General features: G+C 72.8%; 52 protein-coding genes (2 of these 52 cut by a window edge). 30 read left to right on the forward strand and 22 right to left on the reverse strand.

Annotated features, from left to right (window positions below; all coding sequences use genetic code 11):
* Positions 1-35, forward strand: partial view of a MerR family transcriptional regulator gene (locus ACFVUY_RS15870; RefSeq protein WP_387730316.1) — the final stretch only. It extends 751 nt beyond the left edge of the window; only the last 35 of its 786 coding nucleotides appear in the window; its start codon lies off the left edge, out of view; the stop codon is at positions 33-35.
* A gap of 105 nt (positions 36-140) precedes the next feature.
* On the opposite strand, the gene ACFVUY_RS15875 is transcribed toward ACFVUY_RS15870, so the two are convergent.
* The 4 genes from ACFVUY_RS15875 to ACFVUY_RS15890 form a co-directional block, all read right to left on the reverse strand.
* Complete coding sequence (locus tag ACFVUY_RS15875) at positions 141-2,318, reverse strand: 3-hydroxyacyl-CoA dehydrogenase NAD-binding domain-containing protein (RefSeq protein ID WP_387730319.1); 2,178 nt, start codon at positions 2,316-2,318, stop codon at positions 141-143.
* 89 nt (positions 2,319-2,407) lie between these two features.
* Complete coding sequence (locus ACFVUY_RS15880) at positions 2,408-3,622, reverse strand: acetyl-CoA C-acetyltransferase (RefSeq protein WP_387730322.1); 1,215 nt, start codon at positions 3,620-3,622, stop codon at positions 2,408-2,410.
* A gap of 71 nt (positions 3,623-3,693) precedes the next feature.
* Positions 3,694-4,836, reverse strand: coding sequence for an acyl-CoA dehydrogenase family protein (locus ACFVUY_RS15885; RefSeq protein ID WP_387730325.1), 1,143 nt, complete (start codon positions 4,834-4,836; stop codon positions 3,694-3,696).
* Between the two features lie 2 nt (positions 4,837-4,838).
* A complete protein-coding gene (locus tag ACFVUY_RS15890) occupies positions 4,839-6,098 on the reverse strand; it encodes a CaiB/BaiF CoA transferase family protein (protein ID WP_387730685.1) in 1,260 nt (419 codons plus the stop codon).
* A gap of 306 nt (positions 6,099-6,404) precedes the next feature.
* Between ACFVUY_RS15890 and ACFVUY_RS15895 the strand changes: the two genes are divergently transcribed.
* The 11 genes from ACFVUY_RS15895 to ACFVUY_RS15945 all read left to right on the forward strand — a co-directional run bounded on the left by ACFVUY_RS15895 (position 6,405) and on the right by ACFVUY_RS15945 (position 18,609).
* Positions 6,405-6,884: a hypothetical protein gene (locus ACFVUY_RS15895; RefSeq protein ID WP_387692885.1), complete on the forward strand. Its 480-nt coding sequence runs from the start codon at positions 6,405-6,407 to the stop codon at positions 6,882-6,884.
* Between the two features lie 21 nt (positions 6,885-6,905).
* Entirely contained in the window at positions 6,906-9,017 is a 2,112-nt protein-coding gene (locus ACFVUY_RS15900; protein WP_387730327.1) for a hypothetical protein, read from the forward strand.
* 124 nt (positions 9,018-9,141) lie between these two features.
* Positions 9,142-10,083, forward strand: coding sequence for a hypothetical protein (locus ACFVUY_RS15905; RefSeq protein ID WP_387730330.1), 942 nt, complete (start codon positions 9,142-9,144; stop codon positions 10,081-10,083).
* A gap of 85 nt (positions 10,084-10,168) precedes the next feature.
* The gene (locus tag ACFVUY_RS15910) at positions 10,169-11,227 is read left to right on the forward strand and encodes a hypothetical protein (RefSeq protein ID WP_387730333.1); all 1,059 of its coding nucleotides are present in this window, start codon (positions 10,169-10,171) and stop codon (positions 11,225-11,227) included.
* A gap of 43 nt (positions 11,228-11,270) precedes the next feature.
* Complete coding sequence (locus ACFVUY_RS15915) at positions 11,271-12,335, forward strand: hypothetical protein (RefSeq protein WP_387730336.1); 1,065 nt, start codon at positions 11,271-11,273, stop codon at positions 12,333-12,335.
* Positions 12,336-12,429: 94 nt separating this feature from the next.
* Positions 12,430-12,984, forward strand: a complete 555-nt coding sequence (locus ACFVUY_RS15920) for a GNAT family N-acetyltransferase (RefSeq protein ID WP_387730338.1) — start codon at positions 12,430-12,432, stop codon at positions 12,982-12,984.
* 81 nt (positions 12,985-13,065) lie between these two features.
* A complete protein-coding gene (locus tag ACFVUY_RS15925) occupies positions 13,066-14,043 on the forward strand; it encodes a hypothetical protein (protein ID WP_387730340.1) in 978 nt (325 codons plus the stop codon).
* Positions 14,040-15,308, forward strand: a complete 1,269-nt coding sequence (locus tag ACFVUY_RS15930; protein WP_387730343.1) for a sensor histidine kinase — start codon at positions 14,040-14,042, stop codon at positions 15,306-15,308. Before ACFVUY_RS15925 ends, ACFVUY_RS15930 begins: the two co-directional genes overlap by 4 nt.
* A 56-nt stretch (positions 15,309-15,364) precedes the next feature.
* The gene (locus tag ACFVUY_RS15935; protein ID WP_387692970.1) at positions 15,365-16,084 is read left to right on the forward strand and encodes a response regulator; all 720 of its coding nucleotides are present in this window, start codon (positions 15,365-15,367) and stop codon (positions 16,082-16,084) included.
* Positions 16,085-16,221: 137 nt separating this feature from the next.
* A complete protein-coding gene (locus ACFVUY_RS15940; protein WP_387692895.1) occupies positions 16,222-16,872 on the forward strand; it encodes a Pr6Pr family membrane protein in 651 nt (216 codons plus the stop codon).
* A gap of 300 nt (positions 16,873-17,172) precedes the next feature.
* The gene (locus tag ACFVUY_RS15945) at positions 17,173-18,609 is read left to right on the forward strand and encodes a S41 family peptidase (protein WP_387730346.1); all 1,437 of its coding nucleotides are present in this window, start codon (positions 17,173-17,175) and stop codon (positions 18,607-18,609) included.
* Positions 18,610-18,639: 30 nt separating this feature from the next.
* Here ACFVUY_RS15945 and ACFVUY_RS15950 read toward each other — a convergent pair whose 3' ends face one another.
* Positions 18,640-20,253, reverse strand: a complete 1,614-nt coding sequence (locus ACFVUY_RS15950; RefSeq protein ID WP_387692901.1) for an ABC-F family ATP-binding cassette domain-containing protein — start codon at positions 20,251-20,253, stop codon at positions 18,640-18,642.
* 557 nt (positions 20,254-20,810) lie between these two features.
* Here ACFVUY_RS15950 and ACFVUY_RS15955 point away from each other — a divergent pair.
* The 4 genes from ACFVUY_RS15955 to ACFVUY_RS15970 all read left to right on the forward strand — a co-directional run bounded on the left by ACFVUY_RS15955 (position 20,811) and on the right by ACFVUY_RS15970 (position 25,262).
* On the forward strand, positions 20,811-22,010 hold the full coding sequence (locus tag ACFVUY_RS15955) for a trypsin-like serine peptidase (protein WP_387730349.1): 1,200 nt from the start codon (positions 20,811-20,813) through the stop codon (positions 22,008-22,010).
* 120 nt (positions 22,011-22,130) lie between these two features.
* Complete coding sequence (locus ACFVUY_RS15960) at positions 22,131-23,768, forward strand: ABC-F family ATP-binding cassette domain-containing protein (protein WP_387692905.1); 1,638 nt, start codon at positions 22,131-22,133, stop codon at positions 23,766-23,768.
* Between the two features lie 124 nt (positions 23,769-23,892).
* Positions 23,893-24,576: a nitroreductase family protein gene (locus tag ACFVUY_RS15965; RefSeq protein WP_359900059.1), complete on the forward strand. Its 684-nt coding sequence runs from the start codon at positions 23,893-23,895 to the stop codon at positions 24,574-24,576.
* 83 nt (positions 24,577-24,659) lie between these two features.
* Complete coding sequence (locus ACFVUY_RS15970; RefSeq protein WP_359900057.1) at positions 24,660-25,262, forward strand: GNAT family protein; 603 nt, start codon at positions 24,660-24,662, stop codon at positions 25,260-25,262.
* A 91-nt stretch (positions 25,263-25,353) separates the two neighbouring features.
* Here ACFVUY_RS15970 and ACFVUY_RS15975 read toward each other — a convergent pair whose 3' ends face one another.
* Positions 25,354-26,307: an aldo/keto reductase gene (locus ACFVUY_RS15975; protein ID WP_387730353.1), complete on the reverse strand. Its 954-nt coding sequence runs from the start codon at positions 26,305-26,307 to the stop codon at positions 25,354-25,356.
* A 353-nt stretch (positions 26,308-26,660) separates the two neighbouring features.
* Between ACFVUY_RS15975 and ACFVUY_RS15980 the strand changes: the two genes are divergently transcribed.
* Entirely contained in the window at positions 26,661-28,193 is a 1,533-nt protein-coding gene (locus tag ACFVUY_RS15980) for a carbohydrate binding domain-containing protein (RefSeq protein WP_387730356.1), read from the forward strand.
* Positions 28,194-28,359: 166 nt separating this feature from the next.
* Entirely contained in the window at positions 28,360-29,763 is a 1,404-nt protein-coding gene (locus ACFVUY_RS15985) for an SDR family oxidoreductase (protein ID WP_387730358.1), read from the forward strand.
* 91 nt (positions 29,764-29,854) lie between these two features.
* Here the strand turns inward: ACFVUY_RS15985 and ACFVUY_RS15990 are convergent, their stop codons facing one another.
* Entirely contained in the window at positions 29,855-30,382 is a 528-nt protein-coding gene (locus tag ACFVUY_RS15990; protein WP_387730361.1) for a hypothetical protein, read from the reverse strand.
* Positions 30,383-30,488: 106 nt separating this feature from the next.
* Positions 30,489-31,703: a serine hydrolase domain-containing protein gene (locus ACFVUY_RS15995; protein ID WP_387730364.1), complete on the reverse strand. Its 1,215-nt coding sequence runs from the start codon at positions 31,701-31,703 to the stop codon at positions 30,489-30,491.
* A gap of 316 nt (positions 31,704-32,019) precedes the next feature.
* Between ACFVUY_RS15995 and ACFVUY_RS16000 the strand changes: the two genes are divergently transcribed.
* From ACFVUY_RS16000 to ACFVUY_RS16010, 3 genes are all read left to right on the forward strand, one after another.
* Positions 32,020-32,793 (forward strand): NDP-sugar synthase, encoded by a 774-nt coding sequence (locus ACFVUY_RS16000; protein ID WP_387730366.1) that lies wholly within the window; start codon positions 32,020-32,022, stop codon positions 32,791-32,793.
* A gap of 226 nt (positions 32,794-33,019) precedes the next feature.
* Complete coding sequence (locus ACFVUY_RS16005) at positions 33,020-33,577, forward strand: hypothetical protein (RefSeq protein WP_387730369.1); 558 nt, start codon at positions 33,020-33,022, stop codon at positions 33,575-33,577.
* On the forward strand, positions 33,578-36,529 hold the full coding sequence (locus ACFVUY_RS16010) for a M48 family metallopeptidase (RefSeq protein ID WP_387730372.1): 2,952 nt from the start codon (positions 33,578-33,580) through the stop codon (positions 36,527-36,529).
* Between the two features lie 57 nt (positions 36,530-36,586).
* Here ACFVUY_RS16010 and ACFVUY_RS16015 read toward each other — a convergent pair whose 3' ends face one another.
* The 3 genes from ACFVUY_RS16015 to ACFVUY_RS16025 form a co-directional block, all read right to left on the reverse strand.
* Complete coding sequence (locus ACFVUY_RS16015) at positions 36,587-37,222, reverse strand: CAP family protein (RefSeq protein ID WP_387730375.1); 636 nt, start codon at positions 37,220-37,222, stop codon at positions 36,587-36,589.
* Positions 37,223-37,406: 184 nt separating this feature from the next.
* Positions 37,407-37,610 carry a hypothetical protein gene (locus ACFVUY_RS16020; RefSeq protein ID WP_387730377.1) on the reverse strand — a complete coding sequence of 68 codons (204 nt, stop codon included), beginning with the start codon at positions 37,608-37,610 and terminating at the stop codon, positions 37,407-37,409.
* A 262-nt stretch (positions 37,611-37,872) separates the two neighbouring features.
* Positions 37,873-38,352 (reverse strand): ATP-binding protein, encoded by a 480-nt coding sequence (locus ACFVUY_RS16025; RefSeq protein WP_387730380.1) that lies wholly within the window; start codon positions 38,350-38,352, stop codon positions 37,873-37,875.
* Between the two features lie 118 nt (positions 38,353-38,470).
* On the opposite strand from ACFVUY_RS16025, the gene ACFVUY_RS16030 reads away from it, so the two are divergent.
* Together ACFVUY_RS16030 and ACFVUY_RS16035 are read left to right on the forward strand one after the other, a co-directional pair.
* Positions 38,471-39,352, forward strand: a complete 882-nt coding sequence (locus tag ACFVUY_RS16030) for a Scr1 family TA system antitoxin-like transcriptional regulator (RefSeq protein WP_387730383.1) — start codon at positions 38,471-38,473, stop codon at positions 39,350-39,352.
* Positions 39,349-39,537 (forward strand): DUF397 domain-containing protein, encoded by a 189-nt coding sequence (locus ACFVUY_RS16035; protein WP_387730386.1) that lies wholly within the window; start codon positions 39,349-39,351, stop codon positions 39,535-39,537. Before ACFVUY_RS16030 ends, ACFVUY_RS16035 begins: the two co-directional genes overlap by 4 nt.
* 118 nt (positions 39,538-39,655) lie before the next feature.
* On the opposite strand, the gene ACFVUY_RS16040 is transcribed toward ACFVUY_RS16035, so the two are convergent.
* The 6 genes from ACFVUY_RS16040 to def all read right to left on the reverse strand — a co-directional run bounded on the left by ACFVUY_RS16040 (position 39,656) and on the right by def (position 45,459).
* Complete coding sequence (locus tag ACFVUY_RS16040; RefSeq protein WP_387730389.1) at positions 39,656-41,698, reverse strand: alkaline phosphatase family protein; 2,043 nt, start codon at positions 41,696-41,698, stop codon at positions 39,656-39,658.
* Positions 41,699-41,780: 82 nt separating this feature from the next.
* Positions 41,781-42,128, reverse strand: coding sequence for a hypothetical protein (locus ACFVUY_RS16045; RefSeq protein WP_387730391.1), 348 nt, complete (start codon positions 42,126-42,128; stop codon positions 41,781-41,783).
* Positions 42,129-42,299: 171 nt separating this feature from the next.
* Positions 42,300-43,541, reverse strand: a complete 1,242-nt coding sequence (locus tag ACFVUY_RS16050) for a haloacid dehalogenase-like hydrolase (protein WP_387730393.1) — start codon at positions 43,539-43,541, stop codon at positions 42,300-42,302.
* Positions 43,538-43,999, reverse strand: coding sequence for a hypothetical protein (locus ACFVUY_RS16055; protein WP_387730395.1), 462 nt, complete (start codon positions 43,997-43,999; stop codon positions 43,538-43,540). Before ACFVUY_RS16055 ends, ACFVUY_RS16050 begins: the two co-directional genes overlap by 4 nt.
* A gap of 171 nt (positions 44,000-44,170) precedes the next feature.
* Complete coding sequence (locus ACFVUY_RS16060) at positions 44,171-44,872, reverse strand: class I SAM-dependent methyltransferase (RefSeq protein WP_387730397.1); 702 nt, start codon at positions 44,870-44,872, stop codon at positions 44,171-44,173.
* The gene (def, locus tag ACFVUY_RS16065; protein ID WP_387730400.1) at positions 44,869-45,459 is read right to left on the reverse strand and encodes a peptide deformylase; all 591 of its coding nucleotides are present in this window, start codon (positions 45,457-45,459) and stop codon (positions 44,869-44,871) included. Before def ends, ACFVUY_RS16060 begins: the two co-directional genes overlap by 4 nt.
* 49 nt (positions 45,460-45,508) lie before the next feature.
* Between def and ACFVUY_RS16070 the strand changes: the two genes are divergently transcribed.
* On the forward strand, positions 45,509-46,027 hold the full coding sequence (locus ACFVUY_RS16070; RefSeq protein ID WP_387730403.1) for a helix-turn-helix domain-containing protein: 519 nt from the start codon (positions 45,509-45,511) through the stop codon (positions 46,025-46,027).
* Between the two features lies 1 nt (position 46,028).
* Here ACFVUY_RS16070 and ACFVUY_RS16075 read toward each other — a convergent pair whose 3' ends face one another.
* The 4 genes from ACFVUY_RS16075 to ACFVUY_RS16090 all read right to left on the reverse strand — a co-directional run bounded on the left by ACFVUY_RS16075 (position 46,029) and on the right by ACFVUY_RS16090 (position 50,761).
* Complete coding sequence (locus ACFVUY_RS16075) at positions 46,029-46,562, reverse strand: hypothetical protein (RefSeq protein ID WP_387730405.1); 534 nt, start codon at positions 46,560-46,562, stop codon at positions 46,029-46,031.
* Positions 46,563-46,649: 87 nt separating this feature from the next.
* Positions 46,650-47,585 (reverse strand): hydroxymethylbilane synthase, encoded by a 936-nt coding sequence (gene hemC, locus ACFVUY_RS16080; protein ID WP_387692948.1) that lies wholly within the window; start codon positions 47,583-47,585, stop codon positions 46,650-46,652.
* 141 nt (positions 47,586-47,726) lie between these two features.
* Positions 47,727-50,039 carry an FtsX-like permease family protein gene (locus ACFVUY_RS16085; protein WP_387730407.1) on the reverse strand — a complete coding sequence of 771 codons (2,313 nt, stop codon included), beginning with the start codon at positions 50,037-50,039 and terminating at the stop codon, positions 47,727-47,729.
* Complete coding sequence (locus ACFVUY_RS16090) at positions 50,036-50,761, reverse strand: ABC transporter ATP-binding protein (protein ID WP_359915332.1); 726 nt, start codon at positions 50,759-50,761, stop codon at positions 50,036-50,038. Before ACFVUY_RS16090 ends, ACFVUY_RS16085 begins: the two co-directional genes overlap by 4 nt.
* 118 nt (positions 50,762-50,879) lie before the next feature.
* Here ACFVUY_RS16090 and ACFVUY_RS16095 point away from each other — a divergent pair, with 118 nt between their 5' ends.
* From ACFVUY_RS16095 to ACFVUY_RS16120, 6 genes are all read left to right on the forward strand, one after another.
* Positions 50,880-51,734 (forward strand): sensor histidine kinase, encoded by an 855-nt coding sequence (locus ACFVUY_RS16095; RefSeq protein ID WP_387730410.1) that lies wholly within the window; start codon positions 50,880-50,882, stop codon positions 51,732-51,734.
* The gene (locus tag ACFVUY_RS16100; protein ID WP_387692953.1) at positions 51,731-52,447 is read left to right on the forward strand and encodes a response regulator; all 717 of its coding nucleotides are present in this window, start codon (positions 51,731-51,733) and stop codon (positions 52,445-52,447) included. Before ACFVUY_RS16095 ends, ACFVUY_RS16100 begins: the two co-directional genes overlap by 4 nt.
* A 189-nt stretch (positions 52,448-52,636) precedes the next feature.
* A complete protein-coding gene (locus tag ACFVUY_RS16105) occupies positions 52,637-53,845 on the forward strand; it encodes a cytochrome P450 (RefSeq protein ID WP_387730412.1) in 1,209 nt (402 codons plus the stop codon).
* A gap of 114 nt (positions 53,846-53,959) precedes the next feature.
* On the forward strand, positions 53,960-55,120 hold the full coding sequence (locus tag ACFVUY_RS16110; protein ID WP_387730415.1) for a type III polyketide synthase: 1,161 nt from the start codon (positions 53,960-53,962) through the stop codon (positions 55,118-55,120).
* Positions 55,117-55,701 carry an NUDIX hydrolase gene (locus ACFVUY_RS16115; protein WP_387730418.1) on the forward strand — a complete coding sequence of 195 codons (585 nt, stop codon included), beginning with the start codon at positions 55,117-55,119 and terminating at the stop codon, positions 55,699-55,701. The genes ACFVUY_RS16110 and ACFVUY_RS16115 overlap by 4 nt, the downstream gene beginning before the upstream one ends.
* A 99-nt stretch (positions 55,702-55,800) precedes the next feature.
* The gene (locus tag ACFVUY_RS16120; RefSeq protein ID WP_387692961.1) at positions 55,801-56,226 is read left to right on the forward strand and encodes an SHOCT domain-containing protein; all 426 of its coding nucleotides are present in this window, start codon (positions 55,801-55,803) and stop codon (positions 56,224-56,226) included.
* A 47-nt stretch (positions 56,227-56,273) separates the two neighbouring features.
* Here the strand turns inward: ACFVUY_RS16120 and ACFVUY_RS16125 are convergent, their stop codons facing one another.
* Positions 56,274-56,789, reverse strand: partial view of a Tex family protein gene (locus ACFVUY_RS16125; RefSeq protein WP_387730421.1) — the 3' end only. Its footprint extends 1,995 nt past the window's final position; 516 of the gene's 2,511 nt are visible here — the last part of the coding sequence; its start codon lies beyond the right edge, outside the window; its stop codon occupies positions 56,274-56,276.

Raw genomic sequence — 56,789 nt, forward strand, 5'->3', positions numbered from 1 at the left:
TACAGGCCCGGGAACAGGAGCAGGTACAGGCGTAGGGGCGGAGGCCCGGTGGGGCCGTGCGGCGCACGGCCCCACCGGGATCCGAGCAGGTCGTCGGGTCGGTTCGTGAAGGTCAGTCCGTGACGGTCGGTCCGTGACGGTCAGTCCGTGAAGGTCCGTCCCTCGGCCGCCACCCGCTCCAGCAGCGCCGGGGGCGCGAACCGCTCGCCGTACGCGGCGGCGAGCTCGCGGGCGCGGGCCGCGAAGCCGGCCGGGCCGCCCTGGTAGCCGTTGATGTACTGGAACACGCCGCCCGTCCAGGCCGGGAAGCCGATGCCGAGGATCGAGCCGACGTTGGCGTCGGCGACCGAGGTCAGCACGCCCTCCTCCAGGCAGCGCACCGAGTCCAGCGCCTCGCTGAACAGCATCCGCTCCTTGAGGTCCTCGAAGGGGACGTCCGCCGCCCCTGCGGGGAAGTGCTCCAGCAGCCCCGGCCAGAGCCGCCCGCGCCTGCCGTCCTCGCCGTACTCGTAGAAGCCCGCGCCGCCACTGCGTCCGGGACGGCCGAACTCGTCGACCATCCGGTCGACCACCGCGTCCGCCGGGTGCGGCGTCCAGGTGCCGCCGACGGCCTCGACCGAGCGCCGGTACTCGTCCCGGATCTTGCGCGGCAGGGTGAGGGTGAGCTCGTCCATCAGGGAGAGCACCTTGGCGGGGTAGCCGGCCTGGGCGGCGGCCTGCTCGATGCTGGACGGGTGGACGCCCTCGCCGACCATGGCGACGCCCTCGTTGAGGAACTGGCCGATCACCCGCGAGGTGAAGAAGCCGCGCGAGTCGTTGACCACGATCGGGGTCCGGTCGATCTGCCGGACCAGGTCGAAGGCGCGGGCCAGCGCCTCGTCCCCGGTCCGCGGGCCGCGGATGATCTCGACCAGCCTCATCTTGTCGACCGGCGAGAAGAAGTGCAGCCCGATGAAGTCGCCCTGGCGCTCGACGCCTTCGGCGAGCACGCCGATCGGCAGGGTGGAGGTGTTGGAGCAGAGCAGCGCGCCGGCGTCGACCACGCCCTCGATCTCCCGGAACACCTTGTGCTTGAGCTCGGTGTTCTCGAAGACGGCCTCGATCACCGCGTCGCAGCCGGCCAGGTCGGCGGCCTCGGCGGTGGGGGTGATCCGGGCCAGCAGCTCGTCGCGCCCGGCCTCGGTGGAGCGCCCGCGCGCGACGGCCTTGTTCAGCAGCCCCTCCGAGTAGGCCTTTCCGCGTTCGGCGGCCTCGACGCTGACGTCCTTGAGCACGACGTCGATGCCGGCCTTGGCGCAGGCGTAGGCGATGCCCGCGCCCATCATCCCGGCGCCGAGCACCGCGACCTTGCGGACCGGCCGCTTCTCGACGTCCTTCGGGCGTCCGGCACCGGAGTTGACCGCCTGCATGTCGAAGAACAGCGCCTGGATCATGTTCTTGCTGGTCTGTCCGCAGACCAGCTCGGTGAAGTAGCGGGCCTCGACGGCCATCGCGGTGTCGACGTCCACCTGGGCGCTCTCCACGGCGGCGGCCAGGACGTTGCGCGGGGCCGGGTAGGGCGCGCCGTTCAGCTGCTTGCGCAGGTTGGCCGGGAAGGCGGGGAGGTTGGCGGCGAAGGCCGGGGTGGCCGGGGTGCCGCCGGGGATCCGGTAGCCCTTGACGTCCCAGGGCTGGACGGCGCTCGGGTTGGCCTCGATCCAGGCGCGCGCCCGGGCGGCCAGCTCCTCGGGGGTGTCGACCAGTTCGTGCACCAGTCCGTGTTCCAGCGCCTGCGCCGGACGGTACTGGCGGCCCTGGAGCAGGAACTTCAGCAGGGCGTCGGTGATGCCGAACAGCCGGACCGTACGGACCACGCCGCCGCCGCCCGGCAGCAGGCCGAGGGTCACCTCGGGCAGGCCGATCCGGCCGGCGGGGGTGTTCAGGGCGATCCGGTGGTGGCAGGCGAGGGCGATCTCCAGGCCGCCGCCGAGCGCGCTGCCGTTGAGGGCGGCGACGACCGGCTTGCCGAGGGTCTCCAGCGTGCGCAGCGAGCGCTTGATCCGCATCGACTTCTCGAAGACGGCCTCGGCGTCCTCGGGGCGGGCGGCGGAGAGCATCCGCAGGTCTCCCCCGGCGAAGAAGGTCTTCTTGCCGGAGGTGATCACCACGCCGCGCAGCGCGTCCGAGGACGCCAGGGCAGCCAGCCGCGCGACGGCGGTCTCGAAGTCGGCGGCGAAGGCCTCGTTCATGGTGTTGACGGACTGGGCGGGGTCGTCGAGGACGAGGGTGACCACGCCGTCCTGGTCCTGCTCCCAGCGGATGGTGGTGGTGTCGCTCATGGGTTCACGGTCTCCAGGTCTACCGGTCTGCGGAGGAGGTGCCACGCCCGGCGTGTCCCAGGAAGGGTGGCGGCGGGCGACGGGCGGGCTCAGATGCGCTCGACGATGGTGGCGATGCCCATGCCGCCGCCCACGCAGAGGGTGATCAGGCCGTAGCGCAGGTCGCGCCGCTCCAGTTCGTCGATCACGGTGCCGAGCAGCATCGCGCCGGTGGCGCCGAGCGGGTGGCCGAGCGCGATCGCGCCGCCGTTGACGTTCACCTGGTCGTGGCGGAAGCCGAGTTCGCGGACGAAGCGGAGCGCGACCGCGGCGAAGGCCTCGTTGATCTCGACCAGGTCGATGTCGGCGGCGGTGAGCCCGGCCTTGGCGAGCGCCTTGTGGGTGGCCGGGGCGGGGCCGGTGAGCATGATGGTCGGCTCGGAGCCGGAGACGGCCGCGGAGACGATCCGGGCGCGCGGGCGCAGCCCGTACCGTTCGCCGACCTCGCGGTTGCCGATGGCCACCAGCGCCGCGCCGTCCACGATGCCGGAGGAGTTGCCCGCGTGGTGGACGTGGTCGATGGCCTCGACCCAGTGGTACTTCTGGAGGGCGACGGCGTCGAAGCCGCCGGCCTCGCCGATGGCGGCGAAGGAGGGCTTGAGGCCGGCCAGGGTTTCGACGGTGGTGCCGGGGCGGATGAACTCGTCGCGTTCCAGCACGACCAGGCCGTTGCGGTCGCGCACCGGGACGACCGAGCGGTCGAACAGGCCGTCCGCCTGGGCCTTGGCGGCGCGGGCCTGGGACTCGGCGGCGAAGGCGTCCACGTCGGTGCGGGAGAGGCCCTCGATGGTGGCGATGAGGTCGGCGCCGATGCCCTGGGGGGCGAAGTTGGTCTCGTAGGCGGTCATCGGGTCGGCGAACCAGGCGCCGCCGTCGGAGGCCATCTTCACCCGGGACATCGACTCCACGCCGCCGGCCAGGACGAGGTCCTCCCAGCCGGAACGGACCTTGGCGGCGGCCAGGTTGACGGCTTCCAGGCCGGAGGCGCAGAAGCGGTTCTCCTGGACGCCGGCGACGGTGTCGGGCAGGCCGGCCGCGATGGCGGCGATCCGGGCGATGTCGGAGCCCTGGTCGCCGACCGGGCTGACCACGCCGAGCACGATGTCGTCGATCGCGGCCGGGTCCAGCCCGGGGTAGCGGTTGCGCAGTTCGTGGATCAGTCCGACGACCAGGTCGATCGGCTTGGTGCCGTGCAGCGAGCCGGAGGCCTTGCCCCGGCCGCGCGGGGTGCGGATCGCGTCGTAGACGTACGCTTCGGTGGTCACGGTGGAACGCCTTTCAGCGGGTTTCGGGGCAGGGGGTGAGCGGGGTCGCCCAAGAGCTCGGGGCGGAACGGTCAGCCGAGGAGGGAACGGCCGACGATCTCCTTCATGATCTCGGTGGTGCCGCCGTAGATGGTCTGGATGCGGCCGTCGGTGAACGCCCGGGCGACCGGGAACTCGCTCATGTAGCCGTAGCCGCCGTGCAGTTGGAGGCAGCGGTCGGCGGTGCGCTTCTGCAGCTCGGTGGCCCACCACTTGGCCATCGAGGCGTCCGCCGGGGTGAGCGCCCAGCGGTTGTGCTCGGTGATGCAGCGGTCCACGAAGGCCCGGGTGACGGCGCACTCGGTGGCCAGTTCGGCGATCTCGAAGCGGACGTGCTGGAGCTTGGCGAGCGGACGGCCGAAGGCCTCGCGCTGCTTGACGTAGTCGGTGGTGATCTCGACCAGGTACTCGGCGCCGGCGATCGCCGCGGCGGCGATGGTGAGCCGCTCCTGGGCGAGGTTCTGCATCAGGTGGACGAAGCCGCCGTTGAGTTCGCCGATCAGGTTCTCCTTCGGCACCCGGGCGTCCTCGAAGAACAACTCGGCGGTGTCCTGGGCCTTCTGGCCGATCTTGTCGAGGTTGCGGCCGCGCTCGAAGCCGGGCGTTCCGCGCTCGACGGCCAGCAGGCTCAGCCCGTGCGCGCCGCCCTCGGGGGTGGTGCGGGCGACCACGATCACCAGATCGGCGAGGATGCCGTTGGAGATGAAGGTCTTGGCGCCGTTGAGCAGGTAGTGGTCCCCCTCGTCGACAGCCTGGGTGCGGATGCCCTGGAGGTCGGAGCCGGTGCCGGGCTCGGTCATCGCGATCGCGGTGATCAGCTCGCCCGAGCAGAAGCCGGGCAGCCAGCGGCGCTTCTGCTCCTCGGTGGCGAGCGAGGTGAGGTACGGGCCGATGATGTCGTTGTGCAGGCCGATCGCCAGGCCGGAGGCGCCGGCCCGGGCGAACTCCTCGGCCAGCACCGCGGCGTAGCGGAAGTCCGGGGTTCCGCCGCCGCCGTACTCCTCGGGGACGGCGAGGCCGAGCAGGCCCTGGCGGCCGGCCGCGAGCCAGGCGGAGCGGTCGACGATGCCGGCCTTCTCCCAGCGGTCGTAGTGCGGCTGCACCTCCTTGGCCAGGAAGGCCCGCACGGTGGCCCGGAAGTCGTCGTGCTGCTCGGTGAAGATCTCGCGCTGCAACGCTACTCTCCTTGCTCTGCCGAAGGGTTGGGGAACGGGATGCCGGGGTCGAGGGGCAGGGCGCCGGGGTCGAGGGGCAGGGCGCCGGGGTCGAGGGGCAGGGCGCCGGGGTCGAGGGGCGGGGCGCCGGGTTCCGGGGGCGGGATGCCGGGTTCCGGGGAGGGGGCGCCGGGATCGAGGGAGGGCACGCCCCAGTCGCGGGCCACCTCGCCGGTGTCCGCGCCCGGCCGGGCCGGCGGGCGGCGCAGGGCGCCGGGGGTCGCGGAGAAGCGCGGGGCCGGGGCGGGCTGGGTGACACCGTCCGCCTCGACGTACGTCCCGCGCGCCGACAGGTGGCCGTCCACAGCTGCCTGACGCATCGTCAGCACCGGCTCCACGCAGGCGTCCGAGCCCGCGAAGACGGCCTCCCACTCGGCCCTGGTCCGGGTGGCGAAGCGGGCGGCGATCAGGGCCCGCAGCTCGGGCCAGCGGGCCGGGTCGTACTGGCCGGGCGCGTCCGGGCCCAGCTCCAGCAGCCGGGCGAACTCGGCGTAGAAGCGCGGCTCCAGCGCGCCGACGGCCAGGTGCCCACCGTCGGCCGCCCGGTAGAGCGCGTAGAACGGCGCGCCGCCGTCGAGCAGGTTGACGCCCCGGCGGTCCTGCCAGTGACCGGCCGCCAGCAGGCCCCACAGCATGCTGCCGAGGTGCGCCGCGCCGTCCACGATCGCGGCGTCCACCACCTGGCCCGCGCCGGTGGCCCGGGCGTGGTGCAGACCCGCGAGCAGGCCGACGACCAGGTAGAGCGAGCCGCCCGCGTAGTCGCCCAGCAGGTTGGCCGGGATGCCGGGGGCCTCCTCGGCCCCGCCCGGCGCGGCCACCATCCCGAGCACCCCGGCGACCGCCGCGTACCCGAGGTCGTGCCCGGCCGTCGCCGCCCGGGGACCGTGCTGCCCCCAGCCGGTCATCCGCCCGTACACCAGCGCCGGATTGCGCGCCAGGCACGCCTCCGGCCCGACGCCGAGGCGCTCCGCGACACCGGGCCGGTAGCCCTCGATCAGCAGGTCCGCCCGCTCGACCAGGTCCAGCACCCGCCCGGGGCCCTCGGGGGACTTCAGGTCGATCAGCACCGAGCGCTTGTTGCGGTTGCTGAGGTCGTACGCCGGATCGGTGCCGAGCGGCGAGGGCTCCGGCCGGTCCACCCGCACCACGTCCGCCCCGAGGTCCCCCAGCAGCATCGCCGCGAAGGGCCCCGGCCCGATCCCGGCGAGCTCCACCACCCGCACACCCGCCAGCGGCCCCCCGGCCTCCGGCGCACCGCTCGCGTCACCCACTGGCAGCTGAACCCTTCCCGACGGGTTTGACAGTAAAGCTGTAACACTCGGGATGATAGGCAAGCGACTCGCCAGTAACAAGACCTCCGCCCTCGCGCCGAACCGCCAATTCCCCCTCGGCCGGGCCCCGGTGAACCCCACCACTCCCCGCACATCCGGAATGACGGAGGGTGGGTCAGTGCACTGACAGTGCCCCCCTGTACGGTCGTCATGCCGCAGGGGAGCGGCCGCATCGCCGAATGGGGAGGATTTCCGCACATGGGTAGCCCGAACTTCGTCACGGGACCGGTCGCACCGGCCAAGGACCCGATGCCGGGCCCGGCGTCCACGTACGCCGCGAAATCGCCGTACGCCAATCCGGCGGCGCAGCCGAGCGACACCACCGTGCCGCCGCTCCCCCTCATGCCGCCCGGCAAGGCCACCACCCGGCTGGACACCCCGTACGAGCTCACCGCCTCGGCCGCGATAGCCCGCCAGATCGCCACCGACCTCGACAACGCCAACGGCAAGGCGGGCGCGGGCGCGCACAGCCTCACCGAGTACGCGAGCACCGCGTCGACCAGGATCCGCGGCTTCTCCTTCGGCGGCGCCCTCACCGGCAGCACCGAACGCTGGCTGCAGCAGTGCAAGACCCTGCACGGCAAGCTCGGCAGCGCCGCCAACAACCTCGACCGGACACAGCAGTACTACCAGTCCAACGAAGCCGCCGTCGCCGCCGGCTTCCGTCCGGGTCGGTAGAAGGCAAGGGGGAACGAAGAGATGGTGTCCTTCAAGGAACTGCACGAGGCCGACTTCTCCGGGGTGAACGAGGCCGCCGAGGCCTGGGCCGGCGTGGCCAAGGCCCTCACCTCCATGGACGGCCGGGTCGCCAAGGACCTCACCAGCACCGCCCAGCGGGCCGGCTGGACGGGCGACGCCGCCGACGAGGCGACCAAGGCGATGCAGGGCATCGACGGCGACTTCAAGCAGGCCTCGGCCGTCGCCACCGCCCTCGCCGCGATCATGAAGACCGCCGCCGAGGACTTCGCCGCCGCCCGCCGCGACCTCGACACGGCACTCCACGACGCCCAGGCCGACACCACCCTGAGCGTCACCGCGGACGGTGCGGTCAACTGGACCGTACCGAAGGAGTCCAGGAACGACCCCGAGGCCGAACGCACCATCCGGGCCAACGCCCAGGCGATCGCCGACCGGCTCGGCAAGGCCGTGGAGAAGGCCTCTGCCGCCGACCAGCGGGCCACCGCAGCCCTCCAGGGGGACATCGGCACCAGCACCACCGCCTTCAACGCCGCCCCGTACGGCGCCGGCCCGGTCGCCGACGCCAAGCGGGCCACGGACCTGATGTCCAAGGCCGGCAGCCTCTCCGACGACCAGCTCAAGCAGCTGCAGGCCCTGATGGCCGCCAACGCGGAGAACAAGGACTTCTCCACCACCCTGCTCAACGGCCTCAACGCCGGCGGCAAGACCGGCCCCGAGGCCCTGCTGGAGTACAGCAAGGTCTACGACGGCCTCGCCCACGGCAACCACAACGCCGCGGGCTACCAGGACGTCTACAAGAACCTGTCCGTCGCCCTGGCCAGCGCCACCCGCGACGGCGGGATGGGCAAGGAGTGGGAGGACAGGCTGCTGGCCGCGGCCCGCCGCCCCGGCGGCTCGGCGGCCGGGTGGAACGACAACTACCCGGCGCTGACCTCGCTCATGGAGGCGAAGGGGGACTTCGACAAGGCCTTCGTGCGCCGGGTCGGCACCGACCTGCTCGACTTCGAGGCCTCCAGCAAGGTCAAGGGCGAGGAGCTGTGGGGTCCGAACTGGGTCAACGACCCCCAGAAGGGCGACCCGCTGGCCCCGCTGTTGAGGATGATGAAGGGCGACGTGGCCACGACCCAGGAATTCCTCGACCCGAGCAAGAACCAGAACCTCGTCTACCTGCTCAAAGACCGTAGCTGGCTCGACGAGGACCAGGAGAGCAAGCTTCCCCAGAGCGTCCTGCGCGACACCTCCCACCGGATGTTCGCGGAGATGCTGGAGTCCGCCGCGACCGGCCATGGCCCCGGCCAGCCACCGGTGCGCCCGCACGACGCGATGATGACGCGGATCACGGATACCGCACTCTCCACTCTGGGCGGGGACAAGGCGGGCAACGAGAACGCCATGTACTCCGCGCTTCGCCGTCCGATGGCCAACATGATCAGCGAGTACATCACCGACACCCACGACATCCTCAGCAAGGACCTCCCCGGCCCCTCCGAGCCCGGCGGACTGAACACCACCCGCGAACAGCTGCTCCGGGTGATCCGGGGCACCGCAGAGGACCCGGAGTCGTACTCCCTGATCCACCTGGCCGAGACGCAGGAGGTGGCCCGACGGATGGCCGAGTACGGACCGGAGGCCTTCAAGGACGTCAACGGCCGCCCGGATCCGAAATTCGAAGACTTCGTCAACCAGGCAGGCAAGGCGTTCGGCGCGCTCGACGCCGTCCAGGCGGACACCATCACCGACCACAAGTCCGACTTGCAGTTCAAGGCCAACTGGAAGGCCAAGATGGACTACCACTACGTCGGCACGTTGGCGAACATGTTGCCGGGCGCCAACTGGCTGCCGGTGGGGGACATAGCCCAGCGGTACGTCGACGTTGCCACGTCCGAGTGGGCGGCCAAGGTCAGCTCGGAGATCGACACCAAGGCACAGGGCGACCTGAGCAAGCTCTACACCTTGGGCCGGTCGCAGGTGCAGGCCATGCTCCTCGACAAGGCTCATCAGTTCGGCATACCGGACCGCGACCTCCTCCTCGGCCAACTGGCCGACTCGGCCAACGTCCACTACCAGACGTCGATCACCCAGGCCCACACTGCGGCCTTCGGGAAGGGGTGATCCCGTGTCGGGACAACAGCACGAGACCTCCAACGGGCCGGTCGACAAGGTCGATGCCGCACTCGACCGACGGGGCTTCACCACGTGGCCGCTGCGGGTGCGGGCGGCGGTCGCCGTGGCGGGGGTGACGCTGGTCGCGGCAGGAGTGGGGGCATTCCTCACGGACAACCTGAGCAATGCGTTCGGGCCGGACAGCGTGTGCGACGGTGCGATGAGTGCGGCTGCCCTGAACGACGCGCTCGGGTCCGGACCGGTCGACAGCGAGACGAACGGCGCCTGGCAATCACCCAGTGGCGGGGCGTTCTGCACGGCAACAGTGAGCCACGGGGTGTTCGGTGACAGCCGGTCCGTCTTCGTGCAGGTCCTTCAGGCCGACGACCTCGGCCCTTACCTGGCCTACTCGGGAGACCGGTTGTTCGCCGCCTCGGCGAACGGTGGCGCAACCGGGGCGGCCCGCGACGATCGGGCCTGGGCGCTCCTCCCCGAGGGGTGCGGCAACGGGTTGCGGGTCGAGGTCAAGTCGGGCGACAACGGCCGACCCGGCGCCGGGAAACTCGCCCGACTCGCCGTGGCTGCGGCGAACGGCGTGGCAGCGGACAAGGGCTGCGGGAAGTCGCCGCTTCCCGCACCCCACGAACTGTCGGCGGCCGGACAGGAACACGAGCTGAACTCCGCCTCGGTCTGCGGCCTGCCCGGGTTCACCGCCTCCGGTACTGCCGGGGGCAAGGGGTTCAAGGAGAGCGTGAACACCGCGTTCGATCCGCTGTGGGTCTGCCGGATCGGCACGGACCAGGCCCGTTCCGCGATCTCCTTCTCCATCGGAACCGAGCCCCGGGTCCGCGGCCCGCTGTCCGAGAAGGACGCCTCCCCCGCATTCGGCCGATCGCGTTGGGCCGGCTCCCCCATGACGAACAGGGAAGTGGTGGCGACCTGCCAGGGCAGGCCGACCTACTTCCGGATGGACTCCGACATCACCGTCCAGGGGCCGCTCCCCGGCACCAGTGAGACCTGGGAGCAGTTCCTCACCGCCGGGGGCAAGGCGATCGGCTGCGAGCCGATCCTGTAGCCGCCCCCTCCTGCGGGCGGCCGGTTCCCTACCAGCCGCACGCAACAATCCAACCGACTGAGCAGCAAACGGGGAACAGCACATCGTGGAAGACACGCACGAGGTCAAACCCGACGAATCCGCCACAAGCCTCACCGGACGCGTCGACGCCGCGCTCGACCGGAAGGGGTTCACCACCTGGGGGCTTCGGGTGCGGGCGGCGGTCACCGTGGTGGCGGTGACCGTGGTCGCGGCAGGGGCGGGGACGTTCCTCGTGGACAACCTGACCAATGCGTTCGGGCCGGACAGCGTGTGCGAGGGCGCCGTGAGCGCGGATCTGCTGAACGACGCACTCGGGCCCGGCAAGGTCAGTGATCAGGCGTTCGGCGACGGGCACTTGCGCAACGGATCCGGCTTCTGCATGGCCAAGGTGAGTTCCGGGGTCTTCGGCGACGAGCGGTCCGTCACCGTGGAGCTTCGTAAGAACCCCGACCTCTCCGTCGTCGCGCAGGACTCGGAGGCCAGGCTGTTCGGCGCTTCGGCCAACGGCGGAGCATCCGGCGCGGCATTCGACTACCGGGCCTGGGCGCTGCTTCCCCAGGGGTGCGACAGCGGGCAACGCGTCACCGTCAGGGCGGACCGCGGCGAACGGCCCGGCGCCGGGAAACTCGCCGCACTCGCCGTGTCGACGGCCGACCGCATCGCGGCACAACAGGGGTGCGGCACGTCACCGATGCCCGCGCCGCATCAGCTGTCCCCGGTCGGCCAGGACCACGATCTCGACCGAAACGCCGTCTGCGGCCTTCCGGGGGTCACCGTCCCCGAAACCCCCGGAGGCCCCGTTTTCAGGGAAACCGTGACCACCGCGACCGACCCGATGTGGACCTGCCTCATCCGCTCCGACGCGAACCCGCGGTCCTCGATCGCGTTCACCATCGGCACCGAGCCCCGGCTCCTGCTCTCGGCTCCCCCGAAGGACGAGCCAGGCGTCGGCCGGGCCCGTTGGATCAAGCCCGGCGAGATGGTGGCGACCTGCCAGGGCCGGCCCACCCACTTCCGGATGGACCTCACCGGCTTCTGGGACCTCGTCCCGGACAGCAAAACCACCTGGACACAGTTCCTCACCGCCGGGGGCAAGGCGATCGGCTGCGAGCCGATCGTCTGACCGGTCCGACCGACAAGCACACAGACCAGGGAGCGAGCACACGATGGGGAGCGAAGACGTGGAAAAGGCCTCCGCAGGCCTTTCCGGGCACGTCGGCGCGGCGCTCGACCGGCGGGGGTTCACCACGCGGGGCCTGCGGTTGCGGGCGGCCGCCGTGGTGGTGGCGCTCTCGCTCGTCCCGGTGGGGGCGGCGGGGTTCGCGGTGTACCGGCTGACCAACGTCGGCGGGCCGGACAGCGTGTGCGAAGGGGCCGCCACGGCGGACCAGTTGCACGACCTCCTGGGCTCCGGGCGGATCGGCGAGCACCGGAGAGGTTTCTCGGCCACGGAGGAATCCACCGGTAACAGCTGCACCGCGACGGTCCGTTCCGGCTTGTTCGAGACCTCCGAGAAGACCGTGCGGTTCACCCCCGTCCGCAATGCCAAGGACGGGCCGGGCGCGCTGGCCGCCTCGGACGCCCGGCTGTTCTCCGGCGGCTCGGTCGGCTCGGTGACGCCCGACGGCGCGTGGGTGGTGCTCCCCGAGGGGTGCGACAAGGGCGTGCGCGCCGAGGTGCGCGCCGACGTGCAGGGCCACGACGAGGCCAGGGCCCGGCTGGCCGCGGCCTTCGCCAATGGCCTCGCCAAGGCGCGCGGGTGCGGCAACGGGGCACTCCCGGCACCGACGACCCTGTCGGAGAAGGGTGCCGAGACGGACCCGGACTGGGCCAACCTCTGCGGCCTGCCCGGGTTCGCACCCGCCAGGAACCCCGAGGCCCAGTGGCGCATGCCGCAACAGGTCACCACCGCCACCGCCCCGATCTGGTCGTGCCGGATCGGCGGGGACCCGCGGTACGACAGCCGGGTGCAGGAATTCGCGATCACGACCGAGCCGCGGACCACCGCCCTGGCCTGGAAAGAGAGCACGACTCCCGGTGTGGGTCGGGCCCAGTGGGTGGCAGACGGAACGCTCGTCACCACGTGCCAGGGCAAGGACGTCTTCTTCACCGTCACCGGCGGGATCGCCTCGGGCCTCGAAAAGCCGTTCCTCTTCCCCGACCAGAAGGACCTGGTGCGGCAGTTCCTCACCGCCGGTGGCAAGGCGATCGGCTGCGAGCCGATCCTGTAGCGGCCACCTCCTGCGGGCGGAAAATGGGCGGACGGGCGCCCGGGTAATGGCTTAGCTTCCGATGTACCTATTACGCGAGACACGGGGAAGCGCCATGACCACCACCACCGACCCGACCACCCGCACGATCGTCGCCGTCTCCGAGCGGCTGGTGCTGACGCGGCCCCAGGAGGGGGACGTGGAGGCGATGTTCGCGATCCACGGGGATCCGGAGACCAACCGGTACAACCCGAACGGACCGCAGCGGGACATCGCCGAGGCGCGGGAGATGCTGGACGGGTTCGTCGCCGACTGGGTGCGGGACGGGGTGGGGTACTGCGCCGTCGCCACCCGGGAGGACCCGGGGGTGGTGATCGGGTTCGCCGGGCTCTACCTGCACACCCTGGACGGGGAGCGGGTGTTCAACCTCTACTACCGGTTCCGGCCGTCCGCCTGGGGCAAGGGGTACGCGGCGGAGGCGGCCCGGGCGGCGATGGCCGAGGGGCTGCCGCGCCACCCCGGTATCCCGGTGATCGCCCTGATCCACGCGGACAACCTGCCCTCGCGCCGGCTCGCCGAGCGGCTCGGGCTGGTCGCCGACCCGGACGGGCGCACCGACGAGGAGGACCGGGTGATCCACCGGATGGCCCCGGCCCTCGCACCGGCCTGAGCCCGGGATCCCCCGCCGGGGGGAGCGGGATCGCACCGTGGGCGGAGGCCCCGGGGCGGGGCCCGGCGGGACGGTGGGGGCATGAGGATCAACGAGCACGTGGTGCGGACCGGGGCGGCGTGGACGGCGGTGGCGGCGACCGGGCCGTACCTGACGCTGAAGCTGCTGTGGCTGACCGGGCACCCGGTGGGGTCGGACTCCCCCGGTGAGATGGACCGGCTGTGGCTGGTGAACCTGCTGACCTTCGGCATGGACGCGATCGCCGTGGCGCTGGCGCTGGCGTTCGCCCGGCCGTGGGGGCGGCGGGCGCCGGCCGGACTGGTGGCGTTCCCGATGTGGGTGGCGACCGGGCTGCTGGGCACGATCCTGATCGCGCTGCCGCTGTACCTGCTGAGCGTCCTGGTGCTCGGGCCGGAGCGCGGCGACCCGGACGACAAGGGCATCGACGACTGGGTCTTCCTCGTCGTGTACGGCGGCTTCGCCGTCCAGGGCCTCGCCCTGCTCACCGCCTTCGCCCTGTACGCCCGGCAGCGCTGGGCCGGGCTGCTGCGGGAGCGGATCGGCGACCTGCCCGACTCCCCCACCCTGACCGTGCAGCGCGTCCTCGCCTGCGTCGCCGCGCTGCTCGCCGCGGGCGTCGCGGCGGTCCGCTCCTACTGGGCGCTCGGCGGCACCGCCGGACTTCCGCGGGACATGGCCGAGGCCCGGAGCCGGGGCGTGGCGGTGATGGACGGGGTGGCCGCGGTGATGGCGGTGGCCGCGGCGGCGGCGCTGCTGGTCCTGGTCTTCCGGATCCGGCCGGGGCGCCGGGTGCTCGGGCCGCTGCTGGTGGTGTGGACGGCGGCCGGCTCGCTGTTCGGCTGGGGCGGCTGGCAGTTGGTGGCCTTCGGGGTGACGACGACCCGGGTGACCGAGCTGCGGACGGCCGTGCCAGGGCTGACACCTCTGGTGCAGAGCGCCCAGGTGGTGGCCTCGGTGCTGGTCCTGGCGGTCGGGGCGACGGCGTTGACCGAATGGGGCGCCCGCCGGCGCGCCGCTGCCGTAGAGTCGCGCGGGTGATCACGGGGGTGGGCCGCCGGTTGCGGCGTGCGGCGGGGGCCGCGCTGGGGCGTCGGGCCCGCCTGCGCTGGGTGCACCTGGTGCTGGGCGGCGCGCTGCTGATGCCGTACTGGATGCTGTCGGTGGTGCTGTACGGGGCGCTCGAACCGAGCCAGTCGCCCACCCGCCAACTGCTGCTGTACGTCCTGTCGTTGCTCACCTCGCTGCCGATGGCCGCGGTCACCGCGCTGGTGCCGACGGTGCGGGGCCTGGAGGGCGCGGCCGCGCGGGCGCTGTGCGCGGTGGCCCGGCCGGAGAACCTCGCCACCGGACCGGCCCGCTCCTGGACCGCCCGCCGGCGCACCGCGCTCTGGTACGTGCTGCACGTCCTGTTCGGCGGGGTGGTCTCCGGGATGACGCTGGCCGGCACCCCGTTCGCGGTGGTCCTGGTGCTCGGCTTCGCGGGGACCGAGGAGTTCGTCCGGATGTGTGAGCAGCACTTCCCCGGCTGGCTGGCCACCGGCCCGGCCCTCGGCCTCGGCGTGCTGCTGCTGATCGTCGGCACCAACGCCGTCTGCGGCGCGCTGCTCGCCCGCTGGGCGCCCGCCCTGCTCGGCCCGACCCCCGAGGAGCGGGTGGCCGCGGCCGAGCGCCGGGCCACCGTGCTCGCCCAGCGCAACCGGCTGGCCCGCGAGCTGCACGACTCGGTCGGGCACGCGCTCAGCGCCGTCGGCATCCAGGCCTCGGCCGCCGCCCGGGTGCTGCGCAGCAACCCGGACTTCGCCGCCGAGGCGCTCGCGGCGATCGAGGAGACCGCCCGGGGCGCCGTCGCCGAACTCGACGCCGTCCTGGGGCTGTTGCGCGAGGAGGACCCGGAGGCCGCCGAGCCGTCCGGGCCCACCCTCGCCGGGCTCGACGACCTGCTGCGCCAGCTCGGCCGGGCCGGGGTCGCGGTGGACGCCGAGCTGGCGCCCGGGCTGGGCGGCCTGCCCGGGGCGGTCTCCCGCGAGGCGTACCGGATCGTGCAGGAGGGCCTGACCAATGTGCTGCGGCACGCCGGGCCCGCGCCGGCCGGGCTCCGGGTCGGGCTGGCCGGCGACCGGCTGGAGATCGAGCTGACCAACCCGCTCGGCGCCGCCCGGCCGAGCCGCCCCGGTGGCGGACGCGGACTGCGCGGGATCGCGGAACGGGCGGCGGCCCTGCACGGCGGCAGCACGGCGGGGCCCGGTGAGGACGGAACGACGTGGCGGCTGGCCGTCTGGCTGCCGGTGGGAGGGGCGACGTGAACGAGCACGAAGGCGCGGACGCAGGCATGAACGAGCACGAAGGCACGGACGCAGGCATGAACGAACACGAAGGCGCGGACGCAGGCGTGGGCCGGGCCGCGGACAGCATCCGGGTGGTGATCGCGGACGACGAACGGCTGGTCCGCCTGGGCCTGCGGGTGGTGATCGACAGCGAACCGGGCCTCACCGTGGTCGGCGAGGCCGCCGACGGCGCCGAGGTCGTCCCGCTGGTGCGCGAACTGCGCCCCGACGTGGTGCTGATGGACGTCCGGATGCCCGGCATCGACGGCATCCGGGCCACCGAACAGCTCGTCAACGGGATGGCCGCGCCGCCGCGCATCCTGGTCGTCACCACCTTCGAGCACGACGACCACGTGTACGACGCGCTGCGCGCGGGCGCCACCGGGTTCCTCCTGAAGCGGGCCCGGGCGGAGGAGATGGTGCAGGCGGTGCGGCTGGTCGCGCGCGGCGACTCGCTGCTGTTCCCGGCGGCCGTCCGCGAACTCGCGCTGCGCCACGGTGCGGACCGGCGCCGGGAGGCCGAGCGGGCGGACCGGGCGGGCCGGGGGCCGATCCGGCGGCTGACCGAGCGGGAGAGCCAGGTGCTGCGACTGATGGCCACCGGGCTCAGCAACGGCGAGATCGCGCGGCAACTGGTGGTGAGCCCGGAGACGGTGAAGACGCACGTCGGCAGCGTGCTGGCCAAACTGGGCGCCCGGGACCGCACCCAGGCGGTCATCGCCGCGTACGAGTCGGGCTTCGTGCTGCCGGGCTGACACCCGCTCAAACGGCTTTCTCGGCGCCGCGCGAATCGAACGTGGATTCCACCCGATCGTCACCAGCGAGTAGAGTGCGGTTTTCCCCCGAAAACCTCCGATACCTCCCGTATCGCCTGGAACGAACTGGTGGCCGCATGACTGTCCGGACCCGGCCCGCGCTGTGGTGGCGCATGGGCATCGTGCTCTCGGCGGGCCTCGGCCTGATCCTCGGAACCGCGCCACTGGTCTACTTCACCGTGCAGAGCAACGTGATCGTGTTCGGCTACTTCATCGGCGCGGTGTACTGGATGCTCAAGCGCGGCACGGTGGACGCGCCCGCGCCCCGGCTGCGCGGCGCCGCCACGCTGTACATCCTGATCACCGGGCTGGTCTCGCACATCCTGCTCGAACACGGCGCCAACCCGCTGCCCGGGCTGGTGAGCGGGCCGGACAGGCTGGCGCACTGGTCGTCGTTCTTCCTGCACTACGTGACGCCGGTCCTGGTGATCGCCGACTGGCTGGTGCTCAAGCCCCGCAACGCCGCGGCCTGGAAGGACATACCGCTCTGGCTGGGCTTCCCGCTCGGCTACGCGGCGATCGTGCTCGCCCGCAACGCGCTGTTCGACGACTACCCGATGCCCTACCCCTACTTCTTCTTCGACCCGACCACCAAGGGCTACGGCTACGTCTGGGGCCAGATCGCCCTGCTGACCGTCGAGTTCGTGGTGCTCGCCGCCCTCGTCGTCGGACTGGACCGGCTCGGGACCCGGATCGCGGGCCGGCTGCGGCCCGCGCCGCAGGCCTGACGCCCGCCTGCCGCAGAAACCTTCAACCACGCAGACCTTCAGCCGCACAGACGTTCAGCCGCGCAGACGTTCAGCCGCGGCGAACTCCTGCCCGACGGCGCACCGGTCCGCTGTCGAGACCACCGGGGACCATTCCTCCCGGCCCCGGATGAGCCCTGAGGAGGAAGCGGATGGGCCCGCAGGAGGAAGCGGGTGCGGCTCGCCGGATGACGCCCGGGCGGTGGGGCCCGCCGTAGCGTCGGCCGGGAGCGGTGGCGGAGGGGTTCCGCGGGGGAGACCGGGGTTCGGCGGAGGCCGGAGATGACACGCAGGAGCACGGGCAGGGCGGCGGCCGCGGCGGTGGCGCTCGCGGCGGCGGTGGGGTTGGCGGCGCCGGGGGCGGCCGCGGCCCAGGAAGGGCGGGCGAACCCGCTGGACGGGGTCTGGCGGACGGAGGGCTACGGCCTGCTGGTCGCGGTCTCCGGGGACCGGCTCACCACCTACGACGTGACGGCGCACAGCTGCGTGCCGGGGTGGATCACCGGGACGCGGACCGCGGCACCCGGACCGGACGGCACCACCCGCTACGGCATGGGCGACAACGCCATGACGCTCACCCCCCGGGGCCGGAACCGGGCGGTGGAGCGCGAGGAGGGCGGGGTCGGCAGCAAGACGCTCAACCGTCTGGACGCCCTGCCGCCGCTGTGCGCCACGCCGGCTCCGAACGACCCGCTCGCGGTCTTCGACCGGTTCTGGGAGAACTTCGAGGAGAACTACCCCTTCTTCGCCGCCAAGGGCATCGACTGGCACGCCGTCCGGGACGAGAAGCGGCGCACGATCACCCCGACGACGACCGTCGACCAGTTGCAGGCCGTCTTCGTGGACATGCTCCGCCCGCTCGGCGACGCCCACACCGCACTGGCCCGGGTGGTCGACGGGCACCCCGAGATGGTCTTCGGCGGGCAGCGGCCCGGGTCGACCGAGGAGACCGAGGAGCTGACCGCCCGCGCCCGGCAGGCCTCGGCCGCCCGGCTCACCGGTCCGGAGCAGCTCTTCGCCAACGGTCGGCTCGGCGTGGGCCGGCTCCCCGACGGCATCGGCTACTTCCGGGTGAGCAGCTTCGGTAGGTACGCCGCGGGCGGCCACCAGAGCCAGCTCGACGAGCTCGATCGTGCGCTGGACGCCCTGCTGGCCGGCCCGGACCGCTTGGCCGGACTGGTCGTCGACGTGCGGCTGAACGGCGGCGGCTCGGACGCGCTCGGGCTGCACATCGCCGCCCGGCTCACCGACCGCCCCTACGTCGCCTACCGGAAGGTGGCGCGCAACGACCCGGCCGACCCGGCGAGGTTCACCCGGCCCGAGCCGGTCACCGTGCGCCCCTCGGCGGGCGCCCGCTTCAACGGCCCGGTGGCGGTACTCACCTCCTCGATCTCCACCAGTGCGGCGGAGACCTTCACCCAGGCCATGATGGGCCGCTCCCCCAAGGTGCTGCGGGTCGGCGAGAACACCCAGGGTGTCTTCTCCGACGTGATGATCAAGAAGCTCTCGCCGGACCTGATGGTCGGCCTGCCGAACGAGAAGTACCTCACCCGGAACGGCGGCACCTTCGACGGACCGGGCATCCCGCCGAACGTCCGCACCCCGGTGTTCACCCCGGACGAGCTGGCCGCGCTCAGGGACTCGGCCCTGGACACGGCCCGCCGAATGCTCGTCGAGGACGCCCAGGCCGACCAGGGCGACCAGGGCGACCAGGAGTAACAACGGCAGGCACGGCAGCGACGCCAGGCGCTACATCGGCTTCACCGCCCGCAGTTCGCCGTCCAGCTCCAGCCACCGGGTGAGCCCCAGGCCGCGCAGGAACGGCAGGTCGTGGCTGGCCACGATCAGCGCCCCCCGGTAGGCGGCCAGCGCCTGGGTGAGCTGGCGGACGCTGGCGAGGTCCAGGTTGTTGGTCGGCTCGTCGAGCAGGAGCAGCTGCGGCGGCGGGTCGGCCAGCAGCAGGGCGGCCAGTGTCGCGCGGAAACGCTCGCCGCCCGAGAGGGTGGCGGCGGGCTGGTCGGCCCGGGCCCCGCGGAACAGGAAGCGGGCGAGCCGGGCGCGGACCGCGTTGTCCCCGGCGCCGGGGGCGAACAGCTTGACGTTCTCCACGACCGAGCGCTCGTCGTCCAGCAGGTCGAGCCGCTGCGGGAGGTACCGCAGCGGCACCGGGGTGATGACCTCCCCCGCCAGCGGGGCGAGTTCGCCCGCGATGGTGCGCAGCAGGGTGGATTTGCCGGCGCCGTTGCGGCCGACCAGGGCGATCCGCTCGGGCCCGCGCAGGTCGAGGTCGGCGGTGGTGCCGTAGGGCAGCCGGACCTTGTCCAGGGTGAGCACGGTACGGCCGGCCGGGACGGCGGTGCGCGGCAGGTCGATCCGGATCTCGGCGTCGTCCCGCACCGCCTCCTCGGCCACGCCGAGCCGCGCCCTGGCCTCCTCCAGTCGCTCGGCGTGCATGCCCTGGAGGCGGCCGGCCGTCTCCTGGCCCTTGCGCTTGAGCATCCCGGCGAAGATGTGCGGGTCGTTGCGGGTGACCGAGCGCTTCTTGCCGTACGCGGCGCTGCGGTCCAGCCGGACGCGGGCCTCGGCCAAGTCCCGCTTCTGGCGCTGGACGTCGGCCTCGGCGTTGCGCAGCAGCCGCTCGGCCGTCTCCTGCTGGGCCGCGAGGGTGCGTTCGTAGTCGTCGAAGTCGCCGCCGTACCAGGTGACTTCGCCGTCCCGCAGGTCGGCGATCCGATCGACGTGCCGGAGCAGTTCGCGGTCGTGGCTGACGATCAGCATCACGCCGTTCCAGCCGGCCACCGTCTCGTAGAGCCGCTCGCGGGCGGCCCGGTCGAGGTTGTTGGTGGGCTCGTCGAGCAGCAGGACGTCGGGGCGGGCCATCAGCAGGGCGGCCAGCCGCAGCAGCACCACCTCGCCGCCGGAGAGTTCGCCGGTGGTGCGGTCGAGGCCGAGGCGGTGGAGGCCGAGCCGGTCGAGGGTGGCGCGGGCGCGCTCCTCGACGTCCCAGTCGTCGCCGATCGCGTCGAAGTGGCGCTGGTCGGTGTCGCCGGACTCGATGGCGTGCAGGGCCTCGCGGGCGCCGCGGATGCCGAGCGCCTCGTCCACCCGCAGCGTCGTGTCGAGCGTCAACCCCTGTGGCAGGTAGCCGAGTTCGCCGTCGACCCGGACGGTGCCGCCGGTGGGGGTGAGCTCGCCGGCGATCAGCCGCATCAGGGTGGACTTGCCGGCGCCGTTGAGACCGATCAGGCCGGTGCGGCCGGGGCCGACGGCGAGCTGGAAGCCGTCCAGGACGGGCTTGCCGTCGGGCCACTCGAACGAGAGCTCGGTGCAGAGGACGGCGGTGGTGGTGGGTTGGTGTGCCATAAAGGCCTCCCGGGGTGGTTGCCGAAGGGGTGATGAGCAACACGGGGAGACACCGCGGGTGCGGAACCGGGGACGGCCGGAGGAGAACGAAGGGGTGGCGTCACGCAGAAGGGCGCCACGGGCCGTGACTGAGGTCGCACACTCGCGCACCGCGCAACGGCAGCAGGGCCTGCGCGGCGGGGGCGGTGTCCCGGGACCTCAGTAGAGCAACGGCCTTCTCCTTGTCTGGCTGATGACCCGGACCACGTTAGGCAGCCCGTACGCCACCCGCAACCGATTTACCGGCCCCGAGGTCGCGGCGCGACGCACCCCCGACGAAGGTCGCGGCGGGGACGCACTCACCCCCGACGCACCCCCGACGGAGGCCCGACGGGGAGCCGGCGGGGGCCCGGTGCCGATCCCGTGCCGATCCGGTGACGGCCCCGCCCCGGTCAGGGGCGGGTGTCAGGAGTCCCCCGGCCGCATGGCAGACTCCTCACCTGCCATGCCGGCGGCCGAAGCGGGCCGCACCCGGGGAACGGGTCGCATGGCGGTAGTCAACAGGGGGATTTGAACTCATGTCACCGATATCCCGGCCGGGCCGTGCCGTCCTGGGCGCCTCCGTCGCCGCGCTGACCATGGTGGTCGCCACCGCGTGCGGCCCCGACAACGCCGATCCGGCCGTGACCGCGGCTCCCAGTGTCGCGGCCAGCGCCGCCGGCACCCCGGGCGCGGCTCCGATCAAGCTTCCGACGCTCGAAGAGCTGAAGACCTGGAAGCTGGAGGACTGGGACAAGTGGGCCCAGGCGAACGTGATCACCCCGGCGGTCAAGGGTTACTGGACCCTGCAGAAGCTGCTGGAGGCCAAGCCGAAGCCGCTGCCCCAGCCCGCCCCGGAGGCGACCCAGCCGCCCGCGCAGCCCACCGGCGCCGCGTCGGCCACCAGCGCGCCCACCGCGGCCCAGCCGGGCGGCAGCGCGGACCAGCTGCCCGCCGTGGTCCCGGCCAAGCCCGTGGCGCACCCGTTCCCGAAGAACATGCACGTCAACGGCAAGATCTTCTTCAAGGACGGCAACGAGGACTACGTGTGCTCCGGCACCGTCGTCTCCGACCCGGCCAACCCGGGCAAGAGCAACCTCGTGTGGACCGCCAGCCACTGCCTGCACGGCGGCAAGGGCAACAAGTACTACACCGACATCACCTTCGCCCCGGCCTTCAACAGCAACGGCGTGCTGAGCAACGGCAACAAGCAGGCCAAGCTGGAGGACGCCGAGCCGTACGGCGAGTGGACCGCCACCTCCGGCATGGTCTCGCCGCAGTGGGCCGGCGAGGCCGACCCGGAGAAGGGCGGCCCGTGGAGCCAGTACGACTTCGGCATCATCAAGGTCGCCAACCCCAACCCGGGCGGCAAGTCGCTGGAGGAGACCGTCGGCGGTTCCGTCCCGCTCTGGTTCAACGCCCCGCGTGACCAGGTCGGCGCCGTCAGCAACTACGGCTTCCCCGAGGGCAAGCCCTTCGACGGCGTGGAGCTGGAGCACTGCGACGGCGGCAAGCCGTCCAAGAAGACCGGCGACCCGAGCCGCCCGGCGATGCTGCTGATCGGCTGCAACATGACCGGCGGCAGCAGCGGCGGCGGCTGGTACGCGACCAAGGACGGCAAGCCGGCGCTGGTCAGCGACACGTCCATCGGCAACGGCGCGAACACCTACGAGGCCGGTCCGTACCTGGAGGACGTGGCCCAGCACATGTTCGAGTACTTCTCGAAGAAGGCCAAGTGATCAAGGCCGGGTGATCAAGGCCCGGTGATCAAGGCCGGGTGATCCGGGGGCCGCGGCAGGACAGCCGCGGCCCCCGCTTTTTCCGTCGCGCGGGCCGCTCCTCCTACAATCGGCCCCATCATGAGCGCGACACTCGTAGTCAAGGACCTCAGCGCCGGCCACGGCGAACGCACCCTCTTCTCCGGCCTGGACCTGGTCGTCGCCCCCGGCGACGTGATCGGTCTGGTCGGCGTGAACGGTGCCGGCAAGTCGACCCTGCTGCGGCTGCTGGCCGGCCTGGACACCCCGGAGGGCGGCTCGCTGCGGCTGAGCCCGGCGAGCGCCAACGTCGGCCACCTGCCGCAGGAGCCGGAGCGGCGCGAGGGCGAGTCGGTGCGCGACTTCCTGGCCCGCCGCACCGGTGTGGCGGCCGCGCAGGCCGCGCTGGACGAGGCCACCGAGGGCCTGGTCGAGGGCCGGGCGGGCGCCGACGACGCGTACGCCGTCGGCCTGGAGCGCTGGCTGGACCTCGGCGGCGCCGACCTGGAGGAGCGCGCCGAGGAGGTCGCCGACTCGCTCGGGCTGAAGGTCTCGCTGGACCTGCCGATGACCGCCCTGTCCGGCGGCCAGGCCGCCCGGGCCGGCCTCGCCTCGCTGCTGCTCTCCCGCTACGACGTCTTCCTGCTCGACGAGCCCACCAACGACCTCGACCTGGACGGTCTGGAGCGCCTGGAGGCCTTCGTCAAGGGCCTGCGCACGGGCACCGTGCTGATCAGCCACGACCGCGAGTTCCTGGCGCGCACCGTGACCAAGGTGCTGGAGCTGGACCTGCACCAGCAGCAGGTCAACCTGTACGGCGGCGGCTACGAGGCGTACCTGGAGGAGCGGGCGGTGGCCCGTCGGCACGCCCGCGAGGAGTACGACGAGTACGCCGACACCAAGGCCGGGCTGGAGGCCCGGGCGCGGATGCAGCGCGGCTGGATGGAGAACGGCGTGCGCAACGCCCGCCGCAAGTCCTCCGACAACGACAAGATCGGGCGCGCGATGCGCACCGAGTCCACCGAGAAGCAGGCCGCCAAGGCCCGGCAGACCCAGCGGATGATCGAGCGGCTGGACGTGGTCGACGAGCCCCGCAAGGAGTGGGAGCTGCGGATGGAGATCGCCACCGCGCCGCGCTCCGGCTCGGTGGTCGCCACCCTGCGCGGCGCGAGCGTGCGGCGCGGGGACTTCGCCTTCGGCCCGGTGGACCTGCAGATCGACTGGGCCGACCGGGTCGCCATCACCGGCGCCAACGGCGCGGGCAAGTCCACGCTGCTGGCCGCCCTGCTCGGCCGGCTGGAGCTGGACGGCGGGAGTGCCTCGCTGGGCTCCGGCGTGGTGGTCGGCGAGGTGGACCAGGCGCGCGGCCTGTTCCTGGGCGGTGAGCCGCTGCTGGAGGCCTTCGCGGCCGCCGTACCGGAGCTCGCGCCGGAGGACGTGCGCACCCTGCTGGCCAAGTTCGGCCTCAAGGCGGTGCACGTGCTGCGTCAGGCCGCCACCCTCTCCCCCGGCGAGCGCACCCGGGCCGCGCTGGCGCTGCTGCAGGCCCGCGGGGTCAACCTGCTGGTGCTGGACGAGCCCACCAACCACCTGGACCTGCCGGCGATCGAGCAGCTGGAGTCCGCGCTCGGCTCGTACACCGGCACCCTGCTGCTGGTCACCCACGACCGGCGGATGCTGGACACGGTGTCGGTGAACCGCCGGATCGAGGTCCGGGACGGGCGGGTGCACGAGCTCTGAGCCGGCGCCGACCGGCGATCGGTCTCCGTCTCCCGGCCTGCACCTCCCGGTCTGTACCTATCGGTCTATACCTATCGGTCTGTACCTCTTCCCGGAGTGGCCGTCATGTGCTGTGCTGTCCGCCATGGTTGACAGCACAGACAGCGCCGTGGCGGGGACGTCCCACCCGACCGTCCCGCTCGCCCCCATGACGGTGCCCGCCCACGAGGCCGAGGCCCGCAGCAGGTCCTTCCACGACGTGATGGCCCGGCGCCGGACCGTCCGCGACTACTCCACCCGCCCGCTACCGGACGGGGTCGTCGAGTGGGCGATCCGGACGGCCGGCACCGCGCCCAGCGGCGCGCACGTCCAGCCGTGGCGGTTCGTGGTGATCACCGACCCGGAGCGCAAGCGGCGGCTGCGCGAGGCGGCCGAGACCGAGGAGCGCGAGTTCTACGGCCACCGGGCGTCGGAGGAGTGGCTGGCCGCCCTCGCCCCGATCGGCACCGACTGGCGCAAGCCGTTCCTGGAGGACGCGCCGGCCGTGATCGTGGTGTTCGAGGTGCACAAGGGCCCCGACTCGCCGCGCCCGTACTACACCAAGGAGTCGGTGGGGATCGCCGTCGGGCTGCTGCTGGCCACGCTGCACCAGGCCGGGCTGGCCACGCTGACCCACACCCCGAGTCCGATGAAGTTCCTCAACGAGGTGTGCGACCGCCCGGCGGAGGAGCGCGCGGCGTACGTGATCCCGGTCGGCTACCCGGCCGAGGGGGCGCGCGTGCCGGACCTGCGGCGCAAGGAGCTCGACGAGGTGATGGTCCGGCTCTGACACGCCGGGGCGCGGGCGGGCGCGCCCGCCACCGGGGCGACACCGAATGGTGACAGGTCCCGGCCAAGGACATAATCGCCGTCATGAGCCAAGCACAGTCACGGTCCTGCGGCCTCGCCCCGCCGGTGGCGGCGGTGACCGCCGGGCGGCCGCCGGAACGGCTGCGGCTGCCCGGCGGCCTCTGGCTGCGGCGCCGCCGCAGCACCCACGCGGCCGCGCTGAACCGGGCCGTCCGCGCCAACCTGGACCACCTGCGGCCCTGGATGGAGTGGGCGGCCGAGGCCCCCTCCCGCGCCCGGACCGCCGAGCTGACCAGGGCCGGCGCGGCCGCCTGGGAGGCCGGCACCGACTTCATGTACCTGGCCGGCCTGGACGCCGAACCCGGCGGCGTGATCGGCGCCTTCGGCCTGCACGGGCGGATCGGGCCGGGCGCGCTGGAGATCGGCTACTGGGTCGCCACCGGGCACGTCGGCCGCGGCATCGCCACCGCCGCGGCCGGGGCACTGACCGAGGCCGCGCTGGCACTGCCCGGGATCACCCGGGTGGAGATCCGCTGCGACCGGGCTAACGGCGCCAGCGCGGCCGTCCCGCGCAAGCTCGGGTACCGGCTGGACCGGGTCGCCGAGACCGCCGTCCGGGCTCCGGGCGAGACCGGACGGCAGCTGGTGTGGGTGATGGAGCGCTGACTCCCGGCGCGGCACCGGCTACCGGCACAACACCGGCCACCGGCACGGCACCGGCCACCGGCACGGCACCGCCCGCCCTCGCGGCGCGTCGTCAGTAACGCTCGCCGGTCGCGGCCGGGAGCGCGTCCAGCTCGGCGAGGTCCGCCGCCGAGAGCTCGATCCCGGCCGCGCCCACGTTGTCCACCAGGTAGCGCGGCGTCCGGGTGCCCGGGATCGGGAAGACGTACCGGCCCTGCGCCAGCACCCAGGCCAGCGCCACCTGCGCGGGGCTGGCACCGGTCCGTCCGGCGACCGCCCGGACCCTCTCGACCAGCGCCAGGTTGGCCTTCAGCGCGTCCTGCTGGAAGCGCGGCAGCCGGCGGCGGAAGTCGTCGGCGGACAGCTCGTCGAAGGAGGTGATGCCGCCGGTCAGGAAGCCCCGGCCGAGCGGCGAGAACGGCAGGAAGGCGATCCCCTGCTCCTCGGTGTACGGCAGCACCTCGGCCAGCACGTCCCGGGTCCACAGCGACAGTTCGGACTGCACCGAGGCCACCGGGTGCACGGACTGCGCCCGCTCGATCTCCTCGACCGTCGGCTCGGAGAGCCCGATGCTCCGGGCCTTGCCGGCCGCGACGGCCTCGGCGAACGCGCCCCAGGTCTCCTCGATCGGGACGTCCGGGTCGACCCGGTGCAGCTGGTAGAGGTCGACGTGGTCGGTGCCCAGCCGGCGCAGGCTGTCGTCGATCGAGCGGCGCACGTGCTCGGGCCGGCCGTTGCGCTCCTGCTGGCCCGCACCGCCCGGCACGATGCCCACCTTGGTGGCCAGGAAGGCGCGTTCCCGGTACGGCCCGGCCAGCGCGGCGCCGACCACCTCCTCGTTGGTGTATGGGCCGTACATGTCGGCGGTGTCGATCAGGCCGACGCCGAGGTCCAGTGCCTGCCGGATCACCCGGACGGAGTTCTCGTCGTCCCGGCTCCCCATGTCGTAGGCCCAGGTCATGCCCATGCAGCCGAGGCCGATGACGCCGATCTCGGGGCCGCCGGTACCGAACGGGGCGTTGCGCATGAGGGTGCTCCCATCGTGGGTTCCGCGGCTTCCGTGGCGGTGGCCGCAGCAGTGGTTCGCGTGGTGGTGCATTCGACGCGTTCAGCCTCCACCTTGGAGTGCACTCCAGGTCAAGTCCCTTTCGGAACCGGCCCCGTCGCCGTCTTAACCGTTCCTAAAACCTGCCCCCGGTGGGGCGTCCGGGGCCGGGAAGTGCTTGACGTGCACAGCTGGTCTAGTCCAGTTTGATGCTCAGCACCGCGCTCCCCCAGCACCGCGCTCCCCCGCACCCGGAACACCCCCAGGCCGCCGCCCGCCCCGTGTCTCCCCCCTCGCGGCGCGGGCGGCCCCACCACGTCCCGAGAGGCACCCCCATGCCCAGCGCGCCCCTGCACGCCCCCACGCACCGCCGCCCCGGTCGCCCCACCGGCCGGACCACCCTGCTGAGCCTCGCCGCCGCCACCGCGCTCGCCGCCGGCGGCCTGGCCGTCCTCGCCGGGAACGCCGGCGCCGCCGACGGCAACCTGCTCGCCAACGGCGGCCTGGAGAGCGGCGCGGTCAGCCCCTGGAGCTGTTCCGCCGGCACCGGGAGCGTGGTCAACTCCGGTGCGCACAGCGGGACGTACGCACTCAAGGGGGCGGTGGGCGCGAGCGACACCGCGCAGTGCGGCCAGAGCGTCGCCGTCCAGCCCAACACCAAGTACACCCTCAGCGCCTGGGTGCAGGGGCAGTACGTCTACCTCGGCGCGACCGGCAGCGGCTTCACCGACCCGGCCACCTGGACCGCCGGCGGCCCCGGCTGGCAGCAGCTGTCCACGAGTTTCACCACCGGGCCCGCCACCACCAGCGTCACCGTGTACCTGCACGGCTGGTACGGCCAGGGCGGCTACCTCGCCGACGACATCGCGCTGACCGGTCCCGGCGGCGGCAACCCGACCACCCCGCCGCCGAGTTCGACCCCGCCGAGCCCGACCGGCACCCCGACCGGCACGCCCACCGGCGGACCGACCACCCCGGCGCCGAACGTCGCGCTCCCGGTCGCCCCGTACATCGACATGGGTGCCTGGCCCACCCCCTCGATGCCCGACCTGGCCAAGGCCGGCGGCCTCAAGGGCTACACCATGGGCTTCGTCACCGGCGTCGGCTGCAAGGCCAGCTGGTTCAACGCCTACGACCCGCGCACCGCCTGGGCCAAGGACCAGGTGGACGCGCTGCGCGCGGCCGGCGGCGACGTCAAGGTCTCCTTCGGCGGCGCCGCCGGCACCGAACTCGCCGCCGCCTGCACCACGGTGGACTCGCTGTTCGCCGAGTACGACGCCGTGGTGAACGCCTACAGCCTGCGCTACGTCGACTTCGACATCGAGGGCGCGGCCATCGCCGACACCGCCGCCAACGACCGCCGCTCCGCCGCGCTCGCAAAGCTCCAGCAGGCCCACCCGGGCCTCAAGGTCTCCTTCACCCTGCCCGTCCTGCCGGAGGGCCTGACCACCGAGGGCGTCGCCATCGTCAAGTCCGCCCGGGACGCCGGGGTGGCCGTCGACGTGGTCAACATCATGGCGATGGACTACTACCGGAGCGGGACCGACTACGGAAACGCCGCCGTCCAGGCCGCGCAGTCGCTGTTCGGCCAGCTCAAGGCCCTCTACCCGGCGAAGACCGACGCCCAGCTGTGGGCCATGGTCGGCGTCACGCCGATGATCGGCGAGAACGACGACCACCAGGTCTACAACCAGGCCGACGCGCAGCAGTTGGTGGCCTTCGCCCGGCAGAACCACCTCGGGATGGTGTCCTTCTGGGACGCCACCCGGGACGCCAACGCCTGCACCGGCGGCTCGCTGTCCAAGTGCACCAACATCCCGCAGCAGCCGTACGAGTTCGCGAAGATCCTCGGCCAGTACGCGGGCTGAGCCCACGCCCCCCGGCAACGGCCCCGGCGTCCGCCGCGCATCGCCCACCAGCCGCCGGCCACCAGCGACCAGTCACCAGTCACCAGTCACCAGCGGAAATTGGCATCTCATCGTCCCGGACCGTCCACTACAGTCCCTCCCACCTGTACGGCACGAGGGGGCGGACATGACGGTCCGGGACGACCATCACCAGCTGATCACCATCCTTCCGGCGAGCGACGCCGCCGGCGCGGCGGGCCTCACCGCCGAGGAACTCACCGCGTTCAGCCGCACCCTCGGCCGCCTGCGCGCCCTCCCCGCCCACGACCGCACCCGGCTCCACGCCGAGCGGCAGCTCGGCTCCTTCGTCATGGAGAGCCGCAAGCGCCGCCGCCAGGAGGCCCGGCAGGCCGTGCGGCAGGCCGACGCCGACCTGCTCGCCACCACCGCGACCGGCAGCCGGACCCGCCGCGAGGACGCACCGCTGGCCGCCGCGGACGGACCGGTCGGCGAGCTGCTGGTCCCGCGCAAGTGCTACGTCTGCAAGCAGGCCTACCGCTCGGTCGACGGCTTCTACCACATGCTCTGCCCGGACTGCGCGGCCGACAACACCGCCCGCCGCGCCCTGGGGACCGACCTGCGCGGGCGCCGGGCGCTGCTCACCGGCGGGCGGGTGAAGATCGGCTTCCAGCTCGCCCTGATGATGCTGCGCGACGGCGCCGAGCTGATCGTCACCAGCCGGTTCCCGCAGGACACCGTCCGCCGCTTCCGCGCCGCCGAGGGCAGCGGGCAGTGGTGGGAGCGGCTCAGCGTGGTCGGCATCGACCTGCGCGACCCGCGCCAGGTCATCGGCCTGACCGACCGGCTGCGCGCCGACGGGCGCCCGCTCGACATCCTGGTCAACAACGCCGCCCAGACCCTGCGCCGCCCGCCCGAGTCGTACGCGCCACTGGCCGCGGGCGAGCAGGACGCCCTGCCCGCCGCCGACCGCCGGGCGATCGAGCACGCCCCCGGGTTCCGGCCGGTCACCGGCCTCGCCCGGCTCTCCTCCGGTGCCGGGTCGCTGCTGGACCTCACCGACGAGTCCGGGCTGCTGCCCGACCTCGCCCCCGCCAACTCCTGGTCCGCCGTGCTCGGTTCGCTCGACCCGGCGGAGGTCCTGGAGACCCAGCTGGTCAACGTGCTGGCCCCGGCCCTGCTCTGCGACCGGCTGCTGCCCCTGCTGCTGGCCTCCCCGCACCCCGCCCGCTACATCGTCAACGTCACGGCGGTGGAGGGCCGGTTCGCCGTCCGCAACAAGACCGCCCGGCACCCGCACACCAACATGGCGAAGGCCGCGCTCAACATGCTCACCCGTACCAGCGCGGCCGAACTCGCCCCCCGGGGCGTGCACATGTGCGCCGTCGACACCGGGTGGATCACCGACGAGAACCCGGCCCCGAAGAAGGCCCACCTCGCCGCCGAGGGGTTCCGCACCCCGCTGGACATCGTGGACGGCGCGGCCCGGGTCTACGACCCGATCGTCCGCGGCGAGGCCGGGGACCCGGTGTCGGGGGTGTTCCTCAAGGACTACCGGGTCGCGCAGTGGTGAGGCCCGGACGGGCCGGGGCGGCCGCTCAGGTGTCGTAGTGGCTCGCGCCCCCACCCGCAGCGCGGCGCGGCGCGGCACTGGGCGGGCGGACTCACGCGACGCCCGGCCGGCGGCGGCGGTGGTAGGCCCAGGCGAGGGCGAGGGTGATCGGGCCCCAGAACATCGCCGTCGAGGTGCAGATCCGGCCCAGCAGCATCCACCAGCCATTGCTGTAGCCGACCTCCGCGAACACGCCCAGCCAGGCGAGCGGCATGCCGTCGAAGAGGGCCACCAGGACCAGGCCCCCGAGCACGGCCGGGACGAGCGCCGCGGGCGGCGGCACCCGCCGGCCCCGCAGTACGGGCACCCAGCGCGGGAACATCTCGCCCCAGCCGCTGACCAGCCCCAGGGTCAGCAGCGTCAGTGCCTCGGTGACCACGCTCAGACCGATCACGTACGGGGTGGCCCACCAGACGTAGGGCGGGGCGGCCGGGTCGACGGTGCCCATCCGGAAGTCGAAGGCGAACGGCAGGCGCCACAGGCAGTGCGGCAGCACGATCAGCGGGAGGGCCTTGGCCAGTCGCAGGGCCCAACGGGGAACGGGGCGTTCGGTGTCGCCCACCGGGATGTCCTTCAGCATGGCTCCACCGTCCCGGACACCACCCCCGCCGCACGTCCACCGCACGGCCCGCCCGCCTCCCCCGTGCGAGCCAGTCCGCCCTCGGCCCAGCGGTGGAGAACGGACGTCAGCCCTTGGACCCCAGGCCGTACGCGGTGGTCAGCAGCCCGAGGAGGTACGGGGTCTCGGCGCCGTTCAGCGCGGTCGGGTCGACCGAGTACACGACCTCGCGGGCGAGGTCCCGGGTGGCGAAGACGCCGCTGGTGGAGCCCGGCCGGGACCCGGTCTTGCCCCAGACCACGATGCCGCCGGCCGTGAGGCGTTCGAGGCCCGTGCTCATGCAGGCCGTGCCGTCCGGGCAGTGGCCGCCGTGTCCGGCCATGGACACCGCCGGGACCGTGAACAGCAGCTCCTGCTGGGCCGGCGGCAGGAGGCGGCCCCGGAACAGCGCCGTCATGAAGCGCTCCAGGTCGGGGGCGCTGGAGATCATGCCGCCCTCGGCCCAGGGCCACGGGCTCTGCTCGGTCACGTCCACCCGGTGCGAGCCGCCGTCCGCGTCGGGGACGGCCAGGTAGGGGCGGGTCGCGGGGTGCCGCAGCCGCGGGTCGTCGGCGTCCGGGAGGGAGGTGTCGTGCAGGCCGAGCGGGCGGACGATCCGGTCGCGCAGCTCGTCGGCGTAGCGGTGGCCGGTGACCTTCTCCACGATCAGCCCGGCGACGAAGGTGTTCATGCCGTTGTACTGCTGGGCGCTGCCGGGCGTGAAGCCCAGCGGCTGCCCGGCCATCGTGGCGAGGACCTCCTCGGGGGTGAACGAGTCGAACCGGTGCTCGGCGAACCAGCCGGTGGTGCCGTCGCCCCAGGGCACGTTGGAGCCGCCGGGCAGTCCGCTGGTGTGGTTGAGCAACTGCCCCACCGTGACCGACGCGTAGGGGAAGTCCGGGAGGTACTGCCGCACGGCGCCGTCGAGGTCGATCCGGCCCTCGCCGGCGAGCTGGAGGACGACGGTGGTGGTGAAGACCTTGGAGATCGACCCGATCCGGAACCGGCCGTGCGGGTCCACCCGCATCCCGCTCTCCGCCGAGGCGCCCTCGAAGCTCCCGGCGGAACCGGTGACCCGCAGGAACGCGGCGGAGACGTCGGCGGCCGGCCGCTGGGCGAGGGCGCCCCGGAGCGCCGCCGGGTCCAGCGGCGGCAGTGCGGACGGGCTCGCCGCCGCCGAGGCGGCGACGGAGGGCGTCGTGGCGAGGGCCGGGCTGCCCGCCCCGACCGTCAGCGCGGCCGCGAGGGCGCCGGCGGCGGCGGCCAGGACGGCCCAACGGGTGCGGTTCGTGTGCGCGTTCATGCGGGTCCGGCTCCAGGATGGTCGTCGTCCGGACCGGTGGCTCCCGGCCCTGCCGACGAGTCTTCCGGCCCCGTCCGCCCCGGGCATCAGGGGTGGGGAACCGCCGTTCCCCGACGTTCTGTCAGGGTCGGCCCGGAGGGGTGGCGCAGCGGGCCGACCGGTCGTCCGCGAAGGAGGCGAAGCCGCTCTCCTTCACGGCGAGCGGGCCGGTTGCCTCTCCAACGGCGTATCGGGGGCTACCCTCGTCGCAGTCGTCCGCTCCGTCCGCGCCTCGCGGCCGGTGCTCCGACGCCGCGCCGCTCCCGGGAGGTCGGGAATGTCATCGCCGGACGCCTGCGCTCCGATCCGTCAGGCCGTGATCCTCGCGGGCGGACGCGGCAGGCGACTCGCCCCGCACACGAACCTGCGCCCCAAGGCGATGGTCGAGGTGAACGGCACTCCGCTGCTGCGCCACCAGATCGACCGGTTCGCCGACGCGGGCGTGGAGTCGGTGGTGGTCTCGGCGGGCTACCGCTCGCAGGTGATCACCGACTACGTGCGCGCGGCGACCCTGCCGATCCGCACCGCCGTGGTCGTGGAGGACACCCCGCTGGGGCGGGGCGGAGGGCTGAAACTCGCCGCCCGCGCGCTTCCGGCGCCGCGGGAGCCGTGGTTCGCCGTCTACGGCGACATCTGGGCCGACTTTCCCCTCGCCGCGCTGGGCGCTCACCACCTGCGATGCGGGGCACTGGCCACGGTCGCCCTGGTCCCGCCCCCGCTGCCCCGGGGCACGGTCCGCTGCGATGCCCTGGGGAGGGTCGCCGAACTCGCCGCGCCGCCCCCGCCCGTCTGCACGGTCAACGGTGGCGTGTACGCCTTCGAGCCCGGCGTCGTCCCCCTGCTGCCGGACCGGGGGGACCACGCGAACACGACCCTCCCGCACCTAGTGCGGCTGCGGCAGATGGCGGGGTACCGCGCCGACGGCTTCTGGTGCGCAGTCAACACCCCGACCGACCTGCGGGACCTGCGCACACACGTGGCCGCGCCGACCCGCCCCGAACCGATCCGGCCACCGGCCGCCGCCACGGGAGCGGATCCGGCTTCCCGTTGACCCGGGGCCGTCACGCCCTGCTCCGTCACGCCCTGCTCCGTAGCACCCGGCTCCGTAGCACCCGGCTCCGCAGCGCCCGCTCGATCGGGACGTCCGCAGGCTCCGTGAGCAGATGGAGCAGGCTCGGGAAAACTCCTGCCGGACCGTCACATCCCGTGCCACAGTGGACGATCCGGCGCGCCGACCTCGTGCGGGCCGGAAGGATTCTCGAAGGTCTGGGGGACGAGTGGGATCCGGAACCGAGATGACCGGCGACGGCCGGCCGACCGTGCTGGTGCGTGACGTGGTGCGATCGGTCGTGGAGACCCTCGCACCGGAGGAACTGTTCCTGGTGGAGGGGCTCCGCCGCTTCGACGACGCCACGGTGGTGCGGCGGCTGAGCCGCGGTGGGGGGCGGCACGAGCCGCTGGGGTTCGGGATCGGGGAGGTCGCCGCCCTGGTGACGCCCGTCGTGTGGCTGGTGCTCGACGAGGTGGCGCAGCGGATGGTGGCCACGACCGTGGACCGCGCCTCACGAGGGGCCACGGGCCTGGTGCGGCGGCTGTTCCGGCGACCGGCCCCCGCGGCCGAGCTCCAGCCGCTGACCCAGGAGCAACTGGTCGAGGTGCGGGCCCTGCTCCTGACGGCGGGCGAGCAGCGCGGCCTCGCACCCGATCTCACCGAGGAGATCGCCGACAGGGTCGTGGCCCGGCTGGCCCTGTCCCGCGCACTGGACCCGCCCACTCCGCCCACCCCACCGGCAGCGGAGCCTCCCACCGACCCCACCGGCACCGGGCAGGACTAGGTGGACGCCACCGGGGCGCCGCCCGGACGGCCGCGGATCGACGAAAGGGTCCTCGGCGCGGGCACGGGCCCCCGGTTCGTCGTCCTGCTGCTCCTGATGCTCACCGCCGGCGGCGCCATGATCCTCGAAGTGGTCAGGGTCCTGGCCGACGGGGACGAGTCCGGGTGCAGCCTCGCCGCGGGCGTGGACCCGGCTGACGGCAGCTACTGGAAGACGTCGCTCAGCATCTCCGGCCAGGTCACCGCCTCCCGCTTCTGCCTGTCCCTGTGGGCGCCCGCGCCGCCGTGGTGGCAGGTGGCCGCCTGGCCGCTGCTCCTGCTGGTGGTGGCCGCCCTGCTCTTCGCCGCGCTGCCGCACTGGAAGGCCCGGCGCAGTCGCGTCATCCCGCTGGCCGCGGTCGATCCGGACGGCGAACTCCTCGCCCTGCTCACCGAACTGTGCACGGCGACGGGCGTGGCGCCGACGCCCCGGGTGGTGGTCGACCCCGCGGCCTCCTCGGTCAGCGCGGTGGTCTTCGGCCGCACCCGCCGCCCGGTCGTCTGCCTGCACGGCGGCCTGCTCGCCGTCCGGCGGCGCGATCCGGAGCGGTTCCGGGCGGTGCTGCTGCACGAACTCGCCCACATCGCCAACCGGGACGTCACCCTGACGTACCTCACGGTCGCCCTGTGGCGGGTCTTCCTCGCGCTGGTGCTGCTGCCGTACGTGCTCTGCCTGGGCTACGTGATCTACGGCGTGGTGGCGGACGGCCGGGTGCCGCAGCTGGACCGGGCCGTGGCGCTGGCCGTCGTCATGGTCGTCCTGCTGTACCTCGCCCGCTCCGACGCGCTGCGCAGCCGGGAGATCTACGCCGACCTGGCCGCGGTGCGCTGGGGCGCGGACCCGCACGGCTGGTCCGTCAGCGCCGCACCGTCCGGGAGCGCGGTGCGCCGCCTGCTCGACGCTTTCCTCGACCTGTGGCGCACCCATCCACGGTGGGGCCTGCGCCAGGGGGCCCTGGTCGATCCCGCCCCGCTGTTCCGCACCTCGGTCCTGCCACTCTTCCTCATCGGCACCGTGCCGGTCCTGGCCGTGCAGCAGGTGCTCCGGCAGATCGCGCCGTACCGCGTGAACTTCACCAACAACCTGATGACGCTGCTGGTCATCGTTCCCGGTGCCCTGGTGACCGGCGTGATCGTCGTCGCCCTGTGGCGGGCGGTGGTGTACGCCGTCCTGACCGGAACCCGGGTGCCCTCCGGGGCGTGGGCCGGGGGGTGGCTGGGCGCCGGCATGTCGGCCGGCCTGGTCCTCAGCGGCTGGGGCGCGGGCTGGGCCTGGCAACCGCAGCGGCCGCTGGTCCTGCTGGTCCCGGTGGCGGCGGGAGCGGCCTTCGGCTGGTGGACCACCCAGTGCGCGCACCTGTGGACCCGCACCTCGCGAGGCCGGACCCCGCGCCCCGCGCTCACGCTCTGCCTGGCCGCCGGCTGCGTCGCCATGACGTCGTGGCTCACCTGGTGGATGCTCGCCGGAGCCACGGCGCTGAACAGGGACTTTCCGGGCGCCCAGGCCGTCGCCCAGTCCGTCCTGCAGTGGCTTCCCTCCAAAGCCCCGACCGGGGACCCGACCAGGATTCCCGGCATCGCCCTGGTGCTGCCGCAGCTGTCGAACGTCGCCGACACGCCGATGGGCTCACTGGCCGTCATCGTCCTGTGGGTCGTGCCGCTGCTCGCGTGGGCGTCCGGCACGGCGGGCCGGACCCCTCGTTGGATGCCGGACCGGGAACCCCGGCCGGAAGGTCCCGTGGCACCGCTGCGCAAGGTCATGCTGCCCGGACTGCTGGGTGGAGCACTGGCGGGCCTGGCCGTCGTCGGCGTCCAGGCCTGGATCCACACCGGGCAGCCGGTACCGGACGCGCGGGGCGGGCTCTACGCCCTGCGGTACGCGGGCCTCCTGCTGCCGGCGATCTGCCTGCCCGCAGGCCTGGCCGCCGCCGTGGCGAGCGCCGCCGACCGGCGCTTCCGGCTGCCGGGCGCCCTGATCGCCGCCGGGACGGCAACCGTGCTGGGGGCCGCCGCGATGACGCTCCTCGTCTCGGTGGACGGCTGCGTCACCCCGCTCAACGTCCTCTCGGACAGCTGCGCCTGGCGGCCGGCCTGGTGGAGGCCGTTGTTCCCGTTCACCTTCGTGCTGAACAACGCCCTCGTCCTCTCCGGGCTCACCGCCGTCGCCGTCGCGCTCACCGCTGCCGCCGTCACGGCCGTCCGCCGTCGACGGCCGTCCGCCTCGCGCACCACCCGCCGCCCCGACACCCGGGCCGGCGAACCTCGGGCCCGTGGACCGCGCGCACGCCGCCTCGCTGTGATCCTGCTGTGCGTCGTGGCGGTCGCGGGCACCGCGACGGACGGCGGCTTCAGGAGGTACCAGCTGGGCTTCATGGTCAACGAGCTCACGTCCCAGCGCTCCCTGGTGCAGTTCTGGGGGCTCCCGGACCCGCCGCGGTCGGAGCTCACCCGCGTGCGGCAGATCCGGGCCTGGTACCGCCTCAGCGGCGACGATCTCATCGACATGGCGGTCTCGTACGACAGTCGCCTGACCGCCGCCGTCCGGGAGGCCCAGGCCGCCAAGGACAGTTGGGAGGCGCTGGACCGCCGCCTCCGCCCGGCCTGCACCCAGTGGGGAAGCGCCGCCTGGTTCGAGACGGTCTGGTTCCGCCTGCCCGCCGACCCGCGCCTACGGGCCGACTGGCACGCGGTCACCATCAAGGCGGACAACGGCAGTCGCGGCTGCGCCCAGGCACTGACCGCCCGCGACCAGGCTGGTCTCAGAAGCGCCCTGCTCGACCTGTATGCGGCCCGCCGGTGCGCGGAATCGGTCAACGCCGGGATCGACGGGATCCTCCGCGCGGGCGGCTTCCGGGGCACCACCCGCCCGCCCGCGCAGGGCACCGCGGCGGTCTGCGACCGCCCGGCCTCCTAGACCCTCCTTCCTCCGTCGGTGACGACCGGCGAGCCGGGGCCCATTGCCGGGCGGCGGTCAGCCGTCCACCGGCCGCAGCACGTTCTGCCGGTAGGCGGCCGGGTCGTCGATGTTGCCCGGCTCCTTGTACAGGCAGACGATGTACGTCTCCAGACCATCCTTGGTGTCGGCCGTCCCCGCGCCGGCGGCCCGGGCGCAGCCGATGCGGGTCGTGGCCTTCCACACCACCTGGGTGAACCCGCCCGTCCCCGGGTTCTGGTCGAAGCCGGGATTGTCGTACTTGTAGTCGCGGCCCTGCTGGTACCAGCGGTCGACCGCGACATGGGCCGGGGCCGGCTCGACGCCCGGGTCGACCGACCCGATCCAGCCCCACCAGACGTTCTCCCCCACGCCCTTGATCCGGCCCTCGTTCACCAGGTCGAGCTTGTGACCGGTGCTCAGGCGGGTGACGCGCTGCTCGGCGTACCCGACGAGCTCGGGGTCGACCGTCAGGGGCGGGGCGCTGTGCGTGGCGCGGTACCGGTTGTGCGTCCGCAGGGCCTCGTCCTGGAACGCCTGGTCCGTTACGAGGGGAAGCCCGGGGCGGGGAAAGGCGTCGGCGGCCCGGACCGGCTGCGCCGGCACGAGCACAACCACGGCCGCCGCCGCGCTGCACGCTCCCAGGACGGCATTGCGGATTCGACGTCGTTCCACGGCGGTCTCCTTCGCGCTCCGAGTGATCGTCACCGGGTTAACGCCATCGGGGGCGGCGAGGGCACGGGAGACCGGCCGGGCACCACAGAGAAGGGAGTGGGAAGTCGGACCGGCCGACTTCCCACTCCCTGCCCGGGCCCATTGGGGTGCTGGGGCGCTCGGGGCGCCAGGGCCGCGGAGGCGGTCAGCCCCCCATGCAGGCCCTCCACTGGCCGCGGGCGAAGGACTCGCCACCGGACCAGTAGTTGACGTTCCACGCCGCGGTGCACTGCTCCCTCTTGGACAGCTGCCGCGGGTAGGCGTTCGCCTCGGCGCCGGTGGCCAGGACGAGCACGGGGGCCAGCACGGCCGCGGCGACCGCGGTGGCGGCCAGTCGACGGATCTTCATGGATGCGGATCTCTCGTCCGGAGGGCCGGGTGCTCCGGCGCGGCCCCGCGACAGCCCGCGGAGCCACGAAGTCCGGAGCCCGGACGGAGCGTTCGGCTCCGTCCGGCACATCCTGGCAGCGGCGGTTGACCTGGGAACATCCCACAAACCTGGGATGGTCCGGGCCCAGGGCGCCGACAGGAGTCGACAGGAGGAGTGGGAAGTCGGACGGGCCGACTTCCCACTCCGGGCGGCTCGGAGGACTGGTGGGGTATCCCGGGATTCAGGGCGCGTCGGGCGCGTCGGGGGCGTCGGGCGCGTCGGCGAGGTCGAGTTCGGCCCAGACGGTCTTGGAGTTGGGGTGGCGGGGGATGGTGCCCCAGCGGTGACAGAGGGCGTCGACGAGGGTGAGGCCGCGGCCGGTCTGGGCGTTCGGGGTGTGGACGGTGGGGAGGACGGGGAGCCTGTCCCCCCGGGGATCGCTGATCTCGATGCGCAGGGTGGCGCCCCGGCGCGCACAGGTGGTGAGCGAGAGGTGAACCTCGAACCCGCGCCCCGGAAGGCGCCCGTGCGTGATCGCGTTCGCCGCCAGTTCGGCGACGATCAGCAGCGCGCAGTGGAACGGCTCCGTGTGCGTGGAGTCCAGCTCCCAGTCCATGAGTTGACGCCTCGCCAGGCGACGGCAGATGGCGGCGCCCTTGGGGGAGGCGATGAGGGTAGCGGTACGGGACCGGGGGTTGTCGAGGGGGTTTTCGGTCGTCATGGGAGTAAGCGTGGCGGGGCGGAAGTACCCTGACCAGGAGCTCGGCAAGCACGGAGAGTGCCTGTACGGGTGCGGACAGCCTTTTGTTTCGTGGCTCAATCACAGACGGGTGGTCGCGATGGGTGCGGCACGCAAGAGCGACTCGGGCGACATGGCGCGGACGGAACTGCCGGAGGATCTGACGGAGGTCTCGGACTTCTTCCGTGCGATCGGCAAGCAGATCAAACTCCTACGGGAGCAGGCCGGACTGACACAGAAGCAGCTCGGCGAGACCATCGGCTACGGCGAGCAGTTGATCAGCGCGGTGGAGCGCGGAGTACGGACCCCACAGCCTGAGTTGCTGATCGCGGTGGACAAGGCACTCAACGCCGGTGGCCTGCTGGCCATCGCGGCCGATGACGTCATGAAGGCTCGGGCCAAGACCCGATTGCGGCACCCGGCGTGGTTCCGAGGCTATGTGAGCCTGGAGGACGTGTCGGTCGAAACGCACGACTTCGCCACTCTCGACATCCCTGGGCTGCTTCAGACCGAAGCACACGCCCGAGCGGTCTACGCGATGAGACAACCGGCTTTGTCCGAGGAGGTGATCGACATGCGGGTGGCAGCGCGAATGGCACGCCAGGAAGTCCTGACCCGTTGGCCTCGCGGGATGTTCAGCTGGGTGATCGACGAGAGCGTACTGCAGAGACCGCTTGGCGGCTGGGACGTGCATGCGGAACAGCTCCGCCACCTTCTGGAGATCGGTCGGACCCGTGGAATGGTCATCCAGGTGCTGCCGCTGGACAGAACCGAACATGCCGGGATGGGTGGGCCATTCATCCTGATCACCCCCAGGGGCCGGGCCCAGCACGGCTACATCGAGGTACAGACGAGCAGTAGGCTGATCACCGATCCGGACGAGGTCCAGGTCATGAACGCGCGCTACAACATCCTCAGGGCACAGGCTTACAGCCCCGAGGAGTCCCTGGCCTTGATCGAGAAGATCCTGGGAGAACGATGAACACCGAGCCGGAATGGTTCAAGAGCAGCTACAGCGGCAACGAGGGTGGTGCCTGCGTGGAGGTCGCCGAGACCCCCGGCACCGTCCACGTGCGTGACTCCAAGGACAAGAGCGGCCCCCAGCTGGCCTTCGAGCCGGCCACCTGGGCGGCCTTCGTGAAGTTCGCCGCCACCACCGAGGTCTGACACCTTCCGGACCTCCCTCAACGGCCCACCGCCCTCCCGGCGGCGGGCCGTTGGCGTACCGGCTGCCACCTGACCCCACCCGACAGATCCACTCTGTACGGGCCCGGGCCGGCGCGTGTCAGCCGCTGACGCTCTCCTTGCCGTTCTCGATGTGGCCCATGAAGCGGCGCCGGTAGGAGGAGTCCCCGTCGACGGTGAGGGTCAGGTCGTACCAGCCCTGCGCGTCATCGGCGGTCCACGTCACCACGACAGGCTGCCCGTTCGCGGGGACGTCGTACTCCTTCGCGGGAACCTTGCTGTAAGCGTTCGGAGTCAGCTTCACCTTGAGGGCCGACGTGCCCCGGTTGGTGATCGACAGCTTCAGCTCCCGGGTGACCCCGTCCACCGTCGTGGCGACATCGACCAGCGCCGCGCCGCCCGTGGTCTCGCCCGCGAACTCGCGCCGGAAGCCGTTCGGCCCGGTGAGGGTGAAGTTGTAGGCGCCGTCCTTGACCGGAACGGCCTCGGCGGCGGTGCCGAGCACGTCGAAGTGCTGGGGGGCGTCGTACTCCTCGGCGTACGGGTAGAGCGCGAGGTGCGCACTGGCCTCGCCACTGTTGTACATCCGCAGGAAGAAGGTGTTCGTTGCGGTATCGAGCGACCCGTGCGCGTCGGGCCGGTAGGGCAACGGCCGCGCGCGGCGGGGCCCGGATCCCTTGTACAGATCCTCGATGGCCGTGGTGCGGGCGAAGTCGAAGACCGACGACAGGTCGCCCGCCACCGTGCGGCGCCACCGGCTGATCGCCGGCTGGCGCACGTCCAGCCAGTTCTCCAGGAAGCGGACCTGCGAGGTGTGGTCGAAGACCTGGGAGTTGACGTAGCCGCCGACCGTCCACGGGGACACCGCGATCATGGGCACCCGGGTGCCCAGCCCGATGGGCAGGTTGTCCACGAACTCGTCGGCCCACTGCCGCGCCGGCACCGGCGGCGGGACATGGTCGAAAAGGCCGTCGTTCTCGTCGTAGCTGATCAACAGGACGGTGGAGTCCCACACCTCGGGGTTGGAAGCGATGGCATCCAGGACCTGGTGGACGATCTGCTGACCGTACCCCGGGGACGAGTTCCCGGGGTGCTCCGAATCCCGCGCCGAGGAGACCAGGTACGACACCTGCGGCAGCTTGCCCGCCTCGACGTCGGCCTTGAACGCCTGGACGAAACCGCGGATGTTCTCGACTCCGCCTCCGTTCTTGCTGGGCCGCTGACGGCGCAGTCCGCGCTCGAAGAGGCTCCGATCAGCACTGGACAGCTTCTTGACCTCGCCGTCCAGAGCCTCCAGATCGCTGTCACTGATGTCGTCGGGCCCGGGAGGATAGCGGTCGTCGTCCACCGGATGGTAGAAACGGTACATGCTCACATATTTCTTGGGCATCCCCTTCAGAACGGAGGCGGCAATTCGTTTGAACCTGTCGTGGAATTCCAGGTTGTTGTCGTAGAAATTGTCCCACTCCTGGTAGACCTGCCAGGACACCCCGCTGGCCTCCAGCAGTTCCGGGTAGCTCGTCCAGTTGTAGGCCCCCGGGTCCCCTGGATCCCTCTCCCGACCATGGGCGTCGGAGCCGGTCACCCGATTCCCGGTGGGTTCCCAGCCGCCGAATCCGGAGAAGAGGTAGTTGCGGTTGCTGGTGGTCTCGCCCATGACGGACGAGTGGTAGCCGTCGCAGACGGTGAAGGCATCGGCCAGTTTCCGGTAGAACCCGACCACCTCGGGCTGGTCGTAGTAGCCCATCGTGTTGGCGGCCTTGGGATGGCCCTTGTCCCGCTTGGCCTCGATCCAGCGGTCCCACCAGCCGTCGTGCCAGGCCTGATGACCGGAGCCCCAGTCGTGGACGATGTCGGCATCGTAGTCGACTCCGGGGGCCGGCCACTGGTGCGGCCCGACGTGATCGTCGCCGTCCGGCTGCTCCACGATCGCGGTCCTGCCGTCGGGCAGGAGGACCATGTTGCGGTCCTCGAACCCCCGCACACCGTCGGCTCCCTTGCCGAAATAGTGGTCGAACGAGCGGTTCTCCTGCATCAGGAGGACGACGTGCTTGACCGCGCCGAGCCCTCCCTTCGGCGGCTTGCGCTTCATCGCCTCGATCACCGAGGGCGGAAGGTCGGGCGGGACTGCTTTGTCGGACATTCTCGTCTCCCTGGGTGCTTTCGTGGCTCCGCGCGGACCGCCCGGCCGGATAGCCGGCCGGGCGGTCCGCCTCGGCGAAGCGTCAGTTCTGGGTGAGGCTCTTCCACTCGCCGAGCGGGGCCGGCCCGTAGGTCTTCTTGTCCTCGTGCGGTTCGCCGTCGGCCACGTTGATGCGGACGAACTGGTCACCGGAGAAGACCCAGTACTCGTTACTGGCGTCCGGAACCTTCATGACGGCGTCCACCGTGGTGAAGTCGGACAGGCTGGGCCAGTCCGACCGGATCGAGCCCTCCTGGATGAACCTCTCCCCGTACGGGTGCGTGCTCTTGACCTCGATCTCGATGCGCCGGTACTTACTGCCGGAAAACACCCAGAACTGGGTCGGCTTGTCGGGGACGGCCATGACCGCATCCACGTGACTGAATCCCATGATGGATCCCTTTCAGGGTCGTGTGTCTTTTGCGGCGCCCAGCGGTCGATTCGGGCGACCGCGCTTCAGCACCACAGTCAGCGTACGCCCGATCACTGCGAGTCGCATTTTCGGGAAATCAACAGAAGTTCGTGCAGGATCAATCTTTCCCGGGGAGCAAGATTTCCCTTTTCAGTGGACGGCGTCGACCTGGTCGGGAATCACGTCGCCCGCGTCGTCGCGCACCGGCCCCGCCGTGCCGTCGGGCCCGGTGTAGGCCGTGGTGGAGCAGGGGTACCGGCAGGGCAGGGCGGGCAGGGGGTCGATGAACATCGGGTTCACCAGCCACTTCCCGTCCTCGTTGCGGTAGGCGTGGCACATCAGCTCGGGCGCCTGCCGGTTGATCGCCAGACGGAGTCCCGTCGCATCGCCCACGAAGGTGACGTCGGTGGTGGAGTCCCCGGCGGCGAACGCCTGGCGCTCGGCCTCGGGGGCCCGCTGGAAGGCGGCCTGGCCCTGGATCCCGAGGATGTCCTGGTTGATGAAGCAGCGCTTGCCGTCGATGTAGGTGATCACGGAGTCCGCCGGCGCGCCGCCGCAGTCGGCCAAGTGGGCGGTCAGCTTGCCACTTTCGGTCTTGTTGCGGATCCCGATCACCTCGTCGGCGGCGAACCCCAGGTCCTCGGCCCAGACCCGCACCACGGGCTCCGGGGAGGCGGAGACGACGCGCACGTCGAAGCCCGCCCGCCGCAAGGTGCCGACCAGGTCGCGCATGTGCTCGTAGTACCGCACCCAGACGGTGCGGACGGCCTGCGCGGAGTCCGACGGGGACGCCGCCAGGCTCTCCGCGCGGGCCTGGCGGGCGAACCCCGCGACCTCGTCGAGCGTGTGCCCGGCGAGGAGCTGTGCACCCCACGCGTAGGCGGGGTTGATGCGCCGGTGGTCGAATCCCGCGAAGGCCTCCGCACCGCCGGTGGTGGTGTGCTCGCCGTACACCGAGAGGATCTCGGCCGCGCACCCGGCGTTCGTGGGAAGGGGGCTCCCGGCCGTGGCGGCATCCCCGCAGGCCTTGCTCAGGGCCGCGACGGCCTCGGCGGTCAGGTAGCGGCTGGTGGTCGACCAGTCCTGACCGGCGGGTTGGAGGATCTTGTCGTTGCGCAGCAGCCAGGACATCGTCGCGTCGCCGACGTCGTTCTTCACCAGCGTGTTGTCCCAGTCGAACAGGGCCAGCGGGTGCGCGTCCGGTCGGGTGCAGCTGCCGGACGTGTCGATGAACTCCTGGAGCTTCTGCCGGTTGTCCCCGTACCAGGTCAGACGCGCGTCCAGCGTCGGGCAGTTCGCCGCCGAGGCCGACGGGGCAGAGGCGAGGGGCGGCGCACCTGCCGCCAGGGCGGCGACGAGTGCGATGCGAACCGCCCAGCGGGGAACCCTCACGAGGTCGCGGCGGGTCTGCGGTCGAGGTAGATGTAGGCCCCGCCGACGCCCTTGTTCAGATCGGTGTCGATCCTGCTGTAACCGGACGGCGGCTCGACCTTCGGGTCGTGCTCGCCCCAGGAGGTGATCAGCAGGTCCTCGATGGGCCCGTGACCCGCGACGGCCGTTCGGGTCACCGCCATGAAGAGCGGATGAGGTTTCGAGTCCTTGTCGACAGCGCCCTTGTTGAGGTCCACGAGGATCTTCTCGTAGCCCTTGGGCGGCTTCTCGTCCCCGACGAGGATGCGGATGTCCGTGATCGGGCGGTCCTGATCGCACCGCTCGTAGACGAGGTACAGGAAGTCGCCCGACGCGCCGCTGTTGAGGTCGGTGTCGAGCTTGTGCCAGCCGGTGGGCACCTGAGCCGGTTGATGCTCGTAGGGATCGAGGATGTTCACGTCCGTGATGCAGCGGCCCATGGGGATGCTCCTTCGGCCTTCCGGATGACCCCGTTCGCCCGGGCGGAATCGCGGATCGCGGAAGGACCGGCCGGGCTGGGGAACGGTTCGATCGTCCCCGACCCGATCCCGGCTCGCGCGGGAGCCTGCACCCTCCCAGTGAATCCCGGCAGGCCGCGCCGGTGCCGGGCCTCAGCGTCCGCCCGAAGCCCGGACCAGCAAACACACGTAGGAGCGGTCCTCCCGCTGCGGGTTCGGCTGTTCCACCCGCGCCGTGACGGTGAACCCGGCCTGTTCGAGGAGTTCGACGAGCCGCCCGGCCGGGACGAGGTGCGAGGCGTACGTCACCGGGTGGCCGTATGCCCGGGCCGGGCGCAGCAGTTGGTCCTCGCCGACGTGGCCGCCGAGGAGGAGGTGGCCGCCGGGCGCGAGGAGGCGGTGGAACTCGGCGAAGAGCGCGGGCAGTTGATCTGCCGGGGTGTGGTGGACGGAGTACCAGGCGAGGATGCCGCCGAGGGTGCCGTCGGGCAGGTCGAGTGCGGCCATCGAGCCCTGCAGGAAGCGCAGTTGGGGGTGGGCGTGGCGGGCGAGCGCGATCATCCCGTCGGACACGTCCACCCCGAAGGCCGACAGCCCCAGGCCGCTGAGGTACGCCGTCACCCGCCCCGGTCCGCAGCCGAGGTCCGCGACCTCGCCGCCGCCCGATTCCCGTACCAGCTCGGCGAAGGCGGCGAGCATCGCCCGGGACACCGGGTCCATGCCCTCCGGCGGGACGACGAGGCGGAGGTAGTCGGCGGCGACGGTGTCGTAGGACTCCCGGACGGCGGCGAGGTGCGCGGGGTCGTTCGACGCGAGGTCGGTCAACGCGGGGTCGTTCGACGCGGGGTCGGTCAACGCGCGGCCTTGGCGGCCCTGGTGGCGCGCTCGGCGAAGACCTTCTCCCGGCGGTCGGCGGTCTGCTTCATCATCCGCTTGCGGTCGCGGGCGGAGAGCCGGTCGATGTAGAGCCCGCCGTTGAGGTGGTCGGTCTCGTGCTGGAGGCAGCGGGCGAAGTAGCCGGTGCCCTCGATGGTGACGGACTCGCCGTGCTGGTTGAACCCGCGCACCACGGTCCGGGCCGGGCGGGCGAGCCCGGTGTTGGCGCCGGGGACGGAGAGGCAGCCCTCGGTCTCCTCGATGAGCGCGCGCCCGGGCTCCTGCTCCTCGACCACGGGGTTGAGGATGTGGCCGGTGTGCCGGACGCCGTCGTCGTCGGGGCAGTCGTAGACGAACAGGCGCAGGTCGACGTCCACTTGGTTGGCGGCGAGGCCGCAGCCGTCGGCGACGTGCATGGTGGCGAACATGTCGTCGATCAGCCGGGCGAGGCGCTCGCTGCCGAAGTCCTCCTCGGTGGCCGGGCGGCAGGTGCGGCGCAGGATCTCCTCCCCCACCTCGGTGATCCGCAGGACGGTCGGGCGTTCGCGCAGCTCGGACACAGGCACTCCCTCGATGGACTTGCTGTCAGCTTTGCAAAGTAGCAGACTTTGCAAAGTGACCGAAGACCTCGTCAGAACCGGCTCCCTCCCCGAGCACGCCGTCCGCACCGCGCTGCTGGAACTGCTCGCCGAGCACGGCACCGTCACCTCCACCGAGGCCGCCGCCCGGCTCGGCCTCAGCTCGGGCCTCTGCTCGTTCCACCTGCGGCAGCTGGCCCGGTACGGGCTGATCGAGGAGGCCCCGGCCACCGACGGGCGGGCCCGGCCGTGGCGGCTGCCGACGGCCCGACGGGCGGAGACCGACGGCGGGTTCGGCGAACTGGCGCGCGGCCTGGAGGACGAGAGCCACCGGCACTGGCTCGCCCGGCGCGCCGAGGCCCCGGCCGAGTGGCAGCAGGACGAGGCGTTCAGCGCCGTCGTCCATCTGACCCCCGCCGAACTGGCCGCCGTCGCCGAGGAGTTCCGCCGGGTACTGGCCCGCTACCGGGGCCGCGAGGCCGACCCGGCCACCCGGCCCGCCGGGGCCCGCCCGGTCGCCGCCGTCGCCCGGCTCTTCCCGCTCCTCGACCAGTAGCTCAGACAGCGCGCGACCGCGCCCGCACCGCCCGCACCAGCGGCCCCGCCACCAGCCCCAGCGCCGCCCCCAGGACGACCCCCTGCACCCCGTCCCAGACGTCCTGCACATCGCAGGCCCGCCCGATCGCCGGCACCGCGTAGTGCACCGCCGACACCGCGAACGGCAGCACCGCCGCACCCACCAGCGCCACCACCGCCCGCCGCCGCGTCCCGGCCAGCGCGGCCGCGAAGCCGACCGGGGCGTAGGTCGCCAGCTTCAGCTCGATGTGCCGCACGTGCAGCAGCTCGTACGGCGAGCGCGGCCGGCCGCCCTCCACGGCGCAGTGCCGGACGGCGCCCTCGGTGAGCCGGAAGGCGTCCGGCAGCAGCGTCGCCACGACCACCCCGCCGAGGCCGAGCAGCAGCACGAAGCCCACCACCCAGTGGGCTCGCAGCAACCGCCCCACCGGCCGGTTCCACAGGGCCGCGGGCACCAGCGAGAGCAGCAGCCCGGGCCAGAACATCGGCATCCCGCCGAGCACCGTACTGATCACGCCTCAGACGGACGCCCCGGGCACCCGCCCGGTTCTCGCTCCGACGGGGAAAAACCGACCGCCGCGCCCCCTGGCCCGGAGGCCGGGTCAGTGCGGGATCGAGGAGATCAGCTCCTGCGCCCCCTGCCGCTTGAGCGCCAGCGCCACCGAGGTCCCGAGGTCCTCCGGGCTGAGCGCGCCCGCCCACTCGTGGGCGTCCAGCACCCGCTTGCCGTCCGGGGTGAAGACGCGGCCGCGCAGCGAGAGGCGGCCGTCCCGCTCGGCCCGGGCGTAGCCGGCGATCGGGCTGTTGCAGTGGCCCTGGAGCGCGTGCAGGAACATCCGCTCGGCCGCCGCCTCGCGCCAGGTGTCGTGGTGGCCGAGGCCGGTGACCGCCTCGATGGTCGCGGTGTCGCCCTCGCGGCACTGCAGGACGAGGATGCCGGCGCCGATCGGCGGGCACATCGCCTCGATGCCGAGCACCTCGGTGATCCGCTCCGGCCGGCCGATCCGCTCCAGGCCGGAGACGGCGAGCAGCAGGGCGTCCACGTCCCCGGCGTCCAGCTTGGCGAGCCGGCTGTTGGCGTTGCCGCGGATCGGGACGCACTCCAGGTGGGGGTGGGAAGCGGCGAGCTGGGCGACCCGGCGGACGGAGGAGGTGCCGATCCGGGTGCCCGGCGGGAGCGCGGCCAGCGGCAGGCCGCCGGGGTGGACGAGGGCGTCGCGGATGTCGTCGCGGCGCAGGTAGGCGGCGAAGACGGTGCCGGCCGGCAGCGGCCGGTCGGCGGGTACGTCCTTGAGGCAGTGCACGGCGACGTCGGCCTCTCCGGCGAGCAGCGCGGCGTCGACCTCCTTGGTGAAGGCGCCCTTGCCGCCGAGCTGGGCGAGATCACCCGTCCAGCGGTCGCCCGAGGTGGTGACGGGCACCACCTCGGTGCGCAGGCCCGGCTGCAGGGCGGCGAGTTCGGTGCGGACCCGCTCGACCTGGGCGAGCGCCATGGGCGAGGAGCGGGAGACGATGCGGATCAGCTCAGCGGTGGCCATGGCGCGATGATAGGCGTCCTCACAGCCGTGATTGAGCATGCGTCAGCCGGTAGGGCGCACGCGGCGCGGGATTCCGCAAGCCCGGACAACACGGGCGGCCGGTCGGGAGTCCCGACCGGCCGTCGTCACCGCTGCGCGGGCTCACTCGTTGTGCAGCACCTCGGCGATCGGCAGCCGGGCCGCCGAGCGCGCCGGGACGAGCGCGCCGAGGACGGCGATCGCGACGCCGGCGAGGGCGAGGCCGACGAGCAGCGGGGCGCCCCAGACGTCCATCGTCGCCTCCGGGAAGTTGATGATCCGGACGTTCTCGGCGATCAGCCGGTGCACCACCACCCCGACCGGGATGCCGATGATGCCGCTGACCACGCCCTGCCAGGCCACCGAGGTGACCGTCATCGCGACGACCTGCCGGGGCGTCATCCCGATGGACTTCAGCATGCCGAGGTCGCGGCGGCGCTCGCGGATGGTGAGCAGCAGGGTGTTGAAGACGCCGAGCGCGGCGACCACCGACAGCAGGACGCTGAAGGTCGTGCTGAAGGTCTTGATCGCGACGACGGGCCCTGCCGAACCCGTCGTGACGATCGAGGACGAGAGGCTCGGGTCGGCGGCCGTGACGGCCTTCCGGTAGGCCTCGGCGTCGGCGCCGTCGGCGAGCCGCACGTCGTACTCGACCACGTGCGGGTCGGGGGTGAGCAGGGCCCTGGTGGCGTCGTTGGAGGAGATCGAGTTGGCGTTGCCCTGGATCTCCTCGCCGACGAGGGTGACGGTGGTCTGCCGGCCGTCCAGGACCAGGGTGAGCCGGTCACCGAGCCTGATCCCGTGCTGGTCGAGGAAGGCCGGCCCGGCCTCGACCTCGTTCAGCCCGGTCGCCGGGCGGCCCTCGACCACGTCGAGCCGCCGGTGGTCGACCATGGCGTCGCCGCCGTAGAAGTTGGCGAAGACGGGCTGGGGCTGTCCGACGACGCCGATCCGGACCAGTCCGCGGACGGAGACCCGCTCGGCGCCGGGGGCGGCGTGCAGCATCGCCTCGGTCTGCTCCGGGGTCAGCCGGGGCTCGGTCCCGTTGCCCGCGAAGTGGCTGGTCTGCACATTGACATGGGTCCTGCCGTCGGCCGAGTCCATGACCTTGGTCAGGGTGCTGCTCAGACCGGTGGTCACGGTCACGGTGACCACCCCGAGCGCGATCGCCGCGATGGTCAGCGCGGTCCGGGCCGGGCGGGCGAAGGGCTGGCCGAGACCGAGGCTGACGGCGCGCGGCAGCCGGGTGCCGCTCAGCCGGCGCTGGACCTTCAGCCCGCGTCCGGTGCGCGGCGCGCTGCCGGCCGAGATGGCCTGGGCGGCGGAGAGCCGGTGGGCGCGCGAGGCGGGGACGAGCGCGGCGAGGACGACCAGCAGCGGGACGCTGATCAGGGTGGCGGCGGGCAGCCAGCGGGCCGGCTCGATCACGGCGGAGCCGGTCGAGATCCCGGAGAACGCGGTCCGGAGGATCGGGTACGCCGCCGCCCAGCCGGCCGCCGTCCCGAGGACGGTGCCGACGACGGCGGGCACCGAGACCATGGTCAGGTAGACCGTGACCACCTGGCGCGGGGTGAAGCCGATCGACTTCAGCACGCCGATGTGCCGGTAGCCGGAGACCACCGCGCCGCTCACCACGTTGCCGACGATCAGCGCGGCGACGATCAGACCGAGCACGCCGAAGACCGTCATCAGCGGCAGGTAGGCGTCGGCGCCCGCCGAGAAGGCCTGCTTGAGCACCAGGTACGACTGCGCGCTGGTGAGGGCGTCCTTGGGCACGCCCTCGGTGGCGGTGCCGAGCGAGGCGGTCAGCTGCTGCTCGGTGGCCGCGTCGGTGAAGCGGTAGAGCATCTGCCGGGCGGTGGGGTGCAGGGCGGCCGCCTGCGCGGGGGTGACCCAACCGCCGGAGGACTGGCTCATGCCGGTCGCGAAGCCGACGACCGTGAGCTTCAGTCCCGTGCTGGTGACGAGCTGATAGCCGAGGTTCCTCGTCCCGGAGCCCCCGGCCGGGTTGTTGACGACCACCTCGCCGGGCGCGGTGGCCCAGCGGCCGACCAGCAGGTCCACCCGGTCCACCGGCGCGTTCGCCGGGTCGGCCCGGCCGACCAGGGTCAGCGGTCCGGGCGGGCGGCCGACCCAGTCCGTGGGGATCTCCACCACGGCCTGGTCGAACGGTCCGGCGGCCGCCTCGACGCCCGGCCGGCGGGCGGTGGCGGCCAGTTGCTCCGCCGAGGCCTTGGCCGGGTCGAAGGCGGCGGTGACGTGCGCACCGCGCTCGGCCTCGAAGGCCGCGTCGAACGGCGCCCGGGCGGCGCTGATCACCGCGAGGGCGAGCAGCACCGTCGCGGTGGAGCAGAAGACGACCAGGCCGATCACGACGGTCTGCACCCGGCGGCGCTTCACGGCCGCCCGGGAGGCCCGCCACACCGCGCCGCTCATGACTGCGGCTCCAGCATCCGCTCGTTCGCCACGCGGCCGTCCGCCATCTCGACCAGCCGGCTGGCGCAGCGGGTGGCCAGGCCGGGGTCGTGGGTGACGATCAGCAGGGTCTGCCCGATCTGGTTGAGGTCGATCAGGAGGTCCATCACCTGCTCGCCCGAGCGGCTGTCCAGCGCGCCGGTGGGCTCGTCGGCGAGCAGCAGGGCCGGGCGGTTCATCAGGGCGCGGGCCACCGCGACCCGCTGGCGCTCGCCGCCGCTGAGCGTCGCCGGGTAGACGTCCTTGCGGTGGGCGACGCCGAGTTCGTCCAGCAGTTCCAGTGCCCGGCGGCGGGCCTGGCGGGCGTTGGTGCCGGTCAGCTGGGCGGCCAGGGCGACGTTGTCGAGGGCGGGGAGGTCGTCGATCAGGTTGAAGAACTGGAAGATCATGCCGATGTGGCGGCGGCGCAGGAGGGCCAGTCCGTTCTCGTTCAGCCCTCCGAGGTCCTGGCCCTGCACCCGGACGGTGCCGGCGGTGGGCCGGTCGAGTCCGGCCACCATGTTCAGCAGGGTGGACTTGCCGCACCCCGAGGGGCCCATCACGGCGACCGCCTCGCCCGCGCGGATCCGCAGGTCGACGCCGTCGAGCGCCTTGGCGTCGCCGAACTCCTTGTGGACCCCGGACAGCTCGACGACGACCTGCGCGTCGCCCGGCCGGGAGGTCCCGTCGTGGTCGTTGCTCATGGTGGACGACCGTAGGCGCGGGGCCGTCGCCGGCACGTCCCACCCCGGGTGTAACCGCGGGCGGCCGTAGTACCCGGGATGTACGGGGGCGGCACCCCCGGATGATGTGGATCATGCCGTGACCTGGGAGGCTGGTGCCGTGTGGGGATCGGGGTGGGAGTGGGCGGCCGTCGCGACGGCCGGGGCGGCGGCCGCGGCGGCCTGCTGGCTGGCCGTGGCGCTGGCCCGGGCGCGGCGGCTGCACCGGGCGGCCGTCGGCGAGCGCGGCTGGCTGCTGGAACGGGAGCGGGAGAGTGCCGCCCGGACCGCCGTGGACGCCGAACGGGCGCGGATCGCCGCCGAGTTGCACGACATCGTGAGCCACAACGTGAGCCTGATGGTGGTGCAGGCCGGGGCCGCGCGCGAGGTGCTGACCACCATGCCGGAGGAGGCCGCGGCGGCGATGGCCGCGGTCGAGGCGGCCGGGCGGGACGCGATGACCGAACTGCGGCACCTGCTCGGCCTGCTCGCCCCCGCCGCGGACGGCGGCGAGGAGCCGGCCGCGGACGGCTTCGCGCCGCAGCCCAGCCTGAGCCGGCTGAGCCCGCTGATCGACCGGTTCGCCTTCGCCGGGCTGCCGGTCGAGGTGCGGATCTCCGGCGAGCCGCGGCCGCTGCCCGGCGGCATCGACGTGACGGCGTACCGGATCGTCCAGGAGGCACTGACCAATGCGCTCAAGCACGGGGACGGGGTGACGGCGGAGGTGACGGTGCGCTACGCGGACCACTACCTGCGGGTGGAGGTACTGAACAGCGGTCCGAGCGTGCTCTCCGGGGCACCCGCCGCGCCGGCCGGGCCGGGGCCGGACGGCGCCGGGCGCGGGCTGCTCGGCCTGCGCGAGCGGGTCGCGGTCTACGGCGGCGACCTGGACGCCCGGCGCCGGATCGGCGGCGGCTTCCGGGTCCGCGCCCGGATCCCGCTGGACCGGCCGTGACGGGGGGCCGCACGGACCCGGAGCAGCCGCCGGAGCGCCGTCCGCGGGTGGTGATCGCCGACGACCAGGAGCTGGTCCGCACCGGCTTCCGGATGATCCTCACCGCGCGCGGCATCGACGTGGTCGCCGAGGCCTCCGACGGCGCCGAGGCGGTGGCCGCCGCCGTGCTGCACCGCCCGGACGTCGCGCTGCTGGACATCCGGATGCCCGGCACGGACGGTCTGGAGGCCGCCCGGCAGATCCTGGCCCGGGTGCCCGGCTGCCGGGTGATCATGCTGACCACCTTCGACCTGGACCACTACGTCTACGCCGCGCTGTCCGCCGGGGCCAGCGGTTTCCTGCTCAAGGACGTCACCTCGGCCCACCTCGCCGCGGCCGTACGGCTGGTGGACACCGGGGACGCGCTGCTCGCCCCCTCGATCACCCGGCGCCTGGTCGAGCGCTTCGCGGCCGGCGCGCCGCGCCCGGCCCCGGGTTCCGAGGGCCCGGCGCTGCACCGCGACCTCGCCCCGCTGACCCCGCGCGAGGCGGAGGTGCTCACGCTGCTCGGGCGCGGGCTGTCCAACACGGAGCTGGCGCGCGAACTGACGCTCAGCGAGTCGACGGTGAAGACCCATGTGGCCCGGATCTTCGCCAAGCTGAACCTGCGCGACCGGGCGCAGGCGGTGGTGCTCGCCTACGAGACCGGGCTGGTCGCGCCGGGTGGCGGCTGACCGTCAACTCGCGGCCCATCCGCGCCGATTCGCATGACTATCATCCGAATCTCACTCATTGGAGTTAACTCTTCACCGAATTCCCCTTTTTGCCAATTCATGGGGCACCATCTGCATGTCCACGCCCGAGCCGGACCGACACACCTCGGGCGCCACCCCCCGGCATGACGACAACACTTGGACCGGCCCGTGACCACCAACCCCCCCGTGTGGGACTGCCCCTTCCACCACACCGACGGCCTGGAGTTCGACCCCCTCCTGAAGCGACTGCTCACCGAGGACCCGGTCGCCAGGATCCGGCTGCCGCACGGCGAGGGCGAGGCCTGGCTGGCCACCCGCTACGAGGACGTCAGGGTCGTCACCACCGACCGCCGGTTCAGCCGCGCCGCGGGCATCGGCCGCGACCTGCCCCGGATGACGCCCGCCCCGATCGCCCAGGCCGAGGCGATCAACCTGATGGACCCGCCCGCCCACAACCGGCTGCGCCGGCTGGTCGCCCAGGGCTTCACCAACCGCCAGGTCGAGCGGATGCGCCCGGCCACCCAGCGGACCGTCGACGGCTACTTCGACGAGATGACCGAGCACGGCGCCCCCGCCGACCTGATGCGCTTCCTCGCCGACCGCCTCCCGCTCGCCACCATCTGCGAGCTGCTGGACGTCCCCGCGGCCGACCGCGCCGAACTGCGCGGCCACGCCGTGGCGATGATGCGGATGGGCCCGGGCAGCCGGGACGGCCAGGAGGCCGCCAAGACCGCCCTGCGCGGCTACTTCGCCGAGCTGACCGCCGAACGCCGGGCCCACCCCGGCGAGGACCTGATCAGCGCCCTCGCCACCGCCCGCGACGGCGACGAACTGCTGGACCCGGACGAGCTGACCGTCATGGCGATGGTCCTGCTGGTCACCGGCCACGACACCAGCACCTACCAGCTCGGCAACCTCACCTACACCCTGCTCACCCACCCCGAGCAGCTCGCCGAGCTGCGCGCCCGGCCGGAGACGCTGCCGCGCGCCCTGGAGGAGCTGCTGCGCTTCGTCCCCTTCCGCCAGGGCGTCGGCATCGCCCGGGTCGCCACCGAGGACGTCGAGCTGGGCGGCGTGCCGATCCGGGCCGGCGAGGCCGTGCACGTCTCCTACCTCACCGCCAACCGGGACCCGGCGGCCTACGAGCGCCCCGACGAACTGGACCTCGACCGCGACGCCGGGCCCGTCAACATGACCTTCGGGCACGGCCAGCACCGCTGCCCCGGCTCGCACCTGGCCCTGATGGAACTGCAGGTCGCCATCGGCACCCTGCTGCGGCGCTTCCCCGGCCTGCGGCTGGCCGTCGACCCCGCCGAACTCGACTGGAACTCCGGCTCGATCTGGCGCTTCCCGCGCACCCTGCCGGTGGCCTGGTAGCCGACTCCCCCACCTGCCGCCGCCCGCCGCCGCCCGTCACCCGCGGCCGCGCGGCGCCCGTACCGCTCCACGCATCCACCGGCCTGCCACCAGGCCCCCAGGGGAGACCCACCCATGGCAACTCTCTGCCGCCCCGCGATCGGCGTGCCCGAGCACGTCATCACGCTCGACGAGACCCTCGACCTGGCCCGCACCCTGCACGCCGGCCACCCCCAGCTCGGCCTGGCACTGCGGCTGATCGAGAACACCGGGGTGCGCACCCGGCACCTGGTCCAGCCGATCGAGCGGACCCTCACCCACCCGGGCTTCACCGTCCGCAACGAGGTGTACGAGCGGGAGGCCAAGCGACGCGTCCCCGAAGTGGTCGAACGCGCCCTCGCCCACGGCGAGTTGACCGCCCGGGACATCGACCTGATCGTCTACGTGTCCTGCACCGGCTTCATGATGCCGTCGATGACCGCCTGGCTGATCAACACCATGGGCTTCCGCGCCGACACCCGCCAGGTGCCGATCGCCCAGCTCGGCTGCGCGGCCGGCGGCGCCGCCGTCAACCGGGCGCACGACTTCTGCCGCGCCTACCCGGGCGCCAACGTGCTGATCGTCGCCTGCGAGTTCTGCTCGCTCTGCTACCAGCCGACCGACCTCGGCGTCGGCTCGCTGCTCTCCAACGGCCTGTTCGGGGACGCCGTCGCCGCCGTGGTGATGCGCGACAACGGCGGGTACGGCGTACAGGTCGAACGCAACGGCTCGCACCTCGTCCCGCACACCGAGGACTGGATCTCCTACGGGGTCAAGGACACCGGCTTCCACTTCCAGCTGGACAAGCGGGTGCCCGGCACCATGGAGATGCTCGCGCCCGCGCTGCGCGCCCTGGCCGGGGAGCACGGCTGGGACGTCTCCGGACTCGGCTTCTACATCGTGCACGCGGGCGGCCCGCGCATCCTCGACGACCTGTGCCGCTACCTCAACCTGGAGCCGGCCACCTTCCGCTACAGCCGGGCGACGCTCACCGAGCGCGGCAACATCGCCAGTGCCGTGGTCTTCGACGCCCTGGCCCGACTGTTCGCCGACGGCGGCGTGCCCGAGGGCACCACCGGACTGATCGCGGGCTTCGGACCGGGCATCACCGCCGAGATCTCACTGGGCAGTTGGGTCGGCGCACCGGCCGAGGCGCCGCGCCCGCGCCGCCCGCGAGCCATCTCCACCTCCGACATTGCCCTCGTCCATCCGACCGCCCCCCACCGTTTCCCGGCCGGCACTACCATCGCCGAATGACTGACACCACGGACCGCGCCGACACCTCCGCCAGAGCCGCCGAACTCGCCGCGAGGTTCCCGGCGTTGCACGCACCGCAGTACTGGAGCTGGGGGCGGTTCGACGCGCAGTTCTCCACCGAGCTGCCGCCGGACGCGCTGGTCACCAACATCCACCTGGTCGGCTTCGCGGACGGTCGGGTGGTGCTCTGCCGGGACGACCGGGACCACTGGTTCCTGCCCGGCGGCACCCGGGAGCGGGACGAGAGCATCGCCTCCTGCCTCGCCCGCGAGCTGGGCGAGGAGGCGGGCGCCCGGCTGCTCGGCGAGCCGCACTGGCTGGGCGCGCACCGCTGCCGCACCGAGGACCCGACGCCCTACCGGCCGTGGCAGCCGCACCCGGAGAAGGCCTGGCTGTGGGGCTGGGGCGAGGTGGCGCTGGATTCCGCGCCGACCAACCCGACGGACGGCGAGCAGGTGGTCGAGGTCCGCGCGGTGCCGCCCGCGGAGGCCCAGCGGCTGCTGCTGACCGGGCACGACGCCTGGTGGGGCGAGCTGGTCACGCTGGCGGTGGACCTGCGCCGGCAGGCCGGCCTGGGCTGAGAGCCCGGCCCCGACGGCCGTTTCCCGCGGCTGCGGAAGGTCACTTGAACGGCGGAACACCACGTGAAGATGTCCGTTTTGTGATGGTATTACTCAGCCATGGACACCACTTCACTGGCCGTGGACTACCCGGTGCTCAACATCTTCTGGACGATGCTGGAGTTCTTCCTCTGGGTCCTCTGGTTCTTCCTGCTCTTCAAGATCATCACGGACATCTTCCGCAGCCACGACCTCAGCGGCTGGGGCAAGGCCGGCTGGCTGGTCCTGGTGATCATCCTGCCCCTGATCGGCGTCCTGGTGTACCTGATCGCCCGCGGGCAATCGATGACCAAGCGCGACATCCAACAGGCCCAGGAGAACCAGGCCGCCTTCAAGGCCTACGTCCGGGACGCGGCAACGTCCGGGCCCGAGGCCGCCGGCGGCCGCAGTCACGCCGACGAACTGGCGAAACTGGCGGACCTGAAGGAGAAGGGCGCCATCTCCGAGGAGGAGTACCAGAAGGCCAAGGAGAAGGTCCTGGCCTGAACGTCCGGACGGTCACGACGATCCGGCCGTGATCCCTCCGTCCCGGCTCAGCGCCGCCCGGAGCGCCGGTCGCCCGAGCCTCCGTCGCCACCGCCGGTCAGGCCCGCGCGGCGCAGCGCGTCCGCCATGGCGCTGTTGGCGGGCGCACCGCCGCCGGAGCCGCCCCGGTCGTTGGCCCGGTCACCGCTCCCGCGCCGGTCCTGGCCGCCACGGCCGCCCTGGCTGCCCTGGCTGCCCTGACCGCCCTGGTTGCCCTGACCGCCGCCGCGGCGCTCCTGGCGCGGCGGGCGGCCCTGGCGGTCGCCCCGGTCACCCCGGTCACCCCGGTCGCCGCCGCGCTCGCGCCCGACCTCGTCGTCCAGCCGCAGGGTCAGCCCGATCCGCTTGCGCGGCACGTCCACCGTGAGCACCCGGACCTTGACGATGTCGCCAGGCTTGACCACCTCGCGCGGGTCCTTGACGAAGTTCTTCGACAGCGCCGAGACGTGCACCAGCCCGTCCTGGTGGACGCCCACGTCCACGAAGGCGCCGAAGGCGGCCACATTGGTGACCACGCCCTCCAG

This window comes from Kitasatospora sp. NPDC058063 (genome assembly GCF_042885395.1).
GTDB classification, from domain to species: domain Bacteria; phylum Actinomycetota; class Actinomycetes; order Streptomycetales; family Streptomycetaceae; genus Kitasatospora; species Kitasatospora lactacystinica.

What these genes read in the sequence shown, in the direction of transcription:
- ACFVUY_RS16115 (WP_387730418.1), top strand. Translation starts at nt 55,117, where the DNA reads ATGACTGACACCACGGACCGCGCCGACACCTCCGCCAGAGCCGCCGAA.
- ACFVUY_RS15955 (WP_387730349.1), top strand. Translation starts at nt 20,811, where the DNA reads ATGTCACCGATATCCCGGCCGGGCCGTGCCGTCCTGGGCGCCTCCGTC.
- ACFVUY_RS16055 (WP_387730395.1), bottom strand. Translation starts at nt 43,999, where the DNA reads ATGGGCCGCTGCATCACGGACGTGAACATCCTCGATCCCTACGAGCAT.
- ACFVUY_RS15980 (WP_387730356.1), top strand. Translation starts at nt 26,661, where the DNA reads ATGCCCAGCGCGCCCCTGCACGCCCCCACGCACCGCCGCCCCGGTCGC.
- ACFVUY_RS16035 (WP_387730386.1), top strand. Translation starts at nt 39,349, where the DNA reads ATGAACACCGAGCCGGAATGGTTCAAGAGCAGCTACAGCGGCAACGAG.
- ACFVUY_RS15895 (WP_387692885.1), top strand. Translation starts at nt 6,405, where the DNA reads ATGGGTAGCCCGAACTTCGTCACGGGACCGGTCGCACCGGCCAAGGAC.
- ACFVUY_RS15875 (WP_387730319.1), bottom strand. Translation starts at nt 2,318, where the DNA reads ATGAGCGACACCACCACCATCCGCTGGGAGCAGGACCAGGACGGCGTG.
- ACFVUY_RS16045 (WP_387730391.1), bottom strand. Translation starts at nt 42,128, where the DNA reads ATGGGATTCAGTCACGTGGATGCGGTCATGGCCGTCCCCGACAAGCCG.
- ACFVUY_RS16040 (WP_387730389.1), bottom strand. Translation starts at nt 41,698, where the DNA reads ATGTCCGACAAAGCAGTCCCGCCCGACCTTCCGCCCTCGGTGATCGAG.
- ACFVUY_RS15985 (WP_387730358.1), top strand. Translation starts at nt 28,360, where the DNA reads ATGACGGTCCGGGACGACCATCACCAGCTGATCACCATCCTTCCGGCG.
- ACFVUY_RS16025 (WP_387730380.1), bottom strand. Translation starts at nt 38,352, where the DNA reads ATGACGACCGAAAACCCCCTCGACAACCCCCGGTCCCGTACCGCTACC.
- ACFVUY_RS16120 (WP_387692961.1), top strand. Translation starts at nt 55,801, where the DNA reads ATGGACACCACTTCACTGGCCGTGGACTACCCGGTGCTCAACATCTTC.
- ACFVUY_RS15975 (WP_387730353.1), bottom strand. Translation starts at nt 26,307, where the DNA reads ATGCGCAACGCCCCGTTCGGTACCGGCGGCCCCGAGATCGGCGTCATC.
- ACFVUY_RS16085 (WP_387730407.1), bottom strand. Translation starts at nt 50,039, where the DNA reads ATGAGCGGCGCGGTGTGGCGGGCCTCCCGGGCGGCCGTGAAGCGCCGC.
- ACFVUY_RS15970 (WP_359900057.1), top strand. Translation starts at nt 24,660, where the DNA reads ATGAGCCAAGCACAGTCACGGTCCTGCGGCCTCGCCCCGCCGGTGGCG.
- ACFVUY_RS15965 (WP_359900059.1), top strand. Translation starts at nt 23,893, where the DNA reads ATGGTTGACAGCACAGACAGCGCCGTGGCGGGGACGTCCCACCCGACC.
- ACFVUY_RS15940 (WP_387692895.1), top strand. Translation starts at nt 16,222, where the DNA reads ATGACTGTCCGGACCCGGCCCGCGCTGTGGTGGCGCATGGGCATCGTG.
- ACFVUY_RS16110 (WP_387730415.1), top strand. Translation starts at nt 53,960, where the DNA reads ATGGCAACTCTCTGCCGCCCCGCGATCGGCGTGCCCGAGCACGTCATC.
- ACFVUY_RS16000 (WP_387730366.1), top strand. Translation starts at nt 32,020, where the DNA reads ATGTCATCGCCGGACGCCTGCGCTCCGATCCGTCAGGCCGTGATCCTC.
- ACFVUY_RS16020 (WP_387730377.1), bottom strand. Translation starts at nt 37,610, where the DNA reads ATGAAGATCCGTCGACTGGCCGCCACCGCGGTCGCCGCGGCCGTGCTG.
- ACFVUY_RS15935 (WP_387692970.1), top strand. Translation starts at nt 15,365, where the DNA reads ATGAACGAACACGAAGGCGCGGACGCAGGCGTGGGCCGGGCCGCGGAC.
- ACFVUY_RS16030 (WP_387730383.1), top strand. Translation starts at nt 38,471, where the DNA reads ATGGGTGCGGCACGCAAGAGCGACTCGGGCGACATGGCGCGGACGGAA.
- ACFVUY_RS15900 (WP_387730327.1), top strand. Translation starts at nt 6,906, where the DNA reads ATGGTGTCCTTCAAGGAACTGCACGAGGCCGACTTCTCCGGGGTGAAC.
- ACFVUY_RS16090 (WP_359915332.1), bottom strand. Translation starts at nt 50,761, where the DNA reads ATGAGCAACGACCACGACGGGACCTCCCGGCCGGGCGACGCGCAGGTC.
- ACFVUY_RS15920 (WP_387730338.1), top strand. Translation starts at nt 12,430, where the DNA reads ATGACCACCACCACCGACCCGACCACCCGCACGATCGTCGCCGTCTCC.
- ACFVUY_RS15925 (WP_387730340.1), top strand. Translation starts at nt 13,066, where the DNA reads ATGAGGATCAACGAGCACGTGGTGCGGACCGGGGCGGCGTGGACGGCG.
- ACFVUY_RS15990 (WP_387730361.1), bottom strand. Translation starts at nt 30,382, where the DNA reads ATGCTGAAGGACATCCCGGTGGGCGACACCGAACGCCCCGTTCCCCGT.
- ACFVUY_RS15915 (WP_387730336.1), top strand. Translation starts at nt 11,271, where the DNA reads ATGGGGAGCGAAGACGTGGAAAAGGCCTCCGCAGGCCTTTCCGGGCAC.
- ACFVUY_RS15960 (WP_387692905.1), top strand. Translation starts at nt 22,131, where the DNA reads ATGAGCGCGACACTCGTAGTCAAGGACCTCAGCGCCGGCCACGGCGAA.
- ACFVUY_RS15945 (WP_387730346.1), top strand. Translation starts at nt 17,173, where the DNA reads ATGACACGCAGGAGCACGGGCAGGGCGGCGGCCGCGGCGGTGGCGCTC.
- hemC (WP_387692948.1), bottom strand. Translation starts at nt 47,585, where the DNA reads ATGGCCACCGCTGAGCTGATCCGCATCGTCTCCCGCTCCTCGCCCATG.
- ACFVUY_RS15995 (WP_387730364.1), bottom strand. Translation starts at nt 31,703, where the DNA reads ATGAACGCGCACACGAACCGCACCCGTTGGGCCGTCCTGGCCGCCGCC.
- ACFVUY_RS15950 (WP_387692901.1), bottom strand. Translation starts at nt 20,253, where the DNA reads ATGGCACACCAACCCACCACCACCGCCGTCCTCTGCACCGAGCTCTCG.